Origin of the sequence: Cupriavidus necator N-1, from assembly GCF_000219215.1 — a bacterium.
GTDB lineage: Bacteria > Pseudomonadota > Gammaproteobacteria > Burkholderiales > Burkholderiaceae > Cupriavidus > Cupriavidus necator.
On record NC_015723.1, the window covers coordinates 453128 to 509419 of the forward strand.

Below are 56292 nucleotides of genomic sequence, written 5' to 3' on the forward strand. Positions count from 1 at the left end.
CGGGCTGCGTCCGATACGGCGAGCGATCTCGCGTACTCCGACGCCTTGGAGCGAAAGTAGCCCAATCTCTTCTCGCTCCGCGAACGACAAGTACCTACCAGATATAGGGTTCGACATGAAAAGTGGCATACCGCCACGATAGCGGAACCAGCGCGCGCCTACTGCCTGCGATACGCCAACCGCCTCTGCTGCCTTCTCACTTGTAATGCCTGTTGCGATTTGCGCCCAGAATCGCCGCTCGATCTCACGCCGATGCGACGGTGCACCTGGAGAGCGCATCGCTCCTCGCCCTGTCAACTTCTGCATCCACCCCGCTGGCCGTCCCATAAACACCTCCTCGATTAAAGGTGTTGCGACGACCGGTTGAATCCGTCCTGACTGCCCCTATCCGAGTGCAGCACCAGTCCCGGCGCTGGCCTTCGCTGCTGCAGCGCCATGCTCAGTGCCGACATCACCAGGTCGGCCGGCATGGTCGGCGCCATCGACCAGCCCACGACCTTGCGCGAGTACAAGTCCAGCACGACCGCCAGATACAGCCAGCCTTGAGCCGTGCGGACATAGGTGATGTCCGAAGTCCAGGCCCGATTCGGCTCGGCCACGTCGAATTGCCGGTCCAGCACGTTCTCTGCCACTGGCAGCGTGTGCTTGCTGTCAGTCGTCGACACGAACTTACGCTTCCAGGTCGCGCGCAAGCCCGCTTCGCGCATCAGCCTACGAATCCGGTAGCGGCCAAGGCGCACCCCTTGTTCCCGCACCGCATGCATGACACGCCGGCTGCCGTAGCTGGCGCCGCTCGCAGCGAACGCCGCTTTGACGTGGGTCTGCTCCTGCAGAGTCTTCATGCTTGGCTTGGCGCGGCGGTGCGCATAGTAGCCCGAGCGGCTCACCTGCAATACCCGGCAGGCGTTACTGACCGATACGGCCTCCTGTTGCAAGTGGGCTACCACCCGGTAGCTCACTTCAGTTCCCGCGCAAAGAAGGCCGAGGCTTTTTTTAGCAAGGCGTTATCCTCGCGCAGTTGCCGATTCTCCGCCTCCAGTTGCCGGATGCGCTGCTGTTCCGCCGTCAGCGGCTTGCCCACGCCAGGCCCGCCGGCGCACTCTGCATCGTACTGCGCCATCCAGCGCCGAACGGCCGTCTCACCAAGCTCCATCGACCGGCAAACCTCGCTGACCGATAATCCTTGGTCTCGCACCATCCGTACTACTTCCAGCTTGAAGCTGGCGTCAAATTGTCGGCGCCTTCTTGTCATCTATCTTTTTTCCTCGTCGATTCCGGATTGTCCTCCTATCGACCTGTCCGAGGAAATTAGACCACCACAAGGTCGCTTTCGAATGGAAGCTTGAAATTGTGAGAGCTCTAAAGAGTGGGCGGACAATTCCACTATTTACAAGGAAGCTACTGCGCAGTAGGGTTCCTTGGGCGTAAGAGCGATGGCGAGCCCGGCGCCAAGACGATCTGGATCGGCATGCAGCGAACCATGGACGCCGCGCTCACCATTCAAGCGCTACGGGAAGAGCGTGATTTCTGCATAAGGAAATACCTTAAAGGCCCTCAAGCGTCTGGGCCGTGAGTAGCCATGCGACCAAGCGGTACTGTTCGACGAGGAAACCCTCGTTCGTGAACCATTCCGCGTAGGGCATCAGACGAACACCCTTCGTTCCAGGATCCTTAATCTGACTTGCCCCGGCTAGAAACAGTTGCTTGCCATCCGATACCCGCACCATCTCGGTACCGACGCTCATTGCTATCCCTCTGACATCGTTGGCGCCGACAGGGACGCTCAACGCATGACGCACTGTGATCTTCAGCTTGGCCGTGGCATGCGAGGCATCATCCGTTAGGCGATATCCCCTGATAGCCAGGTCTTGCTTTGCCTGACGTTCAATCAACTGAGAAAGGTTGGCTTGCGTGTCCAGTACGTGCTGGATACGGGAGATGGCCTCCGACGCCGTTGCGGGCACCTTTCCAGAAACTGTATCCACCTCGCGTGCATTTGGGCCGAAGACCGTAGCCTTGGATAGCTGAACAGGTTCCACGTAGACGGAGCCGATCGAGGCCTTCGTCTGTGGATCAATGGAGGACGCGGCGCAAGCGGCAAGAGCGGCTGCGGCAAGGGCAACAAAACTGCGGCGAAGCAATTTGACCTCCAAAGTTTAGAGTCGGCTAGGAATGCTGCACGCTACATTAGCATGAATCTGTGCGCGTCATTAGGCCATCAAAGTGATCAAGTGTGGGGACCTGCGGCTGCTGCGACGAGGAATACTTCTACCTGAAGGTCAAGGTTACCTTCCCTGGAGTTCCTCGTCGAACCGAAAGAAAGACCACGTCGCGCAGTGATGCGACGTGGCCGGAATTGCTATTTCCCAGAGGAGGAACGCTCGCGCAGAGCAGCAAAATGCTGGCATAAAAGTGAATCAAAAAGTGGTCGGCAAATTTGGAATCTATTGCGTAAAACACCCTACGATATTTTGATCTTTGAATCCATTCTTTGCCGCGCGTTCCTGCACCGAAGAACGTCGACATCTGCCAGGGCTCGATTTTCTCCGTCCAAATGCCCACAAAGCGGGTCTGGCGATCATAGAGTTGCTGCTCGATACCGTTGCCGCCCAAGGTAAGCCCTCTTCGCCGTACCCAACGATACGAACGAGCGCATCCTTGAGCCAGAAACCTTGCGCATATGCGTCGGTGCCCCACACTCGCGGTTACACTCGAATCCGAGGCCGCTGGCCATCGAATGTCCGTTAGCGTGGCGAATGCCGACGTTTGAGCGCCCGAGTAATCGCGCGGGCCAACGACGCTTCATGGCCGATATGCGTCAGCCCACGGGACAGACCAACCAACTCTGTACCAGCCCCAAAAAAATAACCGCAGCCGAAGCTGCGGTTATCCCACCCCACCGGAGCAACACCCCCGGCCACATCAGCTTCCCCACTCATTCCACCGGAAAAATCTCTGCCGCCGTTCGACGTTCGATCAAACTTCGCCTTGATCATCTCCACCAGGCACCGGATACCAAAGCAAGCATCCGAACATTCGCTTTCCACTTCCAACAGCGCCAGCACCCTGTCCAATCCAGCACTGATGCAATCCATGGATTCCCGAAATTCTTCCGGAATAGCGGCCAACACGGTTTGTTGTTTCGACGCGGTTTGTTCCTGCATTGCGAGCTCCTATCACAGTTGGAAGACCCGCCTGATACCTGCATTAAAAGGGTGGCGGGCCTGACAGCGGGGGTACCAATACCGGCTCATTCACAGAGTAGTCCGGCCAGCCTTGCGGCTGCCCCGCCCGGCCCGCCATTAACTGAGGGATGTGGGCGTACGACTGTGGCCGCTTGAGACGGCCATCTGGAATGAGATCCGGGTTGGTACACCCGATCACCGTTGTTTCGGTGATGGCTCTAGTGTTCCCATCTCTGTCGTCTGTGGCGATCAGACGATTCGCAATCTTCCGGCGCTTCGTTGTTAGGCAGTTACCTAGCGAATCCTGTCGAACCCACCAGCGGCCCAGCGCTCGGCGCTGTCGCGCGTCAGCCGAAAGTCGGGCCGCACCTTCACAGTCGCCAGCACATCGCCGAAGGAATCCTCAGCCGTGAGCGTGCCGAAGGGCTCGAATTCATCCGGCGTAATGACGAGCTTCACCATCACAGTGCCGGATTCAGACTCGATACTGACCTGCTTGTTGAGCTGCGCATGCAATTGCTGCTCATGCCGCCGGATAACCTCTGAAGCGGTCTTGACCAGCGTCTGGTGGGCGGTGGCATCCAGCGGCTTGGGATCGACCTTGTTTCGCCCCATGGTCCAGGGCCCGACCAGCGCGGGCTCGGCGCTGCCGTCGCGGATCATTTCTACTGCCCAGCCGTCGCCGTCTTCGTTCTTGATGACGCGGGCGGTCCAACCCTTGTCGCGCCAGAGGCGGGGTTCGTGGATGGCGGTGAATTCGTGCTCCGGCAGAGCGTCGTCGGTGTGGTGCATCAATCTCGTGGTACGGGTCGGGGAACCCGCGAGGATACTATAGGGGCCGGAGGAGAGGGCAGGCGGTGGCATACCGACACGCGTCACTTCCTCGATGCTCCGGCCCTCACCCCAGCCCTCTCCCGCAAGCGGGAGAGGGAGCGCGCCATTGGTTTGTCTGGAGTCTGTAGCACTTGCCAGCCGTTGGCGAATGGTGGACAGGTTTAGCCGCGGCCTGCTAGCGCCGGGTGAACATCGACTTCCTGATAATGGCGTGCACGCCCCAGTTGCCATTGACCACCTGCGTGATACCAAAATCCACCGCAACGGAGATCAGCGCGACCGCCTCGTCTTCACTCAGCCCCTTGACCGACATAAGGAAGCGGCGTGTCTTGCGGAAGGCGTCGCGCATGGCGTCGTCTAGGGTGGACTTCAGGTAGATGTGGCTCTGCGCCATCTGGCCCAGTTCAGCCAGGTGGTTCGGCGAGCTGAAGCCATGCAAAATCCATTCGTCGGCGGTTTCCACCAGCGGGTAGCTCAGGTCGGCGAAGGGAGCGTCGCGGTCGATCATGGTGCTCTTGTGCAGGATGAGCTGGAAGTCACCGGTGAGTGAGCATTCGATGGCCGTGCCGCACAGCTCGGAGTCTCCCTGGGAGGCATGGGGATCGCCAATCGACAGCAGGGCGCCCGGCACGGCTACCCTGAGATAGACGCTGGCGCCCCGGGTGACGCGCCAGTTGTCCAGGTTGCCGGCGAAGCTGGAGGGCGGGATGGAGTCGATCAGGCCGTCCTGCGCCGGCGCCACGGCGATGACGCCGAAGTGGGGGCGGACCGGTATCTCGATATCACGCAGCACGTCGTAGTTCTTGACGATGGTGTCGTGGTCGACTGGCACGCCGGGATAGTCGATGGTCGGGTGCAGCACGCCGAACGGATCGCGCTGCGGCGTCCAGCGGAAGTTGTAGACCGCGCGCGCACGGCTGTCGGCACGTTCGCAATCGATCTCGAAGACGGTGACCACTTCGCGCTCGCGCGGCTCGGTCAGCATGTCGCGATAGTGAAAGCCCCACCAGGTCGCGGCGTTGCTGCCGAAGGCCCTGCCGGCAAAGCGCGGGTTGCAGCACGGACGCGGGCGCACGTCGAGGATGCGCACCTCCAGCACATCGCCGGGCATGGCGCCGCGCACCGCGACCGGGCCGGTGCAGATATGCACGCCAAAGCCTTCGCCGGCGCCGCGGCCATAGACCGAGGCGTCGATGGGGCCCGCGCCGCGCCGGTTGACGTTCTTCTGCTCTGCGGTCCAGTGAAAGACGCTTTCTGCGCCGGCGTCGCCTTCGATCATGCGTTCCCGGTCGTCAGAGGCGTGCTGCGTCAGTGTTTCGATGGTGACGGTGTCGCCGGGCATGACCTCGAGCACGGGGGGCAGGTCGTGGCTGAGATAGCCCCAGTGCACGGTCTTGTCCGTGGCCTGCAGCCAGTGGTGTCGGCCTTCCGGGCGGGCGGCATGCGAGCGCGCCTGGGTGATGGGGACGATGGTAGGCGCCGGTTGCAGGCGCGCAGCAGGGACATCGTTCGCGGGCGCGCCAGGACTGGCGGGAGCACGTTTCGCATGGGCCGGAAGCCCGCGGGAGACATTCTGCGGTGGGCGATGCTCGGGCGTGTTCGCCGTCTGCTCACGGTAGGCGCGGGGCGAGAGCCCGAACTGTTCGCGAAACGCGTGGCTGAAGTGCGAAGGGTCGTTGAAGCCCCAGCGATAACAGATGTCGGAGACCGAGAGCTTGTCGTACTGGTGATTCGCCAGGTCGGCCCGGCATCGCTCAAGCCGGCTGGTGCGCAGGTAGGCGGAAAAGCTGCTGCCGGATTTCTCGAAGAGCTTCTGCAGGTAGCGGGCCGACATGCGCTCGTCCGCGGCGATGGCGGCGAGGCTGAGTTCCGGCTCGGCAAGGCGTGCGTCGATGCGGCTGCAGACGCGCGCAAAGACGGCCGCGCGCGAGGGCGTCATGTCCGGCGGTGCGCTGGGCTGGCTGTCGGCCAGCGCGGCGTCAAGGCAGGCGGTGATGGTGTTGTCGAAGGGCTGGATGGCCTTGGCGTTTGCGGACACGATGGTGTCGAAGCTGGCCGCCATGGACTGGAGCAGGCGGGCAAACAGTTCCGCCGAGTCGCCGCTCAGTACCAGCGCGGAGCGAGGCAAGGGGGCCGTGATGCGTGCGCTGAGCAATGCCTGGCCGATATGCACGATCAGCATCCGGAAGCTGGTAGCAAGGGCCAGCCTGCGGGCGGCGTGTTCCGGCACGCAGACCACCTGCCCCGGCCGCAGCGGTTCACGCAGTTCCGGCGCAGCGAGGTGCGCTTCGCCTTCGGTCAGCATCACCAGCATCAGGCCGCGGCCATCGCCGCTGGTGATGGCCAGCGTCTGGGGGACCGACGCAATGCAGGTCAGCTCGATGCCCGCGGGGGTGGTCCGGGACTGGATCGTGCCGTGCAGGGTGTGATCGGCGCACAGGCTTTCGCAATGCAGGCGTGCGGCGCGGAGTTCGTCACGCCAGGCTGCGCCGCGTCGGTTGCGTGGATAGGCTTCGGTGGAAAAACGCAAAAGGTGCAATTGAACCTCCCTGGCATCACGCTGCAACAGCGAAAACGGGCGGACATTGCTGTCCGCCGCGCATCCAAAGCACTACTTGCGAAGTCCAGGCCATCCGCTAGCCGAACAGCAACTGCCCCCGCATCGCCGCCACCAGTACGAACCCCGCAAACGTGCCAAAGATGGCGAAGATCCCGCCGAGCACGTTCGGGGCCGGTATCGGCGCACGTACCGCAGTGTAGATAACGCCAGTCACCAAGCCAACGGCTGCGGCCTGCAGCTCGGTGCTGCCCAATGCAATTTCGAGCATGTCATTCCCCAATCTCATGAATTGCGCGTGATTCAGCGGCTTTCCGGCGGTCGTCCGAAGGCGATGGTCCTGCGCCACGCGTGCACGATCAGATAGCCGATGTAGGTGAAGAGGATGGCGCAGATCCCGCCGGTGACGTTTGGCGCGGGGATCGGCAGGTTCAGCCAGGAATACAGGGTGCCGGTGACCAGGCCGACGATCAGTGCAACCAGCTCGTTGCGTCCTATGTAGACGTATTGCATGTGGTTCTCTCCCTTGGTGTTGCGTTGATGGCTCAGCCCTTGTCCTTGGGCGGAAAGATCGAACGCGGCATGGTGCAATGGATGCCCTGGGTGCCATCGACGACCTGCGTCACGCCGAAGTCAGCCGAGACGCTCATGAGCGAATAGGCATCGTCGCGCGAGAGTCCCTGTTGCTCGGTCAGCAGGTGGATCATGTCGCGGGCCGCGTTCTTGCCGGCTTCATCCAGGTCCTCGTGGAAGCCATGGACGACCCAGCAATCCGGCGTTTCCAGCAGCGGCGACGGGAAGTGGAAATCCTTGCGCAGGACCACCTGGAACAGGACGTTCAATGAGGCCTCGATGGCGGTGCCGCTGACTTCGCCGTCGCCTTGCGAGATATGCGGGTCGCCGATCGAGAACAGCGCGCCGTCGACCTGGACCGGGTAGTACATGGTGGCGCCCGCGCCGATGCGCCAGTTGTCGATATTGCCGCCATGCAGGCCGGGCTCGACGGTGGTGACGCGACCGCGCGCGTCGGGCGCGACGCCAGCGGTGCCCAGGTGCGGGCGCACGGGAACGCGTACGCCGGCCAGCGCGGGCTGCCGGCAGCATTCCCGGTCATCCACGAGCTTGCCGGGGATGGTCATCTTGCCGGGGTAGTCGAAGGCGTACAGGGCATGCGCGGTGTTGGAGCGCTGGTCCAGCTCATAGATGGTGACCCGCTCCTTCTCGAACTCTTTGTACAGCTGGCCCCAGTGGGCCGCGGCATTCGCCCCGAAACGGAAGCGCGGAATCATCTGCAGGTAGCGCACCTCCAGCACGTCGCCGGGCTTGGCGTCTTCGACATAGATGGGGCCGGTCATGATGTGCACGCCGGGGTTGCGGTCGTCGTGGGGAATCGCCCGGAAGATCTCGCGAATGGCGTCATCCATCATCAGGTCGGGGGCATCGCCGGCATGGTGGGTCACCGCTTCGGCGCGAATGAGGTCGCCGCTTTTCACGGTCAGGGCGGGCGCCTTGGCGGCATCGAAGTAGCCCCAGTGGACGGTCTCGGGGCGGGCGGGCAGGTCGTGCAGCATGTTGTCTCCATTGTTTTTTTGCAGCCGTATCCGCAGCCGTTCACCCGGTGAGCGGCTGGATTGATTGAGGTAATCAGGGACACTGGCTATGCGTGATGCTCATGAACCGCCGCGATTGAGAACGGCGGTTCGTGGCCAGGCAGGGTATGCCTGGTACCGCACGGCAGTCCTTCACGCGCCGCGCGGTGAGTCAATACTAGGAAGAGGGCGTTGCGGGGGAGTAGGGCGATTCACCCCAAACTCTTGTGTTGCTGCGTACTAAGGTAAACCCTCTCAGGCGACAGCCTCAGTTCATTGCGCCTCGGGCCATTTCCCCTTGCGGGGAAAGCGCATATCGAACTCGGTGAACACGTGTTCCTCGGAGCGGCAGCTGATGCTTGCCCCCCAGCTGTTCAGCACCTTCTGGCAAAACGCCAGTCCGATGCCGGTGCCGCGATGCGCCGGGTAAGAGAAGAAGGGCTGGAACATCCGGGCCAGCACTTGCGGCGGCACGCCCGTGGCGGTGTCGCGGAACACCACATGGACGGCGTCGGGCCGGACCTCGCAGCGGATATGGATGGTGCCCTTGCCGGCCCGCTTGGTCGCTTCCAGCGCGTTCTTCAGCAAGTTGGTCGTGACCAGCCCGAACAACTGGGCGTTGCCCATCACATAAGCGGGGCCAGGCAGGTCGACGGTGACCAGTTCCAGGTCGCTCTGCTCGAACGGAAACCGGCCGACAGCGTCGCGGATCACACCGCCCAGTTCGAACAGCTCCTGCGTGGCGTTGTCCGGGTTCTTGGAGTTGGCGACCAGCAGTTCAATGCTGTTGCTGATATGGGCCAGGTCTGACTCCATCCGGGCCACGGCCTGCATCAGACCGTCGCGCAGCGGCGTGTCCTGGTCCAGGGCGGCCGGCAGCCGTGCCTTGAGGCCCCTGGCAGTCATGGCCAGGCTGGTCAGCGGCGTGCGCAGTTCGTGCGCGACGGTGGCCAGCGCGGCGGCCATCCCGCGCCGTTTCTGTTCGGCCAGCAGCTGGCGGTCCATCTTGATCACCACCAGCACCGCGATGACAAAGCCGATCACCGGCAACTGCAGCAGTACCGGCTCCCACGGGATTCCGCCCATGGAGTTGCCCGCCAGCACGAACAGCGCGATGGCTGCGGCGGCCCCTGAGAACAAGGCAATGGTCGCGAACGCGGTGTTGAAGTGATACAGGATCACCACCGCGATGATGACCGATTCGGCCCACACCATGGAGCCGCCATTCTCCAGGTAGAAGAAGATGAAGGCGAACGGCAGGCCTACGGTAATGGCAAAGAGCGCATAGGGTGGCAGCCAGCGCCGGTCCGAGAAGGCGGAGGCGAACAGCAGCGGCACGAACAGCGCGGTGCAGACCAGGCGCAGCCAGAGGTTTTCATAGGGCTGCGGGAAGATGTAGGACCAGATCACGTAGTACAGCGGGTGACCGATCACGCCCAGCGCGCCCACCATCTGGATCCGGCGTAGCCGGATGACGCTCTCCTCGTCCAGCAGGGTGGCCCGCGCGGCGGTCTCGAACACGGTCTGCCACGCATGGCGGGCGACGCCGGCAAGTGAGGTGCGGCCGTCTTCCGCTTGCGCTACCTTTGCATCCATCTCCAGGACTACTCCTCGCGGGAACCTGCCAGCGGCCCGCTTGTGGGATTTTGAGACTTGCGCCGGGCCCGGCGCGTCGAGGACCACTCATCCAGCCGGACTTCGTCGCGGATGCTGGCGAGCACGCTGACCAGGCGGTCGATTTCATTGGCGGCAAGTTTCGCATGCAGCGTAAGTCGCATCAATGCCCGATTCTTCGGTGTTGCTGGCGCACAGAATACCGCGCCGAAGATCCCGCGGCTCTGCAACGCATCGCGCAGCACCTTGACTTGCGGCTCGGTTCCCGCCTCCAGGCCGATGATCTGCTCGGAGCCTTCGCCGATGTTGTAGCCCAGTTCGGCAATCGCAGCCCGGGTGTCGCGGGTGATGGCGTGCAGGCGCGCACGGCGCTCATCCGCCGTGGCGACGAAATCCGTCACGGCATCGAACCACGCAACCTCATGGCGCAGCAGCCCGGAACTGAAAATGGCCGGCCGGGACTCAACCGCGAAGAAGTCCTTGAAATCGGTCGAACACGCAACATAGCCGGCGCGGCCGGCGAACGCCTTGGCCAGCGAGGCCGTGCGGAAGTGTACGCGCTCAGACAGCCCGAGCGCGCGCACCAGGCCGCCGCCAGACGGCCCATGGGTGCCGAGCGAGTGCGACTCGTCCACCACCAGCACGCAGCCCGACGCCTCTGCCAGGTCCACATAGTCCTCCAGCGGCGCCACGCTGCCCGTGGTGCTGTAGACCGAGTCCACCATGATCACTCCCGGCCCGAAGCGCTCAAGCTGGCGGCGCACGTGCTCGCAATCGTTGTGGCGCACCGGCACGGCCTGCGCGCCCGCGGCGATGATGCCCTCCCACAAGGAGGCATGCCCGTTCATGTCGATATAGACCGGAATGCCGGGGCCGGCAATGCACTGCACCAGGCCGACGTTGGCGGCCCAGCCGGACTGGGCGATCAGCCCGTCCTCGGCCTGCATCAGGTCTGCGATCTTGCGCTCGACCCGCCGCTGCGGGGTGTCGCCGTGCTGGAACACGGACGACATCAGCAACTCCGGCTCTTCATTGAGGAAGGCCCGCGCCTGCGCCTGTACCAGCGAGGATTCGCCAAGCAGGCAGAGATAGTCGTTGCTGCTCAGGTGCAACGCATCGGGCCCGGGCGTGCGTCCGTGAAGCAAATGATCGCCGCCCCAGAGCTTGCCCATCCGCTCGTCGAAATGTTGTGCCATCCGCGCCGTGATCCATGGCGGCAGCGTGGGGGCTTTGGCGCGGGAGGCGTGGCGCATCGAGTGCGGAGGCTCGGCTTCGGAGAACATCGGCTTTCCTTCTACAGGTCGGGTAATAGTGAGATCGGTGGCAAGGCTCTGCATGGCGGGGGCGGCAACAGATGCCGTCCGCGCGCGAGGCGGCCGCACCCAGTCCTTCCGGCGAGGTGCCATTGCTGACAAGTCGGGAGAGTCCTGTTGACGTAGCGACCACTGTGCCAGCCTTAATCAGCGATTGTGACCGGACTTCCACCAATCCAACGTCTGTTTGGAGTGGGGGTGCCGGGTTGAGACAGCCGCGTCGTGGCCACATCCTTCGCTAGTCGATTGGCCGATTTCTCACTAAAAAATGCCTTTACCATCACTTATGTGATGCTTGCGCTACCTGTTGCGCCGGTCCTTGAGCCCCGGACCGGGCGTGGCTTGCGCTTGGCGGGACCTAGTCAGGCCCGGGACTGCCGAATGCTCATCATCAGTCTTGGTGAAGAACGCCCTTTTTGCACGCCCTGTTTCCAGGCAGGCGGCTGCGGCAGCGCGCCATAGCCAGGAATCGGGGCAACATGGGATTTGGCACCGAGGGCGGGAAACAAGGGGCTGCCTGGTACGCAGGTTGCGGCCGGCGGCGCTCGCCGCCAGCGTGGGGTGTCTGGCGGCGTGTGGGGGAGGGGGTGGCGGTGGCTTTGGAGAGGGGGGCGCTGCCCATGGCGCTTCCAGGCTGGTGCCTTTGGCGTTCAGGTACAGGGCAGCAGCGTGCTGCGCGTGTTCACCTACGCGCCGGGCCTGCCGGTGCCGGCGCGCTCGGCGGCGCTTGTGTCGGGGGCGTCTTACGCCTGGCCTGCTTTGTCGGTCTGGTACTCGGACTTCTCATAGTCGAAGGTGCCTTTGCGCGAGGCGCCATGCGCTAGCGCATGGCACCCATGCTATCGGCATGAACTCAAGCCGCGCTACCACCAACCAGCGCCGCCCCCCGCGCCTCCATCGTCCTGCGCGCAATATTGAGCTGGTGGATCTGCGTCGTGCCCTCATACAGCCGGAACAGCCGCACATCGCGATAGAAGCGCTCGGCCACGGTGCGCGCCATATACCCGCTGCCGCCGAATACCTGCACCGCGCGGTCGGCCACGCGGCCGGCCATCTCAGAGGCGAACAGCTTGCACATCGACGCCTCCATGGTCACGTCCTCGCCGGCGTCGCGCTTGCGCGCGGTGTCGAGCACCAGCGCGCGGGCGGCGTGCAGTTCCGTATTGCTGTCGGCAATCATCTGCTGCACCAGCTGGTAGTCCGCGATCGGCTTGCCGAACTGCCGGCGCTGCGCCGCGTAGCGGACCATCTCGTCGACCAGCCGGATGGCGGGCCCCACGCACAAACCGGCCAGGTTGATGCGCTGCTTGTTCAGCGCCTTCATCGCTGTCTTGAAGCCGACATTGGGTTTGCCGCCGACATTGGGTTTGCCGCCGACGATGGCGCTGGCCGTTACGCGGCAGTCCTTCAGGTAGACATCGCCGACCGGCGAGCCGTGCTGTCCCATCTTGCGTTCCGGTTCGCTGGTGCTGAGGCCGGGGGTGCCGCGCTCGATCAGGAAGGCGCTGATGCCATGGGCGCCCGGCGTATCGGGATCGGTGCGGGCGAACACGGTGAACAGGTCCGCGATCGGGGCATTGGTGATAAAGCACTTGCTGCCGTTCAGCACGTAGTGATCGCCGTCCTGGCGTGCGGTGGTTTGCAGCGACGTCGCATCGGAGCCGGCTTCGGGCTCGGTCAGCGCAAAGCAGCCGGTCACCTTGCCGGAGGCCAGTTGCGGCAGATAGCGCTGTCGCTGTGCTTCGGTGCCGTCGGCCACCAGCGATTCGGAGGCGATGCCGGTATTGCCGCCGAAGCGGGCACGGAACACGGTGGCGGCCTGCGAGACCTCGATGTTCACCAGCGCCAGTTCCTCGGTGGTCAGCCCTGCGCCGCCGTACGCTTCGGGGATGCTGTGGCCGAACAGGCCGAGGCGGCGCATCTGCTCGACCACGGGCTCGGGTATCACGTCGGTGCGATCGATCTCCGCCTCGAGGGGAATGCAGGTTTCGAGCACGAAGCGGCGGATATCGGCCAGCAGCGCTTGCTGGCGGGCGGAGTCGCGGATCATGGAAGGTTTCCGGTTGATTGAGTGAGCGTGGGCGTGTGCGGCTACTGTGCCGTGATGCCGGCGGTCTTCAGCACGCCGGTCCACTTTTTGGTTTCGGTATCCAGGAAGCGGTCGAACACGGCGGTGGATTGCGGTGCCAGGTCCATGCCGAGTTCGGCCAGGCGGCGTGCAGTGGCGGGGTCGGACGTTGCCTGCGCGGCGGCCTCGGCCAGCTTGCGCACCACCGCGTCCGGCGTGCCCTGCGGCGCGACCAGGCCGAACCACCCGCCCACTTCATAGCCGGGCAGGCGCGCGGCCTCGGCCACGGTTGGCACGTCGGGCATCACGGCTGAGCGCTTTGCCGAGGTCACCGCCAGCGCGCGCAGCTTGCCGCTTTGCACCTGCTGGCGGGCAATGGCCGAGGTCAGCGCCATCATCGAGACGCGCGCGCCCAGCAGGTCGCTCATGGCCTCGGGCTGGCCCTTGTAGGGCACATGGGTGAGCTTCACGTGCGTCATCTGCGCCAGCAGTTCCGCCGAGAGATGGTTCGAGGTGCCGACGCCCGCGCTGGCGTAGGTCAGCGTGCCGGGCTGGCTGCGCGCGGCGTCGAGCAATTCAGGCAGCGTGCGCAGCGGCGACGCGGCCGGCACCACGATCACGTTGGGTACGGCACCAATGCCCGCCACCGCGCGGAAGTCTTTGCCACCCTTGCCCTGGATCGACGGGTTCAGCAGCGGCCCGACCACATAGCTGGGGCTGACCGCCAGCAGCGTATAGCCGTCGGCAGGCGACCGGGCGACGAAGTCCGCGCCGATGGCGCCGCCGGCGCCGGTCTTGTTCTCGACGATGACGGGCTGCTTCAGCACCCGCGCCATGTTCTCCGCGGTGATGCGGGTGACGGAGTCGACCACGCCGCCCGCCGAGAACGGCACGATGATCCGTATCGGGCGGTCCGGGAAGCGCGCCGCATTGTCAGGGGCGGCCAGCGCTGGCAGCGGCATCAGCGCGGCGCAGGCCAGCATGCCGGCAGCGAGCCGGCGCAATGGTTGGATGGCATCCATCTTGTCTCCTTGGGTTGCCTGCGCCGGGGGATTTCCCGCGGCGCGTTTTCATGCGGGCCTCTGGCGGGCCGCTTGTCATTGCCGGCGACATCACCGGCAGACTGCATTGCTGCGTCCTGTCGGCTAGCGCGCGCAGCTCAGTTCGATCTGCCGCACCGCCTCGCGCAGCCTCGGCGCCACCTCGCGCTCCAGCATGTTGTCGCGATTGCGCGATGCGGCGATGGTGCAGTTCAGCGCGAACGGGTCTTCGTGCAGCGACTGGCGCACGGGTGCCGCGATCGCGTGGATCTCTGGCCGCCACTCGCCGCGGCTCAGGCAGTAGCCGTGGGCGCGGAAGTGCTTCTGGTCGTCCGCCCACATCTGGCGCTCAACGTTGAAGCGCTCCGGATCGTCCACGCGCAGCCGGTTCAGCAGTGCCGTGCGCTCGTCTGCGCTGCAGGCCAGCAAGACCGCGCGGCCGATCGCGCTGGCCAGCAGCGGCCGGGTGCTGCCGATGTCCGGCTGGTAGAGGTTGCCCGGATCCAGCCGACAACTGTCCACGTACACCACCGACAGCCGCTCGCGCATGCCCAGGTTCACCGTGCAGCCGGTTTCCCGCGCAATGGCCTCCATATAAGGCCGCGCCACCTGGCGGATCGCCAGCCCGGCCAGCATCGGGTAGGCCAGCGCCAGCACCCCGGCGCCCAGCCGGTACTTCTGGTTGCCGGGCACGCGGCTCAGGAAGCCGAGCAGCCCCAGCGTGTAGGTCAGCCGCGACACCGTCGCCTTGGGCAGCCCCGTGCGCGCCACGATGTCCTGGTTGCCCAGCACCGGGCTGGACGGCGTGAAGGCGCGCAGGACCTCCAGCCCGCGCGCCAGGTTGGTGGCGAACTGGCGGTCGGTGGCCAGTGCGTCCTCGCTGGCCAGGCCTGGCAGGGGCAGGTGTTCCGGGTTGCGGTCCATGCTGTGCGGTGGTTGCTTGGGTTCCATGCTGGGATCCGGGGATGGGGGCGTCAATGTTGTAGCACGACCGTTCCGCACAGCGAAACCGTACTTGCATCCGAGCCAGCCGCCTGCCACCTTGCAGCAGACGCCAATGCCGCCGGAGGCCCGCCATGCAAGACCAGGAACACGCTGTATCGCCAGACGCACACTGCACGGGCCCGCTGGGCGGACTGCGCATCCTCGACATGGCCACCGTGGTGGCCGGCCCGTTTTCCGCCACGCTGTGTGCCGACATGGGCGCGGACGTGGTCAAGCTGGAGCTGCCCGACGGCAGCGATCCGCTGCGTGGGCTGGAGCCGGTTACCGAGGACCACGCCCTGTACTGGAAGGTGACCAACCGCGGCAAGCGCGGCATCTCGCTAGACGTGCGCACGCCGCGCGGCCGCGAGATCTTCCTGCGCTTGCTGCCTCAGTTCGATGTGCTGGTCGAGAACTTCCGCACCGGTACGCTGGCGCGGTGGGGGCTGGATCTCGACACCCTGCATGCGGCCAACCCGAAGCTGATCGTGCTGCGGCTGACCGGCTTCGGCCAGACCGGGCCCGATGCGGCGCGGCCGGGTTTTGCCCGCATCTTTGAAGCCAGGAGCGGCCTTACCAACCTGGCGGGCACCGCGCAGAGCGGGCCGATGCATATGAACTACCCGGTGGGGGACATGATCGCCGGCCTGTTCGGCGCCTTTGCGATTGCCACTGCGGCGGCAGAGCAGCGCGCCAGGCCCGGCCAGCGCGGCCGCGAGATCGACCTGGCCGCCACCGAGGCGCTGTTCCGCCTGCTGGACCCGCTGGCCATCGAGTATGAACAGCTGGGACATGTGCGCCAGCGCGCCGGCAACCGCACCACCTATGCTGCGCCGTCCAACATGTACCGCACCGCGGACGAGATCTGGGTCACGGTAGTGGCCTCCTCCGACGCCACCTTCCGCCGGCTGGCCGAGGCCATCGGCGCGCCGCAACTGGCGCAGGCGCCGGAATATGCCACCAACGCCGGCCGCGTGCGCAATATCGAAGCGCTGGACGGCAGCATTGCCGAGTGGTTTGCCGCGCAGCCCTATGCCGCCGTGGCGGCCCGGCTGGAGCAGTGCCAGGTGCCATTCAGCAAGGTATTCAGCATCGCCGATATCGTCGACGACCCGCAGATGGCGGCGCGCCAGGCCATCGTGCGGCTGCCCGATCCGGACCTGGGCTCGGTGCCGGCGCCATGCGTGGTGCCGCGCTTCTCGGGCTATGCGCCGCCGTCACCGCGTACCGGGCCGGATGTGGGGGAACACAATGCTGAGGTCTATGGGCAGCTTGGGATCGGGGATGAAGAGTTGGCCCGGCTGCGGGCAGAGGGCGTGGTCTGACACACCGGGCGCGGGGCTACGCCGTCCGCGCTAGCCCCGGCGCCTATATCGGCATCGGCGCCGGCGAGAGCGCGGACGATCCGCCGCTGCACAATCCCTACTACGACTTCAACGACCGGATCTTGCCGCTGGGCGCGGCGTATTGGGTGGCGCTGGTCGCGCAGCAATTGCCGGCCAGATGACCCGCGCCCGTCAGGGCAAGCGGGCCGCTTGCGCGAACACATTCAGGAACCCCAGCGCGGGTTGCGCGCTGGCTTGCGCTTCGATGCTGGCAGCAAGCACCGGCGCCGGCAGCCAGGGATAGGGCAGTGCCGCCTGCAAGGCCGCCAGCGTGACCGCGCCGGGATCGGCGATCGTGTCGATCCGTTCGATATGGATATGCAGGCTGGCGATACGGTACGTGCCGTCATCGCCGGCGGCAAAGCCCCAGCGGTAATAGCCCTTGCCGACGCGCAAGGCGCTGGCCGCGGTTTCCCGCATCACCACCAGCCAGGGGATCGTCATGGCGTTGCCGTCCAGCGCCGCGCCAACGTCGCCGATGTAGTAGGTCCGGCAGCGGTCGAACGTCTTGGCAAACTCGCTGACCAGCGTCGCAGCAATGGCATCCGCGCCTTCTGCCCTCGGCGGAAAGCTGATGGAGTCGGTATCGATCGAGAAGGTCAGCGACGCATCCGGAGCGAAGGCTTCGTGGATCAGCGTCGGACGATTGTTGTCCTTGGCCTCGACGTATTGGGCCAGCCGGGCTTTGGCGGTGGCGAGCGGGATTGTGTTCATGCTGGACTCAAGGGTATGGGTTGAAAGGCGGGGGGGGCGCTGAGGTGTTGCGGCGAGTTTGTTAGAATTTGGCACAAAGCTTGTATCAAAAGCTAAGTGGACATACCGCCGATGGCAACGACTCCTGCAAACAAGAACCTGACCGTAACGCATCCGGCGTGCCTGGTCGACGGCTCGGACCGTGAGTTCCGGCACCTGGTGAATGGCCTGCTGCCATTTGCCGCGCGCCTGCTGTCCGTGCGCGACGGCTTTGGCGGCCTGATCGGCCTGACAGGGGTCCAGTACTCGCTGATCCGCTCGATCCTGCACCTGTCGCAGCAAGGCGAGGTGACGGTCAACCAGCTCGCCGACCATCTGCACCTGAGCGGCCCGTTCATCACCATCGAGACCGGCAAGCTCAAGAAGCTGGGGCTGATCGACAAGAAGGCCCATCCCGAAGACAAGCGCAAGATGCGACTCACCATCACCGCCGCCGGGACGCGTCTGCTCAATGAACTGCTGCCCGTGCAGCAGCAGATCAACGACGTATTGTTCGACGGCGTTTCCCGCACCGAATTCAAGGTGCTGTGCTCGGTGGTCGACCGGCTGGTCGCCAACGGCGATCGCGCCGCGCTGGATCTCGAACACCTGCAGGCGCGCCGGCAGAAAGGCTAGTGCGCGGCCCACTGCACCGTGCCGACATCGATGCCTTCCTGGTGCATCTCCCATAGCGGGCTCAGTTCACGCAGGCGGGTAACGGTCTCGCTGACCTGCCGGATGACTTCGTCCACCTCTGCCTCGGTGGTGTAGCGCCCCAGCGTAAAGCGGATCGAGCTATGCGCCAGCTCGTCGCTGCGGCCCAGCGCCCGCAGCACGAACGAGGGCTCCAGCGAGGCCGAGGTGCAGGCCGAGCCCGACGACACCGCCACGTCCTTGATGCCCATGATCAGCGATTCGCCTTCGACATAGTTGAAGCTGATGTTCAGGTTGTGCGGGATACGGTGCGCCAGGCTGCCGTTGACGTAGACCTCGTCCAGCCGCGACAGCCCCGCCAGCAGCCGGTCGCGCAACGCGCCCACGCGGCGCGCTTCCTCCGCAAGTTCCAGCTTTGCCAGCCTGAAGGCCTCGCCCATGCCCACGATCTGGTGCGTCGGCAGGGTGCCTGAGCGCATGCCGCGCTCATGCCCGCCGCCGTGGATCTGCGCCTCGATGCGGATGCGCGGCTTGCGCCGCACGTAGAGCGCGCCGACGCCCTTGGGGCCATAGACCTTGTGCGCCGTCACGGTGAGCAGGTCGATCTTCAGCGCTTCCAGGTCGATGGCGATCTTGCCGGCGGCCTGCACCGCATCGCAATGGAACACCACGCCCGCAGCGCGGCAGAGCTCGCCGATCTGCGCGACTGGCTGGATCACGCCGATCTCATTGTTGACCATCATCACCGACACCAGGATGGTGTCCGGCCGCATGGCCGCGCGCAGCGCGTCAAGGTCGACCAGGCCGTCGGTGCCGACGTCGAGATAGGTCACCTCGAAGCCCTGCCGTTCCAGCTCGCGGCAGGTATCGAGCACGGCCTTGTGCTCGGTTTTGACGGTGATGATGTGGTTGCCCTTGCCGCGATAGAAATGCGCCGCGCCCTTGATCGCCAGGTTGTTGCCCTCGGTGGCGCCGGAGGTCCAGATGATCTCGCGCGGGTCCGCATTCAGCAGCGCCGCCACATGCGCGCGCGCGGCCTCGACCGCCTCTTCCGCCTGCCAGCCGTAGTAATGGCTGCGCGATGCGGGGTTGCCGAACTGCTGGTGCAGGTAGGGAACCATCTTCTCGACGACCTGGGGGGCGACCGGTGTCGTCGCGCTGTAGTCCATGTAGATCGGAAGGGTCTTCGGCTCGGATTGCATAGCGCTCATTCCTGGAGGCGGATGTGGGGACGACCGTGGGCAAAGCGTACCCGGTGGTCAAGGAAAGTGGGGCCGAGTCTAGCACCGGGTAGCGGCCGTTCGCGGCGGTGCCATGCTGCCGGTAGGGTTGCTTGACGCGCGGACAGCTGCAATTCCGGCCGCGTGGCGATACCTGTCCGCTAGCCGGAAAACCTTGTCCGGCAACGGTTTCCGGACTTCATTGAGTCTCCTCGGGAGGCTGTCCGGCTCCGCACTCTAGGGTTTCCACCAACTTGAATGGCGTTGTTTTATAGCATTCAATAAAACCTAAATTACAAAGGTAAATAAACAAAGTAACCGGTTGGATGAGAACACTTGTGTAGGAGTCGTGATGGCTGAGTCATCTGTTGGTCAGGGCGTCAAAGCGGACGCCGAAGCGGACGCAGAAGCGCACCGCCGCTTCAGGAATGCGTTGGCGATGTTTGCAACAGGCGTTGCCGTGATTACCGCGCCGCGCGAAGAAGGGCTGCCGGTCGGCATCACGGTGGCGTCGTTCAACTCGGTATCGCTGGACCCGCCGCTGGTGCTGTTCTCGGTGGACCGCCGCTGCCTGAGCCTGGGCGACCTGCGCAGCGCGCGGCGCTATGCCGTCAACGTGCTGGCCGAGGCGCAGCAGGATATCTCGAACCGCTTCGCCAGGGCCAATTCCGGCAAGTGGGAAGGCATCGGTTTCAGCAAGCGCAACGAGGACAGCCACGTGCTGCTGCCGGACGCGCTGGCCACCTTCGAGTGCGAGCCCTATGCCATGCACGACGGCGGCGACCACGTGATCTTTATCGGGCGGGTGGTCCGTCACCAGGCCCGCCAGGACGGCCGGCCCCTCATCTTCTTTGGCGGCAAGTACCGGGCACTGGAAGACAGCCCGGCCGCCGCCTGAATCCACAAGAACAGACAGTCAGCACAGGAGAACGACATGATCAAGACCGGTAATCAGCACATTGTCATGCTGCGCGATGGGCGCGAGGTGTACCTGGACGGCAAGCGGGTGACGGATGTCACCAGCCACCCGGCCTTCCGCAACTCGATCCGCAGCTACGCCAACCTCTACGACTTCCAGGCGCAGCCCGGCAATGTCGACAAGATGACCTTCCAGCCAGCGGGCACCGACCGGCGCGTCAGCCGGATCTGGGAGCTGCCGACCAGCTACAACGAGCTGGTCGAACGCCGCCAGATGCTGGAAGCCTGGACCGAGCTGCACTACGGCTTCATGGGCCGCTCGCCCGACCACGTGGCCTCTTGCATCTCGGGCATGTACATGGGCATCGATGTCTTCGAGCAGGCCGATCCGGCACGTGCCGGCGCGCTGCGCGACTACTACCGCTATGCCCGCGACAATGACCTGTTCCTCACCTATGTGATCGTCAACCCGCAGGCCAACCAGTCCAAGTCCGCGCACGAGCAGGAAGACAAGTACCTGGCCGTGGGCATCGTCGACCAGGACGCGGAAGGCATCACCGTGCGCGGCGCCAAGATGCTGGCCACCAGCGGCATCATGGCCAACGAGGTCTTCTGCAGCTGCATCCAGCCGCTGCGCGAGGGCGACGAGATGTATGCGCTGTCCTTCGCGGTGCCGATGAACACCAAGGGGCTGAAGGTGATGTCGCGCAAGTCGTATGAAGCTAATGCCACCTCGGTGTTCGACAACCCGCTGGCCAGCCGCTTTGACGAGAACGACGCGGTGCTCTATTTCGACGACGTCAAGGTGCCGTGGGAGCGCATCTTCGTCGCGGGCGACGTGGGCTTGTGCGCCAGGCAATTCCACGCCACGCCGGCGCACGTCTACCAGAACTACCAGTGCCAGGTGCGGCTGATGGTGAAGCTGCGCTTCCTGGTGGGCCTGGCGCACCGCATCACCGAGATCAACGGCACCAGCAGCTTCCCGCAGGTCAGGGAAATGCTGGGCCAGCTGGCCGCAGAGGCGGGCATGGTCGAGGCCTGGGTCTACGGGATGGAAGCCAAGGGCCAGGTCGGCAAGCACGGCTACTTCGTGCCGGACCGCAGCATGCTGTACGGCTCGCAGGTGGTGACCCAGCAGCTCTACGGCAAGGTGCTGGCCACGCTGCGCGAGCTGGCCGGCGGCGGCATGATCATGCTGCCGTCGAGCATCGAGGATTTCGCCAATCCGTCCCTCGCCGGGATCATCGCCAAGACGCAGAAGTCGCCGGTGTGCAGCCCGGAAGAGCGCGTCAAGTTCTTCAAGCTCGCCTGGGACGCGGTCGGCTCCGAGTTTGCTTCGCGCCACAACCAGTACGAGATGTTCTATGCCGGCGCCACCTTCGTCACCAAGGGCCATGCCTATCGCACCTACGACTGGCAGAACGCATCCGGCCTGGTCGACAACATGCTCGGCAGCTATTCCCTCGAAAGCGAACTGGCCAAGCTGCCGCAGGCCGCCTGACTTCCCGCACCTTTCCCAATTCCCGCATCGAACACGGAGATCGACATGGCAATCACCAAACTTCACGACGAGTTCCACACCCTGGACCTGGAGTCCGGCTGGGAGGTCCCCCACGGCTATCCGTCGGGCATCCAGCAGAAGATCCTGTCCGGCTCGCTGGACGAGAACGGCCGCAGCGGCAGCCGTACGCGCCTGCTGCGCTTCCAGCCCGGCGTGTTCACCACCTCGCCCTTCGTGCATGAGTACTGGGAAGAGGTCTACCTGCTCAGCGGCGACCTGACTGTCGGCAACGACGCCAATGGCAAGGGCGGCGAAGCCTTCGTCCCCAACACCTACGCCTGCCGCCCGCCCGGCGCCTTCCACGGCCCGTTCAAGTCCGACGGCGGCTGCATGCTGCTGGAGATCCACTACTACGACCCGGCCTGATCATGGAAGCGACCATCGCAACCGCGCAGCGCCAGCTTGCCGCGGGCAGTGCCAACGCGCTGTCCTTGCTGGCGTCATGCGTCGAACGTATCTGCAATCCCGGCAGCGAAGGCGCGCGCGTATTCCCGCATGGCGTGAGCATGGCGGCGCGCAAGCAGGCCCAGGCCAGCGACATGCTGCGCGAGCAAGGCGTGGTCGGGCCGCTGGCGGGCGTGCCGGTATCCGTCAAGGACCTGTTCGACGTGCAGGGCGACGTGACCCGCGCCGGCGCACGTGTGCTGCCGGAGCGTGCGGCCAGTGCCGACGCGCCGGCCATCGCGCGCTTGCGTGCGGCGGGGGCGGTGTTTGTCGGACGCACCAATATGACCGAGTTCGCCTACTCGGGCGTCGGCATCAATCCGCACTACGGCACCCCACGCAATCCCTACGACCGGCAAGCCGGCCGCATTCCGGGCGGCTCGTCGTCAGGCGCTGCGGTGTCGGTGACCGACGGCATGGCCCTGGCGGCGATCGGCTCGGACACCGGCGGTTCGTGCCGGATCCCGGCGGCATTGTGCGGCATCGCTGGCTTCAAGCCCACGGCGCGGCGCGTGCCGCTGCAGGGCACGGTGCCGCTGTCGCCCAGCTATGACTCGGTGGGCTGCCTGGCCAACACCGTGGCGTGCTGCGCCGCCATTGATGCCGTGATGGCAGGCGAGGCGCCGCCCGCGGGGCCGGCGCCGCTGGCCGGGCTGCGCCTGGCGGTGCCCAGCGGGCTGGTGCTGGAAGGCATGTCGGACGAGGTGGCCGAGGTCTTCAGCCGCACGCTGCGCCGGCTGTCCGCGGCGGGCGCGCTGCTGCAGGACGTGAGCTTCGACAGCTGGGACCAGCTGGCCGGCATCGGCGCGAACGGCGGCCTGGTCGCAGCGGAAGCCAGTGCCTGGCACGGCAGCCTGCTGGCTGAGCAGGCCGATCGCTATGACCCGCGCGTGCTGTCGCGCATCCGGCTGGCTGACGGGCAGCGTGCCGCCGACTACCTGCGCATGCTGCAGCGCAGGGGCGAGCTGTGCCGGCAGGCCGATGCCGAGCTGGCGGGCTTCGACGCCGTGGTCCTGCCCACCGTGCCGGTCGTGGCGCCGCGCATCGCGAACCTGGACGACGACGAAGCCTTCTTCCGCACCAACCGGCTGCTGCTGCGCAACCCGGCCATCGCCAACATGCTCGACCTGTGCGCGCTGTCGGTCCCGTGCCATCGCCTGGGCGACGCACCGGTGGGACTGATGCTGTTCGGGCGCCACCTGTCCGACCGCAGGCTGCTGGCCATCGGCATGGGCATCGAGGCGGCATTGCGGCACGAGCGGGGCTGAGCCCCCGCAGCACTACAGAAGTACCCATAACTACAGTGGAGACAACAATGCCTGATATCCGTACCGGCGCCGCCGTACTGGCCTGCGCCACCCTGTTCGCGGCGACTGCTTCCGCAGCCGACCCGGCCCCCATCAGCGACGGCGTGGTCAAGATCGGTGTGCTGACCGACATGTCGTCGATCTTCTCCGACATCGGCGGCAAGGGCTCGGTGGTGGCCGCGCAGATGGCCGTGGACGATTTCGGCGGCAAGGTGCTGGGCGCCCCCATCCAGGTGGTCAGCGCCGACCATCAGAACAAGACCGACGTCGCCGCCACGCTGGCGCGCGGCTGGCTCGACAACCAGAAGGTCGACGTGATCCAGGACGCGCTGCCGTCCTCGGTCGCGCTGGCCGTGTCCAACCTGGGAAAGCTCAAGCACAAGATCGTCATCGCCAGCGGTGCCGGCACCACGCGCCTGAGCAATGAAGACTGCTCGCCCTACACCATCCAGTATTCGTACGATACGTACGCCTTTGCCGCCAACACGGTCAAGGCGCTGGCCCGGCGCGGCGACAACAGCTGGTACTTCCTGACGGTCGACTACGCCCTGGGCGCGTCGCTGGAGAAGGACGGCACCGAGGCGCTGTCCAGTGTCGGCGGCACCCTGAAGGGCAAGGCCAGGCATCCGATCAACTCCGCCGACCTGTCGTCCTACCTGCTGCAGGGACAGTCCTCGGGCGCGAAGGTGATCGGGCTGGCCAACGCAGGCGCCGACACGGTCAATGCGATCAAGACCGCTGCCGACTTCGGCATCAACACCGCGGGCAAGCAGAAACTGGCCGGGCTGCACATGTTTATCAGCGACATCCACAGCCTGGGGCTGCAAGCCGCGCAGGGCATGACGCTGACGACATCGTTCTACTGGGATCGCGACGACGCCACGCGCGCCTGGTCGCAGCGCTTCTTCGAGAAGACCGGACGCATGCCAACGCTTGTGCATGCCGGCGTGTACTCGTCGACCACTCACTATCTGAAAGCGATCCAGGCCGCGCGCACCGACGACAGCGATGCCGTGCTGGCGCGCATGCGAGAGACCCCGGTCAATGACTTCTTCGCGAAGAACGGCACGATCCGCGCCGATGGCCTGATGGTGCACGACATGTACCTGGTCGAAGTGAAGCGGCCGCAGGAGTCGAAGCGGCCGTGGGACTACTACAAGATCAAGACCGTGATCCCCGCGAGCGAGGCGTTCCGCCCGCTCAGCGCCAGCGCCTGCCCGCTGGTCAGGAAGTAAGCCCATATCCCTCACCGAGGTCGGCATTCCAGCCGGCGCTCCACCCCATTGCAGAGAGCAACCGATCATGAAGACCCTTACCTTTGAACTTGACAGCCGCCAGGGCAAGTCGCAACGCACCGTCACCATCCACCAGCTCATCGTGGCGGGCTGGACCGGCCGCGACGTCGAAGCCATGGAAGCCCACATCCGGGAACTGGAAGAACTGGGCGTCAAGCGCCCGCCCTATACCCCGGTGTTCTACCGTGTGGCTGCGCAACGCCTGGGGCCGGCCCCGGAGATCCAGGTCAGCGGCGAGGCCAGCAGCGGCGAAGCCGAGTTCCTGCTGGTCCGGGACGGCGATGACATCCTGGTGGGCATTGCCTCGGACCATACCGACCGCGAAGCCGAGACCTACGGCATCACCGTGTCCAAGCAGATGTGCGAGAAGCCCTGTGCATCGGCCTTGTGGCGCCTTTCCGAGGTGGAAGGCCACTGGGACCAACTGGTGCTGCGCTCCTACGCCACCATCGACGGCGAGCGCGTGCTGTACCAGGAAGGCCCGGTGACCGCCATGCGCTCCCCGGCGGACCTGCTGCAGCGCTTCTGCGGCCATGGCGGCGAGTTCGGCGAAGGCTCTGCGATGCTGTGCGGAACACTGCCCGCGATCGGCGGCATCCGCCCGGCCGAGCGCTTCGAGATCGAGCTGGAAGACCCGGTGCTGGGGCGCACGCTGCGCCACGCCTACGCGGTCGCTGCGCTGCCCGTGGCGGGCTGAGCATGCCGCGCCATCCCCACTGCCACGGCAGCGCCACGGAGTCACGGCCATGCACCACGACCTGATACTAGAGACCCGCAACCTCGGCAAGGCCTTCCGCGGCTTTACCGCGGTGAGCGACGTCAACCTGCGGGTACGCCGCGGGTCGATCCATGCCTTGATCGGCCCCAACGGCGCCGGCAAGACGACTTGCTTCAACCTGCTCACCAAGTTCCTGGAGCCGACCACCGGCACCATCCTTTTCAACGGCATCGACATCACCCGTGAAAAGCCCGCGCAGATCGCGCGGCGCGGCGTGATCCGTTCGTTCCAGATCTCGGCGGTATTTCCGCACCTGACGGTGATGGAGAACGTGCGCATCGGGCTGCAGCGGCAGCTCGGCACGGCGTACCAGTTCTGGCGCAGCGAGCGCTCGCTGGACGTGCTCAATGACCGCGCCATGGAGCTGCTCGAACAGGTCGGCCTGACCGAGTTCGCGCAGACGCTAACGGTGAACCTTCCATACGGCCGCAAGCGCGCGCTGGAGATTGCCACCACGCTGGCAATGGAGCCCGAGCTGATGCTGCTCGACGAACCCACGCAGGGCATGGGCCACGAAGACGTGGACCGCGTCACGCAGCTGATCAAGAAGGTCTCGGCTGGCCGCACCATCCTGATGGTGGAGCACAACATGAGCGTGGTCTCGTCGATCGCCGACAAGATCACCGTGCTGCAGCGTGGCGCGATCCTGGCCGAAGGGCCGTATGCGGAAGTTTCGAAGGATCCGCGCGTGATGGAGGCCTACATGGGCACCGTTGACGCGGAACTGCAGGGCGCGCACTGAGCCGGGAGACCAATGAGATGACGACATCCAACACACCCGCGCTCGAGATCAGGGACCTGCACGCCTGGTACGGCGAATCGCACATCCTGCATGGCGTTGACCTCACCGTGAACCGCGGCGAAGTGGTCACGCTGCTGGGCCGCAACGGCGCTGGCCGCACCACCACGCTGCGCGCGATCATGGGACTGACCGGCACGCGCAAGGGCTCGATCAAGGTCAATGGCCACGAGACCATCAGCCTGCCCACGCACAAGATCGCGCACTACGGCATTGGCTATTGCCCCGAAGAACGGGCGATCTTCTCCAGCCTCTCATGCGAAGAGAACCTGATGCTGCCGCCGGTGCTGAAGGGCGCCGACACCAGCAAGGGCATGAGCGAGACCGATATCTACGAGATGTTCCCGAACCTGAAGGAGCGCCGCCAGAGCCAGGGCACGCGTCTTTCCGGCGGCGAGCAGCAGATGCTGGCGGTCGGGCGCATCCTGCGCACCGGCGCCAACCTGCTGCTGCTCGATGAAATCTCGGAAGGGTTGGCACCGGTGATCGTGCAGGCGCTTGCGCGCATGATCCTGATGCTCAAGCAGAAGGGGTACACGGTGGTGATGGTGGAGCAGAACTTCCGCTTTGCCGCGCCGCTGGCGGACCGCTTCTACGTGATGGAGCACGGCAGCATCGTCGAGCGCTTCGCGGCCAATGAGCTGCAGGCCAAGATGCCGGTGCTGCACGAACTGCTGGGCGTATAAGGAGCGACTCATGAATCTGTTTGAAATCCCGCTCCCGGCGCTGCTGTCGCAGCTGTTGCTCGGGCTCGTCAACGGCGCCTTCTACGCCATGCTGAGCCTGGGCCTGGCCGTGATCTTCGGGCTGCTGAGCGTCATCAACTTCGCGCACGGTGCGCTCTTCATGCTGGGCGCGGTGCTGGCGTGGGCCGGCATGACCTATGCGGGGCTCAGCTACTGGGCGATGCTGCTGCTGTCGCCGCTGGTGGTGGCCGCGCTGGGCGTGGTGATCGAGAAGACCATGCTGCGCTGGATCTACAAGCTCGACCATATCTACGGCCTGCTGCTGACGCTGGGCATTACGCTGGTGGTCGAAGGCATCTTCCGCTCGGTTTATGGCGTGTCCGGGCTGCCCTATGGACCGCCCGAGGCGCTGCAGGGCGCCTCCGACCTCGGCTTCATGCGCTTGCCTAATTACCGCGTGTGGGTGGTTGGGGCATCGCTGGCGGTCTGCCTGTCGACGTGGTACGTGATCGAGAAGACCAGGCTGGGCGCCTACCTGCGCGCTGGCACCGAGAACGCCAAGGTGGTCGAGGCGTTCGGCGTCAACGTGCCGCGGATGGTGACGCTGACCTATGGCTTCGGCGTGGCGCTGGCCGCGTTTGCCGGGGTGCTGGCCGCGCCGGTCATGCAGGTATCGCCGCTGATGGGCCAGAACCTGATCATCGTCGTGTTCGCGGTGGTGGTGATCGGCGGCATGGGCTCGATCATGGGTGCGATCCTGACCGGCTTGGGGCTGGGCGTGATCGAAGGGCTGGCCAAGGTGTTGTACCCGGAAGCATCTTCCACCGTTGTCTTCGTCATCATGGTGGTGGTGCTGTTGTTGCGCCCGGCAGGGCTGTTCGGAAAGGAGAAGTGATGAGCGGACAATCTATCGCCGCAATCGGCGTACGGCAGCAGCAGGTGGCGGGGCGCCTGCCAAAGCAGGTGATATACGGCGTGGTGCTGGCGTGCCTGCTGGCCGCGCCACTGGCCGGTGCGTATCCGGTGTTCGTGCTCAAGGTGCTGTGCTTCGCGCTGTTTGCGTGCGCCTTCAACCTGCTGATCGGCTATACCGGGCTGCTGTCGTTCGGCCATGCGGCCTTCTTCGGCGGCGCTGGCTATGCCGCCGGCCATGCCTTGAAGGTCTGGGGCGTGACCCCGGAAATCGGCCTGATCCTGGGCACCGCTGCGGGCGCGCTGATCGGCTACGTGGTGGGCTCGCTGGCCATCCGCCGGCAGGGCATCTACTTCTCGATGATCACGCTGGCGCTGGCGCAGATGCTGTTCTTTATCTGCCTGCAAGCGCCGTTCACCGGCGGCGAGGACGGCCTGCAGGGCATCCCGCGCGGCAAGCTGTTCGGGGTGCTGCCGCTGTCGGACGACCTGACGCTGTACTACGTGGCGCTGGCGATCATCGTGGCCGCCTTTGCGCTGATCGTGCGCACGGTGCATTCGCCGTTCGGGCAGATCCTGAAGGCGATCAAGGAGAACGAGCCGCGCGCGGTGTCGCTTGGCTATGACGTCGACCACTTCAAGCTGACCGCCTTCGTGCTGTCGGCGGCGCTGTCGGGGCTGGCCGGCTCGGTCAAGGCACTGGTGCTGGGCTTCGAGACGCTCAGCGACGTGCACTGGTCGATGTCCGGCATGGTGATCTTGATGACGCTGCTGGGGGGCCTCGGCACGCTCACCGGGCCGATTATCGGCGCGTTTGTTGTGATCGCGCTGGAGAACAAGCTTGGCGAACTGGGCGGCTACCTTGCGGCGGTGACGGGCATCGACTGGTTCAACGGGCTCGGTGAATCGGTGTCGATGGTGACGGGCATCATCTTCATCGTGTGCGTGCTGACCTTCCGCAAGGGGATTGTGGGGAGTTTGGGGCGCGGACCCGAATGAGGCGAAACCCGTCCATGCCCCTAGTTCTCTCCCCTCTCCCCTAAATGAGAGAGGGGGGAAAACATCTGCAAGTTCAGGCTCAGGCCTTGGCCAATGCCAGCGACGCACCCGGCGCGACTGCCAGCTTCGCGCCGAGATGCTGGTAGACAATCCCCGCCACCATATCCGCAGTCACCGCCGACAAGGTCCACCCCAGGTGCCCGTGCCCGGTGTTGTAGAAGATGCATGCCGTCCGCCCGCGCCCCACACGCGGCAGCATATCCGGCATCATCGGCCGCAGCCCGGCCCAAGGCACCACGCTGCGCGTGCTGACGCCGGGGAAGCACTGCTGCACCCATTCCACCAGCGGGCGGATGCGGTCGGCGCGGATATCGCGGTTGTAGCCATTGAACTCGGCAGTGCCGGCCACGCGGAAGCGGTCGTCGCCCAGGCGGCTGGTGACCAGCTTGGTTTCGTCGTCGAGCAGGCTCACCACCGGTGCCGCGGCGCGGCTGGCTTCGTCGGTCAGGTTGACCGTGATCGAATAGCCCTTGACCGGATAGATGTTGACGCGGTCGCCCAGCCCCGCGGCCAGTGCGCGGCTGGCGGTGCCGGCGCAGATCACGGCGCCGTCGAAGGTGGAGCTGGCCGTGTCGGCGCCGTCCTGAACGGTCACGGTGGCGCGCCTGCCGTCGGTCTTCACCGCCCGCACGTCCTGGCCGTACAGGCAGCGCACGCCTAGCCGATCGATGGCCGCGGCCAGGCCGCTGGTGAACTTGTGGATGTCGCCGGTGGAATCGCTCTCGGTGAAATAGCCGCCATAGTAGGACCCGGCCAGCGTCGGCTCGATCGCGCGCATCTCCTCGGGCGTCACGGCGCGGCGCTCCAGCCCGCCCTGCGCCAGCAGCGCTGAGACCCGGCCGGCATGGTCGAAGCCGGCCTTGTCGCGGTAGATATGGAGGATGCCTTCCTTCTTCAGGTCGAAATCGATGCCTTCCTGCGCCGCCCAGTCGAACAGGTGCTCACGCGCGGCGATGGCCAGGCGCGCGGTCTCGATGGTGTTACGGCGGTAGTGGGGGATCGCGGCGATGAACTCGGCGAACCAGGACAGCTTGTGCCAGCTGGGCCGGGGATTGAGTAGCAGCGGGGCGTCGTTGCGCAGCATCCATTTCATGCCCTTGACGATGGTCGACCAGTGGGTCCAGACCTCGGCGTTGGAGGCCGACAACTGGCCGCCGTTGGCGAACGAGGTCTCCATGGCGGCATAGCGGTGCCGCTCGAACAGCGTGACGGAGAATCCGCGCCGGGCCAGCGCGTAGGCCGTGGTGACACCCGTGATGCCACCGCCGATGACAGCGATTGATTTCATGATCTGCAGGTTCCAGGAACGTCGATGGTGGGAGCCCGGACGCAATATGCGTGGCGGACGCCCCCTCTGTTCTGGACCTGAGAGATTCACGACACCCGGCCGCCAGGGCGGGGTACGCTTGCTCCTTCGGTATGCCGGCGGACGATAGCGTCCGGCATTCTTCAGAGTGCACTGACTGGTGATGCCGGTCCTTTTGCCTGAGAGTTTCCGGGGCGGTTGCTCCTTCGGCGCTGTGCGCGGCGGGCGCCGCGATAGTCTCTCCCTGCATCACATTGGCTTGACGCCAATCAGGGCAATGTAGTGACAAGGTCCGACGTTGGATATGCGGGTTAACACTTAGGCGGCCTGCCGCCCGCGTCGCTATGTCGCATCGGCCTGCGTCCCCATGCCCCATAAAATGTCAGCGCTCGCTCTCGGGGAGAAGCGCCGTATGCTGCGCTCAGGTGGAGTGAGCCAAAAAAAAAGACGACAACAAGGCTTTCCAGTGAAGAAAAATCGCATTGCACTGGCCGTTTCGGCGGTACTGATGGGCCCCGCCGTCGCCGCCGCCCAGGTGGTGGACGCGCTCGAGCCGCTGCAGGAGGTGGTGGTCTCGGCCAAGTCGGAGCGCGGCGAGACGCCGGCCATACCGCCCAACACGCCCTCGCCGGCCTACGGCATCAGCAGCCGCCGCATGGCCGACTTCAATGTGGTGAACACGGAAGACGCCCTCAAATACGCGCCCAACCTCGCCGTACGCAAGCGCTTCATCGGCGATATGAACTCGATCATCTCGGTGCGCAGCACCAGTTCGCGCCAGTCGGCGCGGGGGCTGGTCTATGCGGACGGCCTGCTGCTGTCCAACCTGCTGGGATCGGACTTCAGCTTCCCGCCGCGCTGGTCGCTGGTCAACAGCGCTGAGATCGAGCGCATGGATGTGCTGTACGGCCCGTATTCGGCGCTGTATCCCGGCAACTCGCTGGGTGCGACGGTGCTGATCACCACGCGCACGCCGGAGAAGTTCGAGGGCGATGCCAGCGTGCAGCTGTTCACGCAGCGCTTCAGCCTGTACGGCACGCACGACAACTTCAACGGGGTCCACGCCAACGCCTATGTGGGCGACCGCGTCGGCCCGTTCTCGTGGCTGGTCAGCGTGGACCGGCAGGACAGCAAGAGCCAGCCGCTGAGCTTCTATACCGCGGCGCGCTCCACGGCCCGTGCCACTTCCGCCGACAAGCCGGTCACCGGCGCCCACTTCGACCAGGACCAGACCGGCCGCGACCGCGTGGTGATGGGCGTGAACAGCGAGGGCGTCACGCATACCGTGCAGGACCAGCTCAAGCTCAAGCTTGGCTACGACATCACCAATACCCTGCAGGCGCAGTTCACTGCCGCCTACTGGCAACAGGACCGCTCCAGCGCCACGGGCAGCTACCTGCGCGATGCCAGTGGCAACGTGGTGTCGAACGGTCCAGTGAATATCGGCGGCTACGAGTATGTGATTCCCGCCAACGCCTTTGCCCCGAGCAATGGCGAGGACGCGCGCTGGCTCTATGGCCTGTCGCTGCGCACGCGCAACGAGACCGGCTGGAATTTCTCGGGCGTGGCGTCGCTGTTCGACGTCAGCAAGGACATCAGCCGCAGCGCCAACACCGTTGGCAGCGGGCCGGGCACGGTGACCTATGGCGACGGCACCGGCTGGCGCACGCTCGACCTGAAGGCCGACTACCGCCCGCAGCAGCTGCAGGGCGGGCACTGGGTCACGTTCGGCTATCACTACGACAACTACCGGCTGAGCAACACCACCTACAACACCTCGGACTGGCAGGCGGCCACCATCACCGCCTTCAACAACGCCTTTGCCGGCAAGACCGAGACCCAGGCGCTGTATGCGCAGGACGCCTGGTACTTTGCCGAGGACTGGAAGCTGATCCCCGGCGTGCGCTACGAACACTGGCGTGCCTATGACGGCAGCCGCAGCCAGCCCGGCGCGGATATCGGCTACCCGGTGCGCAGCGAATCCAACTGGTCGCCCAAGCTGGCGCTGGAGAAGGCCTTCGGGCAGGACTGGCTGGGCCGGTTGTCGCTGGGCCAGGCCTATCGCTACCCGACTGTCAGCGAGCTGTTCCAGGGCCGCATCACCGGGACCGCGCTGATCAACAACGATCCCAACCTGCGGCCAGAGCGGTCGTTCTCGAAGGACTTGACCTTCGAGCGCACGTTGGATTCGTCGTACTTCCGGGTCTCGGTGTATGAGGACGATATCCGCGATGCCCTGGTCAGCCAGACCAACACCACGGTATTCCCGACTGTCACCAGTTTCCAGAACGTCGACCGCGTGCGCACCCGCGGCATCGAGCTGGCCTATGACGCGCGCGATGTGTTCGTCAGCGGCTTTGACCTGTCGGCCAGCGGGGCCTACAACCATTCGAAGACGCTTGAGAACGCCAACAACCCGGCCTCGGTGGGCAAGTACTTCTACCGCATCCCCAAGTGGCGGGCCAACCTGATGGGAACCTATCGCATCACGCCGGCCTGGGCCGGCACGCTGGCCATGACCTATTCGGGGCGGCAGTACAATACGCTCGACAATTCCGACGTCAATCCCGACACCTTCGGCGGCACCAGCAGCTTCCTGACCTTTGACGTCAAGGTGACGTACAGGCCCGCGAAGAACGTGCGCCTCGGGCTTGGCATCGACAACCTCACCGACCAGCGCTACTACGTCTACCACCCGTATCCGGGCCGGACGTTCTACGCCGAGGCGAAACTTTCCTTCTGAGCACGTGAACAGGCTGACCACACCCATGCAAGGCGTTTGCCCCAGTTTCCGTCTGATCGTTGCCGGGCTGATGGCCTGCGCCGCGCTGGCCGCGACCGCGCAAACGCACGGCGATCACGCCGGCCACGGCAGCCAGGCCAAGACCGCGAAGATGAGCGAGCTGGGCACCGGCGCGGCCTTCGATCGCGAGGGCAAGCTGTGGGTCGCCTACAAGGACGGCCCTTACGTCGCGGTACGTGCATCGACCGACTACGGCCGCAGCTTCGGGCCGGCGCAGCATGTCAACAGCGTGCCGGAGCAGGTTGCCGCCGATCACGAAAGCCGGCCCAAGGTGGCCGCGGGGCGCGACGGCGAGATCTACGTCACCTGGACCCAGCCGCTGCCCAAGCCGTGGACCGGCTTTATCCGCTTTGCGCGCTCCACCGATGGCGGCAAGTCGTTTGCCGAACCGCTGACGGTGCATGCCAACCGCGACCAGATCGCACACCGCTTCGACGCCATCGCGGTGGACAACGCCGGGCGCGTCTTCGTCAGCTGGATCGACAAGCGCGACGTGGTTGCCTCCGAGGCGCGCAAGCAGCCGTACACCGGCGCCGCGGTCTACTACGCGGTCTCGGCCGACCAGGGCAAGACCTTCCAGGGCGACTACAAGATCGCCGACCAGTCGTGCGAATGCTGCCGCATCGCGCTGTCGCCCACGCCTGACGGCAAGATGCTGGCGCTGTGGCGCCATGTATTCCCGCCCAACGCGCGCGACCACGCGCTGGCGCTGCTGGGCACCGACGGCAGGGCCACGCCGATGCAGCGCGCCACCTTCGACGACTGGCGCATCGACGCCTGCCCGCACCACGGCCCCGGCGCTTCGGTGGCGCCCGATGGCACGGTGCATATGGTCTGGTTCAACGTGCGCGAAGGCAAGCCCACGGTCTCGGTGGGGCGCTGGAAGGACGGCAAGCTGCTGGCACAGCGCCCGCTGGACGACCCGCGCGCGCAGCATGCCGATATCGTCGCGCTGAAGGACAACGAGATCGCGGTGACATGGAAATCGTTCGACGGCCAGCAGACACGCCTGTCGGCGATGTTGTCGCAAGACGGCGGCAAGACCTGGCAGACGCGCAAGCTTGCCGGCACGGAGCGCGACTCGGACCAGCCGCACTTGCTGCAGCATGCGGGCCGCGCCTACGTGCTGTGGCGTACCGAGGCCGAGGGCTTCCAGGTGTTCCCGCTGGGCAAGGAGGGCGCATGATGCCATCCCGCCGCAAGCTGCTCGCCGCTGCCGTCCTGACCCTGGCGATGACTGCCGCCAATGCCGGCAGTGCGCCGGCCGAGCGCGTCGCCGTGTTCGCATCGGCCACCCAGCTGGCAGCCAGCCAGCAGGGCAAGCCCTTTGTGCTGGTGGTGTGGTCGCTCGACTGCGTCTATTGCAAGCGCAACTTCGACGCCATCGGCAAGCTGCGCGCGCAGCACCGGGACCTGCGCGTCGTCACGCTGGCGACGGACAACCCCGACGCGCTGCCACAGGTGCAGCAACTGCTCCAGCGCGTCAGGCTGACGCGCAACGCGTGGGTGTTCGGGCACGAGCCGCAGGAGCGGTTGCGCTATGCGGTCGATCCGGACTGGATGGGCGAGATGCCGCGCACCTACTTCTATCGCGCCGATGGCCAGCGGCAGGGCGTGTCCGGCGTGATCAGCGACGCCGACTGGGGCAAGCACCTGCGCTGGGCCGGCATCGCCGGCTGAGGCTGCGCCGGGAGCGGCTGCCCGTTCAATCCGGCTTGATCCCCGCGCGCGCAATGATCGGCTTCCAACGCTGCTGTTCCTGCGCGATAAAGCGCGAGAACTCCGCCGGCGTGTCGCCCACCACAATCGCCGCATCCGCGCTCAGGCGCTCGACCGACGACTTGCTCTTCACAGCTTTCGCGGTGGCGTCCGCCAGCTTGTCGGCGGCCGCCTGGGGCAGAGACGCCGGTGCCAGCAGGCCATACCATTGCGTCATTTCGAAGCCGGGATAGCCTTGTTCGGCAACCGTCGGCACGTCAGGCAGCTGGGGAATGCGCTGGGTCGTGCCGGTGGCGATGCAGCGCAACTTGCCGGCCTTGATGAACTGGATGATCGCCGGTGCGCCGACGGCGGCCGCGTCCAGCCGCCCCGACAGCAGGTCGGTGATCTGCGGGCCGCTGCCGCGATACGGCACATGGGTGATGAAGGTGCCGGTCGCGGCCTTCAGGTATTCAAAGGCCAGGTGGCCGGCGCTGCCGTTGCCGGCCGAACCGTAGTTCAGCTTGCCGGGTTTGCTCTTGGCCAGCGCCACGAACTCCTTCAGGTTCTTCGCGGGCACGTCGGGGTGGACCACATACAGGCTCGGCACCTTCGACAGCAGCGAGATCGCGCGGAAATCCTTGATGGGGTCGTAGGGCAGCTTCGGGAAGATAAACGGATTGACCGCCAGCGTGCCGATATGGCCGAGGATCAGCGTGTGGTTGTCATCGGCGCGCGCGACTTCGCCCATCGCGATATTGCCGGCCGCGCCGGGCTTGTTCTCGACGAAGACTGACACGCCAAGCAGCTTGGTCAGCTCCGCCGCGGTGGAGCGCGCCACGATCTCCGAGCTGCCGCCCGGCGCGAACGGCACCACCAGCCGGATCGGCTTGGCCGGCCAGGCCTGGGCACGCGCCAGCGTTGGCGCCAGCGCGCACGCGCCCAACGCGGCGGTGGTCTTGAGCAGATGGCGGCGAAGGGGATTGATCGAGGTCATGTTTTTCTCCTGAAGGTTCTGTAGCTGGGCCGTGGTGGGGCAGGGGCGGTGCTGGCGGGTGCTATTCGGGCTTGATGTTGCCGTCCCGGATGACCTTGGCCCATAGCCGGGTCTGCCCGTCGATGAATTGCCGTGCCTGTGCTGGCGGCGCAGCCACGACCTCGCCGCCCAGCTCGGCCACGCGTTGCCGGATCTCGGGGCTGGTCATGACTTTCTGCAGGGCGTCAGCGAGCTTCGCTGCGATCGGGTCCGGCGTTGCGGCGGGCAGGAAAGCCGCGTTCCATTCATAGACCTCGTAGCTCGCCACGCCGGCTTCCTGCATGGTGGGCACGGACGGCAATGCCTGGGTGCGGGCATGGCTGGTCACTGCCAGCGGCTTGAGCTTGCCGGCCTTGATGTGCTGCAGGCTCGACGCCACGTTGGCAAAGAACAGCGGCACCTGGCCGGCGATGACATCGGTCATGGCGGGGCCGCCGCCCTTGTAGGGCACATGCAGTAGGTCGACTCCCGCGCGCTGTTCGAACAGCACGCCCGCCAGATGCTGCGCCGAGCCATTGCCCGAGGACGCAAAGGCGACCGAGCCTGGCTTTTGCCTGGCCATGGCCATGACGTCGCTGACCTTGCTGGCAGGGAAGCTCGCCGTGGCCACCAGCACATTGGGATAGCGCGCCAGCACGCCGACCGGCCGGAAGGCCTTGTCCGGATCGTAGGGCAGGCGCGGATAGAGGCTGGGATTCACCGCATACGAGGAGGCATCGACCATCATCGTGTAGCCGTCCGGCGCCGCCTTGGCGACATAGGCTGCACCGATCTGCCCACCGGCACCCGGGCGGTTCTCGACGATCACGGTCTGGCCCAGCTCGCGCCCGAGACCCGGGGCGATCAGCCGTGCCATCAGGTCCGCGCCGCCGCCCGGCGGATACGTCACCACGATCGTGATGGGGCGTGCCGGCCAGGCCGCGGCGGTGTCGGCGGCCTGCACCAGCGTGGTGGTGGTGATCATGGCAGCGATCGTGGCGGCGATCGCGTGGCGTGCGTGCATGGGTCTGTCTCCTCGGGTGCGGTCCGTCAGCGGACGTCCGCGGTATAGCGAAAGGCAAAGGCGTCGCCCCGCGTCAGCCGGTATTCGATGCAGCTGCCGCCCAGGTCGAAGGCATGCCGGGTCACGACCGCGCACGGGTGCGCATCCGGCAAGTCCAGCAAGGCGGCCTCGTCTGCTGCTAGCGTGCGGAAGGTCACTTCATCAACGGCGCGATGGACCGTAATGCCGCAGGCGCTGCCCAGCAGCGGGTAGAGCAGGTCGCCCCATTGCACCGGCGGGAGTTGCTGCAGGGCCTCGCAGCGCGGCAGCGGCAGCCAGATCGATTCCAGCAGCCGGGGCGTGTCATCCAGCCAGCGGCGGCGTGAAATTGCCAGCCCGCGTGCACCCGTCGGCAGCCCGAAGCGGGTTGCCATGGCCTTGTCCAGGCGCACGGCGCGGCACGACAGGATTTCCGAGCGCGGCACCGCCGGCGCGCCATCGGCGCCGCCGAAGCGGAAAAACCGCATCAGGCTGGCCCCGCTCAGTCCCTTGCGCACGAAGGTGCCCTTGCCCTGCACGCGCTCCAGCAGGCCCTGCTGGACCAGCACGGCGATGGCCTGCCGGATGGTGCCCAGCGCGATGCCGAACTCCTTGGCCAGCGCGCCTTCCGCAGGAATGGCGCTGCCGGGCGCCCACGCGCCCGAAACGATCCTTGCCTGCAGTTCCGCCGCAATCTGGCCGTAGCGGCTCAGGCCCGCGGCGGTGGTTGTAGTCTGGAACAGCGCGTTGTCTGGCATGCCGAACCCGTGCTAAATTGATGTCAATGCCGATGTCCTCTAGAGGACTAGAATACTGACGCGGGTTCGGATGCCATATCCGGATATACCCGCGCCACTGAGCCGCGCCACGGAGGGACTGACTGATGAGCAAGCGCGCATTGCCGCTGGTGGATACCCACTTCCACGTCTTCGATGCCGGAGTGGCCGCGCCATCGGCCCGCTACCGGCCGCCCTATGCCGCCGACCTGAAGGGCTGGCACGTCCGGCTTGCAGAACTCGGAGAGCTGTATGGGGTAGTGGTGCAGCCCAGCTTTCTCGGCACCGACAATGCGGCGCTGCTGGCCGCGCTGCAGGCCATGCCCGGGCGCTTGCGCGGCGTCGCGGTGGTCGACCCGGAAGTGACGGACCAGGAACTGGCCACATTGCACGGCGCCGGCGTGCGGGGCATCCGCCTGAACCTGTATGGCGATCCGGACTGGCTGCGCATTGCCACCGCGCCGTGGCGCGGGCTGTTCTCCCGGATCGCCGGGCTGGGCTGGCATGTCGAACTCCATACCAGCAACGGCGATGGCGCCATGGTGCTGGCGCAGCTTGACGCGGCCCTTGGCGATGCCGGCGCGCCGGTCGTGCTTGACCACTTTGGCCGGCCCGGCCCCGCAGGAACCGCGGATGCGATCTTCGACGTGGCCACTGCCGTGCGCGCGCGCCGCCAGGTCTGGGTGAAGATCAGCGCGCCGTACCGGCTTGCATCCCCTCAGGACTGGCACGGGCTTGCGCAGCGATGGCGCGAAGTCGTGGGCGATGACCGCTTGCTGTGGGGCAGCGACTGGCCATGGACCAATCACGAGGCGCCGGCTCGGGTCGACGAGTGCCGGATGCTTGCCGCATGGCCGGGACAAGGGGCGTCCGGTGACAGCGAGGAGGCCGGCGCGGCCTTGTCCGCTGCGCTCCGGTGGCGCAACGCCGCAGCGTTGTACGGGTTTGCGGTGAAGGGATAGCGGGCGACTTGCGCCGCCGGCGTCAGTCCAGCGCGAGCACCGCGGGAATCGCCTCCACCAGCAGATCGATCGTCACCCTCAGCTTGTGCGGCAGGAAACGGGTGCGCGGCCACACCAGGTGCAGCGGGGTCCGGATGACGGAGGCTTGCGGCAGTACGCGCACCAGCGTGCCCTGGTCCAGCGGCTGCCGCACCAGCCACAACGGGACATTGACCAGGCCCGCGCCACGTATGGCTGCGGCGGCGATGGTGTCGATATCGTCAAAGCCGAGACGGTGCGCCAGTTCCGGCCGCGCGATATTGCCGTCGGGACCGGCAAGTGACCAGGGCACGGACTCGCCGCCATGCATGTAGACGAGGCAGCGGTGCGAGGCCAGGTCGGCAATGCTGGCCGGCGTGCCATGCTTGCGCAGGTACCCGGGCGCGGCGCAGAGCACCATCGCCTGCATGCCCAGCGGACGTGCCACCAGCATGTCGCTGTCCGGCAGGCGCCCGCTGCGGATGGCCAGGTCGATGCCGTCGTCAGCAAAGTCGACCAGCCGGTCGGTGAAATTCCCTTCCAGCCGCAACTGCGGATGACGGTCCGCCAGCTCCAGCAGCAGCGGCGCCACATGGTGGCGGCCGAACACCACCGGGGCGCTCACGCGAACCCGGCCGGCCGCTTCCCTGCGCCCGGCTTCGAGCATGAGCTGGGCGGCATCCAGGTCTTCCAGCGCCTGGGCACAGCGTTCATAAAAGGCCTGGCCGTCGTCGGTCAGCGCCAGGCTGCGCGTGGTGCGCACGAACAGGCGCGTGCCGACGCGTGCCTCAAGCCGGGCGATGGCCTTGCCGATGGCCGAGCGCGTCAGCCCCAGGCGCGCCGCGGCCTGGGCAAAGCTGCCGGCCTCCGCGGCGGCCACGAAGGCGGAGATCCCGGCCAGCCGGTCATGGGTAATTGGTTCCATAGGATCTACATGGGAAGGACATCGATTGCCCAATGGATCTGTCAGGGAATCAGTATAGTGGGTTCACCGTTTTCAACAGACCGGAGTACCCCATGACGTCCTCCATGCAACGCTGGCAACTGTCCGCTTTCGGCCGCAACAACCTGCGTCGCGTCGACGCGCCCATTCCCGTGCCCGGTCCCGGCGAGGTGCTCGTGCGGGTCCATGCAGTGGCCCTGAACTACCGCGACCTGCTGATCATCCAGGACGGCATGGGCATGCCCGTGCAGCCGCCGCTGGTTCCCGGGTCGGACATGCGCGGCGAGGTGGTGGCGATTGGCGAAGGTGTAGCCGACTTTGCCCCTGGCGACGCCGTGATCAGCACCTTCTTCACCGGCTGGCTCGATGGCGTTCAGCCGCGCCGCAGCATGCCGCTGGGCGTGCCTGGTCCCGGCATGCTTTCGGAGTACGTGGTGCTGGCAGAAGATTCGCTGGTGTCGGCCCCGCGCACGCTCGACGCCGCGCAGGCCAGCACCCTGACCTGCGCCGGCCTGACGGCCTGGCAAGCCCTGGCCGAGGCCACGGTGACGCGGCCCGGCGACACCGTCGTGGTGATCGGCACCGGCGGCGTGGCCCTGTTTGCCGTGCAGATCGCCCGCGCACAGGGTGCGCGCGTGATCGTGGTGTCCGGCAGCGACGACAAGCTGGCGCGCGTGCAGGAGCTGGGCGCGGCGCATGGCGTCCATCGCGGCCGCACCGCTGACTGGCCGGCTGCCGTGCGCGAGCTGACCGGCGGCCGCGGTGCCGACCATATGCTGGAACTGGCTGGCGGAGACAACTTCGGCCGGTCGCTGGCCGCGCTGGCGCAGGGCGGCCGGATCTCGGTGATCGGCAACCTTCAGGGCGATGAGCTGCGCGCCAGCGTCTATCCGGTGCTGCATGGCCGCGTGACCGTGCAGGGGATCGGCGTGTCGCACCGGCGCGCGCTGCAGGACCTGGTGCGTGCCGTGGACTGGCTGGGGCTGCGCCCGGTGATCGAGCGCGAGTATGACTTCGGGGACTTGCCCGCGGCGCTCGACCACCTGGAACGCGGGGCCTTCGGCAAGGTGGTGGTGCGGCTGCGCTGAGGCGCGGGCCGGACTGCTATTTGCGAGCCTTGCCGCGCGCGCTCTTTTTGGCCGCGGCGGCGCGCGCCGCTTCTTTCTCGGCCGCCGCCGCTGCGCCCAACTGCTCCAGCCAGGACATGCCCTCGACATAGGACAGGAAATGCCGCAGGTATTCCGGCGAGGTCTCGCGCATCAGCGACAGCGAACGATGCACGAGATGGTCGGTATTGAGCGGCCCGGCATTCTCCGGCACGCGTTCCAGCGACAGGCGGAAGTGCTGCTCGACGCTGACCCTGGCCCAGGTTTCGCGGAAGTAGTCGGCCAGGGCATCGACCAGCGGCGCGTTGGACTGGGGGGCGTGTGCCGGCACCGGCGCGGGCGACCGTGCATCGTTCGAGGCGACCGCGACGGCGGGCCTGGCGCGCGCGGTGATGTCGTGCACGAGTGCGCCAAGCGCGCTGGCTGTCGGGCTGGACGTTGGCGTGGACGGCGCGCCACCATCGGCAATATCGCTATCGTTGCCTGTGTACCGCTGCACGATGGCTGCATACGCGGCGGCCAGACCTCGCAGGCGCTCATCCAGCAGGCCCCGCACCGCGCCACTGTGTCCGGCGCAGCGACGGGCCAGCGCCTCCATCAGGCGGAAGCGCACGGGATCGGCCTGGTCGGCGCCGCTGGCCTGCCAGGCGTCCAGTTGCGCGCGGATATCGGCTGCCACGTCGAGGCTAGCCATGCGGCTTCACCGTGCCCGCGGTCACGCGCGGCACCGGCGAGATCTCCACGCGCCGGTTCTTCGCGCGGCCCTCGGCATCGGCATTCGGTGTCACAGGCTGCTGCGAACCGAAGGCGGCCGAGAACACCGAGGTGGGCGGGATGCCGGCATCGATCAGGGTGCGGGTCACGGTCAGCGCGCGCTGCGCCGACAGCTCCCAGTTGTCGGCAAAGCGGCGATTGCCTTCGCGCACCTGCTGGTCGTCGGTAAAGCCGCTCACCATCAGGATCTCGTCGCGGCTGCGCAGGTAGGCTGACAACGGTTGCGCCAGGCTTTTCAGCAGATCGCGGCCGTCAGGTTGCAGCTGGTCTGAGTTGAGCGCAAACAGCACGTTGCCGCTGATGCCGATGCGCCCGTTCACCAGCGTCACGCGGCCGGCCGCCAGCGGCCCCGCCAGCGCCTTTTCCAGCGTCTCGCGGCGCTGTGCTTCCTCCTGCCGCTGCTTCACCTCGGCTTCCAGCCTGGCCGACAGTTCCATCTGCACGCCGATGACCCCCAGCAGGACCAGCACGAACGCGCCCAGCAGGACCGACATCAGGTCGCCAAAGACCGCCCACGCGGGAACGGTCGGCTCAACGCCGGCGTCAAGGTCCTCTCTCATGCCGCCTCTGCGCTGGGCGCTTGCTGGCCGGCGCGCTGCTGCAGGTCCTCAAGGATCTGCTTTTGCGACAGCATGCTCAGGTCGACGACTTCGCGCGCCTGCGCCACGTAGTAGGCCAGTTGCTCGTCGCTGCGCGTCATCGACTTGTCCAGCGCGACCTCGATGCGCTGCAGGTGGTCGATCAGCTTGCCGTTGGATTCGCTGAACAGCTGCACCGCCACGCCAAAGGCCTCGCCCAGGCTCGCGACTTCGACCGCGCTGCCGGTGACCTGCGAGGCGATGTCGGTGAGCTTGCCGGTTTCGGATTCGACCTTGTCGGTAAAGCGCGTGCCGACGCGGTCCAGCAGGTCCGCCGTGGTGGCGACCAGGGTGTCGACCACGCTGCGCTGCTCAGTGGAGGCATGATTCACGGCATCGAGCAGCGTGCCCAGCGTTTCCAGCATGCGGCTGCGTTCTTCCAGCATGGCGTTGTCGCGCGCCATGCCGTCGGTGAGCTTTTCGCGCAGTTCCGCGATGACCTCCGCGGCGGCCTTGGGCGCTTCGGATGCGGCCTGCATCAGGTGGGCAACTTCGGCGATGGTGCCGGTGGCCTGGGCCTGCGCCTGGGCTGCCATGTCGCGCGCGGTGACGGCCAGCGTCTCGCAGATTTCCTGCTGGCGGCTGACGGTGTGTGCGCTGGCCTGTTCCCATTCCTGGCGCAGCGATGCGGCCATGGTGCCGAGCGTATCGGTCCAGGCAGCCATGCGTTGCGCGTCCTGCGATGCCAGTTCCGCCTGCAATGTGGTGGCGGCCTTGGGTGCCTCGGCCGCAGCTTGCACCAGGCGGTCGATTTCGGCGAGGGTGGTGCTGGCATGCGCCTGCGTCTCGGTCGAGATCGCGCGCGCGGTCTGCGCCAGCGCCTCGCAGATCTCCTGCTGGCGGGTGGCGGCGTGCGTGCTGGCCTGTTCCCACTGCTGGCGCAGCGTGGCGGCGATGGTGCCGAGCGTATCGGTCCAGCTGGCAAAGCGCTGTTCATCGCGCGCAGCCAGCTCGGCCTGCAGCGCAACGGCCGCCTTCGGGGCGTCCGTTGCAGCCTGCACCAGACGGTCGATCTCAGCGAGGGTGCGACTGGCATGCGCCTGGGTCTGGGTCGAGATGTCGCGCACGCTCTGCGCCAGCGTCGTGCTGATCTCGTCCTGGCGGCTTACCGTATGCGCGTTCAGCTGTTCCCACTCCTGGCGCAACGCGGCCGTCATAGTGCCGAGCGTATCGGTCCAGGCGGCGAAGCGCTGTGCATCGCGCGAAGCCAGTTCCGCCTGCAGCGCGACGGCCGCCTTCGGCGCGTCCGACGCGGCTTGCACCAGGCGGTCGATTTCCGCGAGGGTCTGGCTGGCATGCGCCTGGGTCTGGGCCGAGATCTCGCGCACGCTCTGCGCCAGCGTCGTGCTGATCTCGTCCTGGCGGCTTACCGTATGCGCGTTCAGTTGCTCCCACTCCTGCCGCAACGCGGCCGTCATGGTGCCGAGCGTGTCGGTCCAGGCGGCGAAGCGCTGTGCATCGCGCGAAGCCAGTTCCGCCTGCAGCGCGACGGCCGCCTTCGGCGCGTCCGAAGCGGCTTGCACCAGGCGGTCGATCTCCGCAAGGGTCTGGCTGGCATGCGCCTGGGTCTGGGCCGAGATCTCGCGCACGCTCTGCGCCAGCGTCGTGCTGATTTCGTCCTGGCGGCTTACCGTGTGGGCGTTCAGTTGCTCCAACTCCTGGCGCAAGCCAGCCGTCATGGTGCCGAGAGTATCGGCCCAGGCCGACAGGCGCTGCGCGTCGTGCGCGGCCAGTTGCGTCTGCAGCCCGGCATGCGACTCGCCCACGGTGCGCACCAGTGTCGCAGCCTGTTCGCCGATCGCGACCGCGGCGGCCGTCAGGGCCTGCTGGTTGTCGCTGGCGAGCTTCTCGCCGGTACGCTCCTGGCGCGACAGCGCCTCGCGCCATGCGTCGGCAGCGCTGGCGGCAGCCGTGTCGAGACGGGTGGCGACACCGTCCAGCAGCCCGGCCGAACGTTGTTCGAAGGTCTGGGCAAAGCCGTCGAGGGACGTGCGCAGGTCCGCTGCCAGTGCCTCGCTCGCGCGTTGATGCCCGGCCAGCGCCTGGTTCCACGTATCCGCGACGCCCGCGGTGGCGCTCTCGAAGCGGCTCGATACCCCATCCAGATGCTGTTGCACGGCGTGGGTCACGGTGTCGCGCAAGGCCGTGGTTTCGCGTGCCAGGCCCGCCATGGTCGCGTCCACCGCAGGCTGGATCGCTGCGCTTGAGGCGCGGGCGCTGTCGGCAATGCTGTCCTTCAGCGATTGCTCCACCGAAGACGCCAGGCGCGTGTAGACCACTTCGGTCTTGCCGTGGAAGGCGTCCTGGCTGGCGGCCAGGCGCTCGGTCAGGGCCTGGTTCTGTTCCGCCATCGTGGTCATCATGGCCTGCATGCGCTCGACCAGTGCCGGCATCACGTCGGCTTGGCGCTGCAGCAGCCGGAACGCTTCATCACGCTGGTGGCCGCGCGAGTAGGGGCGCAGCGTGGTGGCGATGCGGGCGTCCAGCGCCTGCGCGGCCTGGATCCGCTCGCCCCGGCACAATGCCGACAACAGCCCCAGCATCGCGGACGTGGCCACGCCCGCGACCGAGGTGCCGAACGCAAAGCCCAGGCCCTTGACCGGTGCGGCCAGCGAGGCGCGGATGGCCTGCAGGTCGGTGGCGGTCTCCAGCGCGATGCCGGTGCCGCGCAGGGTCGCCACCATGCCCAGGAACGTGCCCAGCATGCCCAGCAGCACCAGCAGCCCGACCAGGTAGGGTGTCAGCGCGGGGCCGGGCAGGCCGACGCGCTCGCCTTCCACGCGCAGGCGGGCGCTGTCGCGCAGGCTGGGATGCAGCCGTTCCAGCCAGCTGCCAAGGCTGGCCGGCGCTTCGGACAGGCTGGCGACGGCCTGCGCCAGCGTGGCGGTGGCCTGCCGGTAGCGGTACAGCTCAAACGCCCCCGCCAGGTAGCAGCCGCCGATCAGCAGCGTCACGGCCAGCGCCAGGAAGTTCGTGCCTGCATAGCCGGCGGCGATCCAGCACACGATGGCCAGGCCCGCCAGGAAAGCGACAATATGGGTAAGGTATCGGGTCATGATGTTCTGGTTAGCTGTCTTGCAGCGCCGCCAGCAAGCCTTCAAGGGGCTGCCAGCGGATGTCGAGTTCGGCGAGCAATACGCTCTGCATATCCTTGCGGAATACCCCCAGCCATGCACCGGGCCTGGCCGTTGCGGGCTGTCCCGCGGCTTGGGCTTCGGCCAGCGCCGCGGCTTCGGCCTGGCGCAGGCGCTGGAAATGCGGCTCCAGCATCGTCGGCAAGGCGCCCAGCAGGCTCTGTTCGCGCGCGCCCAGCACGCGCTCCATCACGGCATCGACCATGGCCAGCTTGGCCATGCCGGGTGCGTGGCCGGACAACGCGCCGCGCAGGCGCCCGCGCAGGTCGCCGATCGCGGTCTCCATGGTCTGTTGCAGCGTCAGGTAGCGCTGGCGATAGACCGCGTAGTCGACCTGCGCATCCACGGGGTCGGGCAGCGCGGACGGCCGGGCCGGCCCGCGCCGCTTGCCGGCAAGCGTGGTGTCTTCCACGATGGCATCGGCAAGCGCGGCGCGCACGCGCGCGCATTCCCGTGCCTCAGTGCTGTCGGCAGCACGTGCGGCAGGCGGCGCTGCCGGCGCATTGGCCTTCAGCGCCGATGACAGCGCGATCGCATCCGCCCAGCCAAGCCATTGGCTCAGCTGGCTCGAGAGCGAGCTCGCAGGAGGAGGGGCATCGGCGTCAGTCAGGCGAGCCAGCAGGCGGACGAGCGTCGGGCCGCTGAAACCTGTGCGCCGGGGCACTTGTAACATTGCGCCGGATTCGAAAAATCCAGCAGTTTACACGCCCGGGCGGCGGCGCGGCCGATATCGGCCAGCGCTTGACTACCCGCATTTGAGGCATTGCCCTGCGCATGGACGGCAGGCAGTTGGTGTGCCGCCGGTGCGCCTACGGCGGTAGGGTGCCAATTGCAGGCATTCCGATGCAACATCAGTCCCCCTGTGAAACGCGATTTCAAGGGGAAGACATGAAGACCAAACTGCATCGCCTGAAAGTCCTGAGCGCAGTCCTCTGCGTGACCCTGGCCGCCTGCGGCGGGGGCGGTGACGGCAACGGCGGCGGCAGCGGCTCGTCGGGCGGCACTGGCAACAGCGGCAATACCAGCGGCACTGGTGGCACGGGTGGTACTGGTGGCACGGGCGGCACCGGCGGCAGCACCGCCACCAGGACGGTGATGTTCGAGGCCACGCCCGTGACCGGGACCAGCGCCGAGTTCCTGACCCAGCTGAATGGGCAGGGTGCACGTGGCTTCCGTTTCGTCAGCGGCTTCTATTTCCTCGGGAACCCGGCAGGTTCCGAGCAGAAAGGCGTCTACGTCAAGGACGCGCAGACAACCTATAGCTATGAGCTGCCGCAGGAACCGGGCGGCGCCGATGTCCAGGCGTGGGTCACCGCGTACGAGGCCTGGCTGAACAGCCATGGCGCGCGTGGCTTCGTCTGGGGCGGGCCCTACATGGTGGGCGGCCAGATCCATGCGCTGATGCGCAAGGACAACGGGTCGTCGTCGACTTTCTCGTACAAGGTTGTGGTGGTGGACACCAATGCCAGCCTGTCGGCCTTTGTGCAGAACCAGGCCAACCCGTTGGGCGCGGACGGCTACTACCTGGCGGTCCCCGCGTACCTGGGCCCGTTCGGCGTGAGCAGCACCGTAGCCATCTTCCGCAAGGACCTGCAGGGCAGCGCCCGCTATGGCTATGAGGTCCTGTCCAATCCGGCCAGCGACGGCGATCTCGTCGCCCAGATCAACACGGAGGGTGTGCGCGGCTATCGGTTCAAGGTGCCGTTCGTCAGCGGCGGCACGCAGGTCAACCTCTATGAGAAGGACCTGTCGCAGTCCAGCACCTTCCGCTTCTACGACTTCGCGTCGCAGCAGACCAGCGCGGGCTTCCTGACCCAGGCCAACGCCGAAGGGCAGAAGGGCTCTAGCCTGATGGGCGCCTATGGGTTGCCGAGCGGCACCATCCGGGACTTCTACTTCGAGCCGGCCAGCTGCACCGGCTTCCTCTGCGATACGCGCAGCCTGTTCGGCCTGTAAGCGCCTGGCGCCGGGGTTTTCCCCCGGCACCGGCGTGCCCATGTGCAGTCAAGGTAATACAATCCACCTGACCAGGCGACGAGACCAATCGACAAGACCATACGCGCGAACCGGGGTGGGAAATCAATGACACGAAGTCAAGGCGCCGCAGAGAACAACAACGACGACAACATCGACGACAGCGGGTGCCGCAACTATGCCATCGTGGTGGATGACCACCCGCTGATGGCGCGCGGCATTGCCGGCTACCTTGCGGCGCATTGCGGGTTTGACGCTGCCCTGCATGCAGCCGATGCGAAGGAGTGCGCGGCGTTGACGGAGCGGGAGGGATGCCCGGCGCTGCTGGTGGTGGATTTCTGGCTGCCGGACGGCACCGCTGTCGGGGTGCTGCGTGAAGCCGCGGCGCGCCTGCCCGCCTGCAAGCTGCTGGTGATGAGCGCCGACGACGATGCGCGCGTTTGCATCAAGGCGCGCGAGGCCGGCGCGCACGGCTTTATCCTGAAGAACGAGCCCCCGGAGGTCTTCGCCACGGCGGTAGCGTCGCTGCGCCGGGGGCGGCGCTGGTTCCAGCAGGCGGGGCCGCCGTCGGCGCGGCGCGAGTTGCCGCTGGAGCCCAGCGAACTGGGCCTGACCGCGCGCCAGGCCGAGGTGCTTGGCATGATGCTGCGCGGCCTGCCGAACAAGCGCATCGCCCTGACCCTGTCGGTGTCGGAGCAGACCGTCAAGGAGCACGTCACCGCGATCCTCGGCAAGCTCGGCGTGCGCAACCGGATCGAGGCCATCGCCCTGCTGCACGGCCGCAGGCTGGAATCTTGAAGAAGGCCCTCGCCCGGCTGCTGGGCTTGTCGCGCCCGGATGCGGATGCCGACATCAGCCCGCGCGCGCGCGCGCGGCTGCTGGACATGACGTTCGGGCGCCTGGTGTTCAGCGTCAATGCGATTCCGTTCGTAGGGTTGCCTTTCGTCATTTGGCTGTATGTCCAGCAGCTGGACGGCGGCGCGCTGCTGGCCTGGACGCTGGGGTATGGCGTCGCGGCGGTGTGGATGCAGTTGCGGTTCCGTCGCTACAAGCAAGAGCGGGAAGACGATGACGCCCTGGTCCGGCGCTGGTTGCCGTTTGTGCAGCACGTGGCGCTGGTGCACGGCTTCTGCCTGTCGCTGGCCGCCGTCCTGACGGCCAGCCTGGGGGGCTTCGACTTCAAGCTGCTGCTGTATATCAGTATCGCCGCCATCGTGGCGGCCAATGCCACGCACCAGACGCCGATCCTCGGTGTATTCCAGCGCTTCTTCGTTGCCTGCTGGACCTTGCAGATCGTCAACACCCCGCGCAGCTTCCCCGAGCACTGGCCGTTCGTGCTGCCGCTGGCGCTGCTGTATGCGCTGGCCATCTACCGGCACGCGCTGATCGCCAACCAGTTTTTCCGGCAGCAGGTCCGGCTGGAGGATGACGGCATCCGCCTGGCCGAGCGCTACCGGCTGGCCAAGGAAGAGGCCGAGAAGGCCCTGCACGCCAAGAACCTGTTTCTCACCACCGCCAGCCACGACTTGCGCCAGCCCGTGCATGCCATGGGCTTCCTGATCGAAGCCATTGCGCGGCGCAACCGCGACCCGGCCCTGATCCCGCCGCTGGAAGACCTGCGGCGCAGCGTGCGCTCGGTGCACCTGATGTTCAATTCACTGCTCGATCTCTCCAGGATCGAAGGCGGCATTGCCAGCCCGCGCAATACCGCGGTGGCGTTTGCGCCGTTGGTCGAAGAGGTGGCGTCGCTGTTCCGGGAAGAGGCGCGCAGCCGCGGCCTGGACCTGCGCGTGCGCCTGCCCGCAGGCGCCGCCGCGGTGCTGGCCGATCCCGCACTGCTGCGCCAGTCGCTGGTCAACCTGGTGCACAACGCGCTGCGCTATACCAAGCGCGGCGGGGTGCTGGTGTCCGCGCGGCGGCGCGGCAGCCACTGGCTGCTGGAGGTCTGGGACACCGGCGTGGGAATTGCTAGCGAAGAGAAGGGGCGGGTCTACTCGCCGTTCTATCGCAACGAACATGCGTGGCGCATCGACAGCGCGGGCCATGGCCTGGGCCTGGCCGTGGTGGCGCGCTGCGCCACGCTGATGGGCGCCACCTACGGACTGGACTCGGTGGAGCGCCGCGGCTCCAGGTTCTGGCTGCGCTTTCCTGAAGCGAAGCCGCTGGCCCCGACGGCGATCGAACCGGTCTACGAGCCCGATGGCCTGTCGGCTTCCACCCTGCTGCAGGGCGTCTGCCTGATCGTCGAGGACGACCCGCTGGTGACCGCTGCGTGGACCAGCCTGATGGAGGCCTGGGGCGTGCAGGCGGCGTGCGCGGCGTCGGGGCAGGAAGCCCTGGCACTGGTCGATGCCGGCCTGCAGCCCCAGGCGATCCTGTGCGACCAGCGCCTGCGCTCCGGCGAGAGCGGCTTCGAGGTGCTCAAAGCGCTGTTCGAACGCTGCCCGGACGCAAGCGGCGCCATGGTCAGCGGCGAGTTCGATTCCGAGGCGCTCATGCAGGCCGAGCGCGAAGGCTACCTGGTCCTGCACAAGCCGCTGGAACCATCGCAGCTGCATGCCTTGCTGTTCCAATGGCTCTGTGCTGCCTGACAGCATAGATGGATGGTTCTGCCTGCGGCTGTGGTGCCACTCAGGCATCTCTGGGGCGAAAGAAGTGTCCAGGTCGACTTTATTCAGATCACCTGAAGAATTTATTTAGTTCACTTTTTTCCACCTCTCAGCGACAGTCTAGCGACCGCAGATCGCGATACTGGAAAGAGAGGGCCCCATGTCTATCTCAAACCGCGCTGTCGCTGCCTCCATGCTGGCCGTTTCCATGTTGGCGGGCCTGGCCGGATGCCATAGCCCGTCGGCCGCGGCGTTGGCTGCGGCGTCGGCTGTCACGTCGCGCCCCGACCCGGCCGCGGTGTCGGAACAGGACATCAACGATGCCTACGTCTACCTGCTGGGCCGGCTGCTAGTCCTGCGCCAGCAGCAAATCGACTTCCAGAAGGAAGGCTTCCAGTGGAACCGGATCATTCATCGCGACGTCGGCGGTGTGTCGTGGGCCAACCCCAATCTGGATGTCGCCTACAGCGAGGCCTGGGTTGCAGTCGACGAAAAGACCTGCACGGTCTTCAGCGTGCCGGCCATCAAGGGGCGCTACTACACCATTCAGTTCCTGAACGGCTGGGGCGAAACCGTCGCCAATATCAACGAGCGCAACTATCCGGACCATCCAAGCGGCGAATTCGCGATGTGCCTGAAGGGCGCCACTGCGGCACTTTCGCCCAACGCCAGGCGCATCGACCTGCCGGCCAAGACCTCACGGGTGCTGGCCCGGGTGGAAATCGGTGCAGACAAGAAGCAGGCCATTGCGCTGCAGCATCAGATCACGACGCGGATCACTGGCACGCCGACGATTGCCCCGGTGCCTGCCACGCCCGCCTTCAGCAATGACAAGCTCCCCGGTGTCGAGGCCTTTGACTCGGCGGTCGTTGCGCTTCGCTCGGAGCCGGACATCAATCCGGGCATGGAGCCCATCCAGGCCAAGGTGCGCGCCGTGAGTGCCGCGGTGGCCAGCAGCCCCGCCGAACGCGCGCGGGTGGACAAGATCATCCGCGAGAAGACGCTGCCGGCGTTCTTCCAGTCGTTCTCCACCGCAGGTACCGTCAGGAACGGCTGGAACCGGCCCGCTACCATTGGCAAGTACGGCAGCGACTACCAGACCCGCACCCGCATCGACCTGGGCGGGATCTGGGCCAACAGCACGGATGAGGTCGTCTATTTCAAGACGGATACAGACGGGACCGGCACCAAGCTCGACGGCGGCAATGTCTACACCATCACCTTCCCGAAGGGCGAGCTGCCTGCCCGCCACGTCAAATACTTCTGGTCGGTGATCGCGGTGGATTCCAGGAACTTCCGCGTGATCCCGAATGCGAAGAACCGGTTCCTGATCAACAAACAGTCCAGGCTGAGCTATGGCACGGACGATTCGCTGACGCTGTACTTCGGGCCTGCCCGTCCGAAGGACGCGCCTGACGGCAACTGGCTGCCCACGCCCAAGGGAAAGAACTACAACCTGACGTTCCGTCTCTATGGGCCGGACCAGCCGGTCCTGTCCGGGGAGTGGTTCCCGGCGCCGCTGGTCAAGCGCAACTGAGCTGCAGGTGCGGACCCGGCGTCCCGTCCCGCAAACATACGGGACAGGACACTAATCCCCCGACACCTCGCAAAACCGCAGCCGGTTCCCGAACGGATCGGCCACCTGCAGCATACGCCCCCAGCCCACATCCTCAACGCCGGGCCTGGCGTAAGGATAGGCCTTGGCAGACAGCTCCCGCTGCAGCGCATCGATATCCTCCACTGTCACGAACACCGTCGATCCGGGCGTGGCGTCGCCATGGTGCTCGCTCAGGTGCAGCGTCAGGCCGCTGCGCCTGACCTGCGCGTACAGCGGCAAGCCGTCCTCAAACCGATGCTCCCAGTCGAGCGTGAAGCCGAGGAAGTCCAGGTAGAACTCCTTGGCCTTGTCGACCGAGAAGATCCGGAGGATGGGGATGCCGGCAGACAGGTTCATTGTTTTCTGTTCGGTAGTTGCGCAGGAGTGCCAGATCATAACGCCGGCCAGCGGTGATTCGCGCAGCCGGCGCATAAGCATTCGCGACAATCTTCGTTGGCTTTGTGCGGGCCCATGACTAAGCTGGCGCTCCTGATGAAATCCCGGAGTACCGTCATGAACCCGACCCACGACTCACGCCGCCGCCTGCTTCTGGCCGCAGCGGGCGCGGCAACTGCCGCCAGTGCGCTGCCAGGCGTCAGCTGGGGGCAGGGCCAGACCGCGCTGCGCATCGGCTACCAGAAGTCCTCCACGCTGATGATCCTGCTGAAATCGCGGCAGACGCTGGAGAAGGCGCTGCCGGCCAAGGGTGTGGCGGTGCAGTGGTACGAATTCACCTCGGGCTTGCCGCTGCTTGAAGCGCTGAACCTCGGCAATATCGACCTGAGCGCCGACGTGGCCGATGCGGTGCCGCCGTTTGCGCTGGCTGCGGGTGCCGCGCTGACCTACTACGCCAGCGAGACGCCTTCGCCGCAGGCACAGGCCATTGTCGTGCGCGGCGATTCGCCGATCCGCGAGGTGGCGCAACTCAAGGGGCAGCGGGTGGCGTTTGCCAAGGGCGCAGGCGCGCACTACCTGGTGCTGGAAGCGCTGGCGCGCGCGGGTCTGTCGATCCGCGATATTGAACCGGCATACCTGAGCCCGGCCGACGCGCGCGCGGCGTTCGAGCGCGGCAGCGTGGCCGCATGGGTGATCTGGGATCCGTTCCTCGCGGCGGTGCAGCGCCAGGCCAATGCGCGCGTGCTGCGCGATGGCGAGGGGCTGGCCAGCTATCGGCGCTTCTACCTGGCGGCGACGCCGTTCGCGCGCGCGCATGCCGAGGTGCTTGAGGTCGTGTTCGATGCGTTGCGCGACGCGGGCGACTGGGTCAAGCGCAATCCGGCCGAGGCAGCGCGCTGGCACGCGCCGCTGATCGGCCTGGATGCGGCCACGGTGGAAGCCGCGAATGCGCGGCGCAGCTACGCGGTGCGCACGGTCGACGCTGCCGCGCTGGCCGAGCAGCAGCGCATCGCCGATGCCTTCACCGCGCAGCAGATCCTGCCGCGCAAGGTAACGATCTCGGCGTCGCCGGTCTGGCGCAAGGCGTAGCCGGCGGGGCGCCGGCTACGCTTACGCGACTTGCTTCGCACAATCCGCCCGGGGGCTCAACGCGAGCCCCGGGGCATGCCGCATCAAACCACTCCCATCTCCGGATCGCTGACCGCGTTCTCGCCGGTCTCCATCCGCCCCGCAAAGCGCCGCGCGAACGACGGGCTGGCCTCGCAGGTCACGACGAAGTCGTACCAGTTGCCGCTGTCGGCCACCGGCCATTCCAGCGTTTCCACCTTGCCCCGCTTCACCCTTTGCGTCCACGGGCCGTCGTCGCGGTAGGCCAGCGCCGTGACGGTGAAGGTCACGTCGGCATCGCTGTCGTTATGCAGCTTCACCTGGATCGTGGGCTTCTTGCACGGGTTGTAGCAGACCTGGATTTCCGTCGACGTGGTCACCGCTTCGTTGATGTCGCCGGAGAACGCGCGGTGATAGCCGTTGGGCCCCAGCACCCACAGGTCGTACTTGCCGCCGTCGGCATTAATGTCCCACGCATCGTCCAGCGTCTTCCCGGCTTCAACCACGTAGCGGCGCGGAATGCGGTCGAGGTGCAGCTTGTCATAGACGTGGAACAGCGCGCCGGCCTGGTTGGTGCTGGCGTTGGCGAACAGCAGGCGCACGGCCTTGGATGCGGCATCGACGCGTGCACTGGTATGCAGTTCGTATGGCAGCTTGCGCGACGGACGCGTGCCGGTGTCCTGCTCCGGCAGCGCGGGCGTGGCCGGCACCGGGATCGCCGGCTGGGTCTGCTGCCAGGCGGTCAGGCTGGTGGCGTCGGCACGGGTGGTGCGGCCGGCCAGCGTGGGCAGGGTCTCGGTGTTGGGCGTGGCAAAGTTGAAGGCGCTGGTCAGGTCGCCGCAGATGGCACGACGGTAGGCACTGATCTGCGGCTCCATCACGCCGAAGCGCGCCTCCAGGAAGCGCAGCACCGAGGTGTGGTCGAATACTTCAGAGTTGACCCAGCCGCCGCGGCTCCACGGCGACACCACCCACATCGGCACGCGCGGGCCGGGGCCGAAGGGCTTGCCGTCCTGCGGCGGCTGCTTGGCCGTGGCGGGCTGGAAGTTGAAGTACTCGTACGCCATCTGCGCGTCGTCGAGGGTCGACTTGCCGGCTAGCGTACCGTCCAGGTTGCGCGACGGCGCGGTCGGCGGCGGGCTGTGGTCGAAGAAGCCGTCGTTCTCGTCGAAGTTAATCAGCAGCACGGTCTTGCTCCAGACCTCGGGCGATGCCGTCAGCGCGTCCAGGATGGCCTGCACGTACCAGCCGCCCTTGGCCGGGCTGGACGGGCCGGGGTGCTCGCTGAACTCGGCCGGCGGGATGATCCACGACACCTCAGGGAGCTTGCCGTTGAGCACGTCGTCACGCAGCGACTGCAGGAAGCCGCCGTCGGGCATGGTGTTGCAGAAGCCCTTGGCCAGCGGGCTGTACTGGTCGTCGATGTCCGGGTTGTAGGGCGGGTTGACGCCGGTGCCGGCGGTGTTGGAGAGCTTGCGCCCGACGGGCATCTTCTCCATCTCTGCGCGCCAGTGCCGGAAGCTCATCATCTGGTTGCAGCCATAGTTGTCCGGCACGTTCTGGTAGACCTTCCAGCCCACGCCGGCGGCCTGCAGGCGGTCGGCGTAGGTCTTCCAGGTCCAGCCTTCGGTGGAGGGGCCCACATCCGCGCCCGCGTTGAACTCGTTAATCATCACCGCGACGTTGTCGCCGGTGGGACCATTGCTGCCGGTCCAGTAGAACAGGCGGTTGGGGATGGTGCCGGTGTGCATCGCGCAGTGGTAGGCATCGCACAACGTGAAGGCGTCAGCCAGCGCGCGCTGGAACGGGATCTCGGCGTCATCGTAGTAGCCCATCGACAGCGTCTTCTTGGCCACCGGCCAGCGGTCCATGCGGCCGTGGTCCCACGCGGCCTGCGCATCGGGCCAGGTGTGCGGCGTGCCGCCGGCACGCTGCGCGTTGCCCTGGGTTTCGTCGAGATGGTAGGGCGTCAGGAGATTGCCGTTGGCATCGGTCTGGTAGAACGCGTTCTTGCCATTGGGCAATGGGATCGCGAAGCGGTCACCGTAGCCGCGCACGCCCTTGAAGGTGCCGAAGTAGTTGTCGAACGAGCGGTTCTCCAGCATCACCATCACGACGTGCTTGACGTCCTGGATGGTACCGGTGGCGTTGTTGGCCTCGATGGCGAGCGCGCGGCGGATGCTGGGCGGAAAGCTGGCCAGCACCGCGGCGGCGGCGCCGGTGCCGAGGCTGGTCTTCAGGAACTGTCTTTTTGACGGGTTGAAGGTCATGGCTGTGGCTGGGTCGGTCTGTCGCTGGATCGAAAAAGGGCCCGCATCACGGGGCGCAACGCGTGGTGCAGGTGCCGGGCCGGTCAGGCTTGCCTGGCTGGTCCGGCTTGTTGCCATTGGCGGCGGTGGGCTGGAGGGTGCTGCCGCTCGCGCCCGGCGAGTCGTCGCCGCCGCAGGCGGTAAGCATCAGTGCGAGGGTGAGGGTGCCGGCCGCCAGCCATGGCCGGGCGGAACGCGACAGCAATGAAGGTCTCATTTGTGCATGCCCTGTAGTCGTTGAGGGGGATAACGATTGCCGAGCCCATGCGCCGACATCGGATGCAGGCCCATGGACTTCCGCCGCGCGGACGACAAGTGCGGGGAACTGGCCGGTTCGGGTGCGCTTGGCCTTGGCTTGTCGTGACAGTGAGCGATTGTTGATTGGTCAAATGTCAGATGTTTGACATAAAACACATTTGGCGATTTGGTTTTGTAACCAAAAGTGTCGCGCTGGCAGAGTTGGCAATTGCTGGCTGGCCCCGCCCACTCTCAGTCAAGCTGGCGTGCGTGGGGCCCCATCGTGTGCACACAACGGGCATCAATGAATACGCATGGCAGGGTAGAATCACGCCATCCCCGTCCTCTGCACGCCGCCGCAGTCCATGTCCGAAGAAAAGAAGAGCCTGTCCGAAACCATCCGCGCCGCGATCGAGCAGGAGATTCTTTCCGGAAAGCTCCCCAGCGGCGCCCAGCTGGAAGAGCAGCAGCTGCTGGCGCGCTTTGGCGTGTCGCGCACGCCGGTGCGCGAGGCGCTGATCCAGCTGGAGTCGGCCGGCCTGGTGGACCTGGTGCCGCGCCAGGGCGCGATCGTGTCGTCGATCTCGCTGCGCGAGTACGTGGCGATGAACGAGATCCTGGTGCAGCTGGAGGCGCTGGCGGCGCGGCTGGCCGCGCGCCGCATCAGTGCGGCGCAGCGCACGGCGATGCAGGCCGCGTTCGATGACTGCCGCGCGGCCGCGGAGCGTGCCGATTCCGATCGCTACCGCGAGGCCAACGACGCCTTCCATGAAGTCATCTACGCGGCCTGCTGCAATGACATCCTGTCGCGGCAGATCCGCACCATGCGCGCGCGCATGCGCGGCATGCGCGACCTGCGCTTCGAGAAGCCGGCTCGCATCCTGGCCTCGCTGGCCGAGCATGAGGCGGTGATG

Annotated in this window: 52 protein-coding genes, 1 pseudogene and 2 riboswitches (2 of these 55 only partly in view); of the genes and pseudogenes, 24 read left to right on the plus strand and 29 right to left on the minus strand. The window is 66.4% G+C overall.

Going from position 1 to position 56292, the window contains the following annotated elements; genetic code table 11:
• Window positions 1-306: the start of an IS30 family transposase gene (locus CNE_RS20170; RefSeq protein WP_080569612.1), read on the minus strand. It extends 1071 nt beyond the left edge of the window; 306 of the gene's 1377 nt are visible here — the first part of the coding sequence; its start codon is at window positions 304-306; its stop codon lies beyond the left edge, outside the window.
• 68 nt (window positions 307-374) lie between these two features.
• Window positions 375-1252, minus strand: a pseudogene (locus CNE_RS42155) (IS3 family transposase); the annotation flags it as partial.
• Window positions 1253-1366: 114 nt separating this feature from the next.
• Between CNE_RS42155 and CNE_RS42160 the strand changes: the two are divergent.
• Window positions 1367-1573, plus strand: coding sequence for an IS4 family transposase (locus tag CNE_RS42160; protein ID WP_080569582.1), 207 nt, complete (start codon window positions 1367-1369; stop codon window positions 1571-1573).
• Here CNE_RS42160 and CNE_RS20185 read toward each other — a convergent pair.
• The 13 genes from CNE_RS20185 to CNE_RS20240 all read right to left on the minus strand — a co-directional run bounded on the left by CNE_RS20185 (window position 1545) and on the right by CNE_RS20240 (window position 15151).
• Entirely contained in the window at window positions 1545-2153 is a 609-nt protein-coding gene (locus CNE_RS20185; RefSeq protein ID WP_041228546.1) for a hypothetical protein, read from the minus strand. The two genes, CNE_RS42160 and CNE_RS20185, sit on opposite strands and share 29 nt — an antisense overlap.
• Window positions 2154-2268: 115 nt before the next feature.
• Window positions 2269-2613, minus strand: coding sequence for a hypothetical protein (locus CNE_RS41040; protein WP_148271644.1), 345 nt, complete (start codon window positions 2611-2613; stop codon window positions 2269-2271).
• A 131-nt stretch (window positions 2614-2744) separates the two neighbouring features.
• Complete coding sequence (locus CNE_RS41045) at window positions 2745-3164, minus strand: DUF1484 family protein (protein ID WP_063712351.1); 420 nt, start codon at window positions 3162-3164, stop codon at window positions 2745-2747.
• A 315-nt stretch (window positions 3165-3479) separates the two neighbouring features.
• On the minus strand, window positions 3480-3977 hold the full coding sequence (locus CNE_RS20195) for a hypothetical protein (protein WP_013952132.1): 498 nt from the start codon (window positions 3975-3977) through the stop codon (window positions 3480-3482).
• A 217-nt stretch (window positions 3978-4194) separates the two neighbouring features.
• On the minus strand, window positions 4195-6558 hold the full coding sequence (locus CNE_RS20200; protein WP_013952133.1) for an acetamidase/formamidase family protein: 2364 nt from the start codon (window positions 6556-6558) through the stop codon (window positions 4195-4197).
• Window positions 6559-6655: 97 nt separating this feature from the next.
• Entirely contained in the window at window positions 6656-6847 is a 192-nt protein-coding gene (locus tag CNE_RS20205) for a DUF1427 family protein (RefSeq protein WP_013952134.1), read from the minus strand.
• A 32-nt stretch (window positions 6848-6879) separates the two neighbouring features.
• The gene (locus CNE_RS20210; RefSeq protein ID WP_010812532.1) at window positions 6880-7089 is read right to left on the minus strand and encodes a XapX domain-containing protein; all 210 of its coding nucleotides are present in this window, start codon (window positions 7087-7089) and stop codon (window positions 6880-6882) included.
• Between the two features lie 32 nt (window positions 7090-7121).
• Window positions 7122-8147, minus strand: a complete 1026-nt coding sequence (locus tag CNE_RS20215) for an acetamidase/formamidase family protein (RefSeq protein ID WP_013952135.1) — start codon at window positions 8145-8147, stop codon at window positions 7122-7124.
• Between the two features lie 291 nt (window positions 8148-8438).
• Entirely contained in the window at window positions 8439-9761 is a 1323-nt protein-coding gene (locus CNE_RS20220) for a sensor histidine kinase (protein WP_013952136.1), read from the minus strand.
• 8 nt (window positions 9762-9769) lie between these two features.
• Complete coding sequence (gene cqsA, locus CNE_RS20225) at window positions 9770-11062, minus strand: alpha-hydroxyketone-type quorum-sensing autoinducer synthase (protein ID WP_013952137.1); 1293 nt, start codon at window positions 11060-11062, stop codon at window positions 9770-9772.
• An 883-nt stretch (window positions 11063-11945) separates the two neighbouring features.
• A complete protein-coding gene (locus CNE_RS20230) occupies window positions 11946-13142 on the minus strand; it encodes an acyl-CoA dehydrogenase family protein (protein WP_013952138.1) in 1197 nt (398 codons plus the stop codon).
• A 41-nt stretch (window positions 13143-13183) separates the two neighbouring features.
• Window positions 13184-14182 (minus strand): Bug family tripartite tricarboxylate transporter substrate binding protein, encoded by a 999-nt coding sequence (locus tag CNE_RS20235; RefSeq protein WP_013952139.1) that lies wholly within the window; start codon window positions 14180-14182, stop codon window positions 13184-13186.
• Window positions 14183-14305: 123 nt separating this feature from the next.
• Window positions 14306-15151 carry an IclR family transcriptional regulator gene (locus CNE_RS20240; RefSeq protein WP_013952140.1) on the minus strand — a complete coding sequence of 282 codons (846 nt, stop codon included), beginning with the start codon at window positions 15149-15151 and terminating at the stop codon, window positions 14306-14308.
• 125 nt (window positions 15152-15276) lie between these two features.
• Here CNE_RS20240 and CNE_RS20245 point away from each other — a divergent pair, with 125 nt between their 5' ends.
• On the plus strand, window positions 15277-16509 hold the full coding sequence (locus CNE_RS20245; protein WP_013952141.1) for a CaiB/BaiF CoA transferase family protein: 1233 nt from the start codon (window positions 15277-15279) through the stop codon (window positions 16507-16509).
• Window positions 16510-16701: 192 nt separating this feature from the next.
• Here the strand turns inward: CNE_RS20245 and CNE_RS20250 are convergent, their stop codons facing one another.
• Window positions 16702-17283 (minus strand): nuclear transport factor 2 family protein, encoded by a 582-nt coding sequence (locus CNE_RS20250; protein ID WP_013952142.1) that lies wholly within the window; start codon window positions 17281-17283, stop codon window positions 16702-16704.
• A gap of 111 nt (window positions 17284-17394) precedes the next feature.
• Between CNE_RS20250 and CNE_RS20255 the strand changes: the two genes are divergently transcribed.
• Window positions 17395-17937, plus strand: coding sequence for a MarR family winged helix-turn-helix transcriptional regulator (locus tag CNE_RS20255; protein ID WP_013952143.1), 543 nt, complete (start codon window positions 17395-17397; stop codon window positions 17935-17937).
• On the opposite strand, the gene CNE_RS20260 is transcribed toward CNE_RS20255, so the two are convergent.
• Window positions 17934-19157 (minus strand): IscS subfamily cysteine desulfurase, encoded by a 1224-nt coding sequence (locus CNE_RS20260; protein WP_013952144.1) that lies wholly within the window; start codon window positions 19155-19157, stop codon window positions 17934-17936. The two genes, CNE_RS20255 and CNE_RS20260, sit on opposite strands and share 4 nt — an antisense overlap.
• 370 nt (window positions 19158-19527) lie before the next feature.
• On the opposite strand from CNE_RS20260, the gene CNE_RS20265 reads away from it, so the two are divergent.
• The 10 genes from CNE_RS20265 (at window position 19528) to CNE_RS20310 (ending at window position 28874) form a co-directional block, all read left to right on the plus strand.
• Window positions 19528-20073 (plus strand): flavin reductase family protein, encoded by a 546-nt coding sequence (locus CNE_RS20265; RefSeq protein WP_013952145.1) that lies wholly within the window; start codon window positions 19528-19530, stop codon window positions 20071-20073.
• A 36-nt stretch (window positions 20074-20109) separates the two neighbouring features.
• Window positions 20110-21594: a 4-hydroxyphenylacetate 3-hydroxylase family protein gene (locus tag CNE_RS20270; protein ID WP_013952146.1), complete on the plus strand. Its 1485-nt coding sequence runs from the start codon at window positions 20110-20112 to the stop codon at window positions 21592-21594.
• A gap of 45 nt (window positions 21595-21639) precedes the next feature.
• Window positions 21640-22020 carry a cupin domain-containing protein gene (locus CNE_RS20275; RefSeq protein WP_010812510.1) on the plus strand — a complete coding sequence of 127 codons (381 nt, stop codon included), beginning with the start codon at window positions 21640-21642 and terminating at the stop codon, window positions 22018-22020.
• A gap of 2 nt (window positions 22021-22022) precedes the next feature.
• Window positions 22023-23366, plus strand: a complete 1344-nt coding sequence (locus CNE_RS20280; RefSeq protein ID WP_013952147.1) for an amidase — start codon at window positions 22023-22025, stop codon at window positions 23364-23366.
• Between the two features lie 47 nt (window positions 23367-23413).
• Window positions 23414-24640: an ABC transporter substrate-binding protein gene (locus tag CNE_RS20285; protein ID WP_013952148.1), complete on the plus strand. Its 1227-nt coding sequence runs from the start codon at window positions 23414-23416 to the stop codon at window positions 24638-24640.
• A 67-nt stretch (window positions 24641-24707) separates the two neighbouring features.
• On the plus strand, window positions 24708-25397 hold the full coding sequence (locus CNE_RS20290) for a DUF2848 domain-containing protein (protein ID WP_013952149.1): 690 nt from the start codon (window positions 24708-24710) through the stop codon (window positions 25395-25397).
• A gap of 49 nt (window positions 25398-25446) precedes the next feature.
• Window positions 25447-26220 (plus strand): ABC transporter ATP-binding protein, encoded by a 774-nt coding sequence (locus tag CNE_RS20295; RefSeq protein WP_013952150.1) that lies wholly within the window; start codon window positions 25447-25449, stop codon window positions 26218-26220.
• 17 nt (window positions 26221-26237) lie between these two features.
• On the plus strand, window positions 26238-26963 hold the full coding sequence (locus CNE_RS20300) for an ABC transporter ATP-binding protein (protein WP_013952151.1): 726 nt from the start codon (window positions 26238-26240) through the stop codon (window positions 26961-26963).
• 10 nt (window positions 26964-26973) lie between these two features.
• Window positions 26974-27858, plus strand: a complete 885-nt coding sequence (locus tag CNE_RS20305) for a branched-chain amino acid ABC transporter permease (RefSeq protein WP_013952152.1) — start codon at window positions 26974-26976, stop codon at window positions 27856-27858.
• Complete coding sequence (locus CNE_RS20310) at window positions 27858-28874, plus strand: branched-chain amino acid ABC transporter permease (protein WP_013952153.1); 1017 nt, start codon at window positions 27858-27860, stop codon at window positions 28872-28874. Before CNE_RS20305 ends, CNE_RS20310 begins: the two co-directional genes overlap by 1 nt.
• A 79-nt stretch (window positions 28875-28953) precedes the next feature.
• Here the strand turns inward: CNE_RS20310 and CNE_RS20315 are convergent, their stop codons facing one another.
• Complete coding sequence (locus tag CNE_RS20315) at window positions 28954-30222, minus strand: D-amino acid dehydrogenase (protein ID WP_013952154.1); 1269 nt, start codon at window positions 30220-30222, stop codon at window positions 28954-28956.
• Window positions 30223-30278: 56 nt separating this feature from the next.
• A riboswitch (glycine riboswitch) is annotated at window positions 30279-30397 on the minus strand.
• Window positions 30398-30496: riboswitch (glycine riboswitch) on the minus strand.
• A gap of 156 nt (window positions 30497-30652) precedes the next feature.
• Between CNE_RS20315 and CNE_RS20320 the strand changes: the two genes are divergently transcribed.
• The 3 genes from CNE_RS20320 to CNE_RS20330 are packed head-to-tail and all read left to right on the plus strand — an operon-like array spanning window position 30653 to window position 34723.
• Window positions 30653-32983 (plus strand): TonB-dependent receptor, encoded by a 2331-nt coding sequence (locus CNE_RS20320; protein WP_013952155.1) that lies wholly within the window; start codon window positions 30653-30655, stop codon window positions 32981-32983.
• Window positions 32984-33008: 25 nt separating this feature from the next.
• Window positions 33009-34229, plus strand: a complete 1221-nt coding sequence (locus tag CNE_RS20325; RefSeq protein ID WP_013952156.1) for a sialidase family protein — start codon at window positions 33009-33011, stop codon at window positions 34227-34229.
• Window positions 34226-34723: a TlpA family protein disulfide reductase gene (locus tag CNE_RS20330; protein WP_013952157.1), complete on the plus strand. Its 498-nt coding sequence runs from the start codon at window positions 34226-34228 to the stop codon at window positions 34721-34723. The genes CNE_RS20325 and CNE_RS20330 overlap by 4 nt, the downstream gene beginning before the upstream one ends.
• Window positions 34724-34748: 25 nt before the next feature.
• Here the strand turns inward: CNE_RS20330 and CNE_RS20335 are convergent, their stop codons facing one another.
• The 3 genes from CNE_RS20335 to CNE_RS20345 all read right to left on the minus strand — a co-directional run bounded on the left by CNE_RS20335 (window position 34749) and on the right by CNE_RS20345 (window position 37556).
• A complete protein-coding gene (locus CNE_RS20335) occupies window positions 34749-35738 on the minus strand; it encodes a Bug family tripartite tricarboxylate transporter substrate binding protein (protein WP_013952158.1) in 990 nt (329 codons plus the stop codon).
• A 61-nt stretch (window positions 35739-35799) separates the two neighbouring features.
• Window positions 35800-36780: a tripartite tricarboxylate transporter substrate binding protein gene (locus tag CNE_RS20340; RefSeq protein WP_013952159.1), complete on the minus strand. Its 981-nt coding sequence runs from the start codon at window positions 36778-36780 to the stop codon at window positions 35800-35802.
• A gap of 26 nt (window positions 36781-36806) precedes the next feature.
• Window positions 36807-37556, minus strand: a complete 750-nt coding sequence (locus CNE_RS20345; RefSeq protein WP_013952160.1) for a GntR family transcriptional regulator — start codon at window positions 37554-37556, stop codon at window positions 36807-36809.
• A gap of 125 nt (window positions 37557-37681) precedes the next feature.
• On the opposite strand from CNE_RS20345, the gene CNE_RS20350 reads away from it, so the two are divergent.
• Window positions 37682-38536: an amidohydrolase family protein gene (locus CNE_RS20350; RefSeq protein WP_013952161.1), complete on the plus strand. Its 855-nt coding sequence runs from the start codon at window positions 37682-37684 to the stop codon at window positions 38534-38536.
• 22 nt (window positions 38537-38558) lie between these two features.
• Here the strand turns inward: CNE_RS20350 and CNE_RS20355 are convergent, their stop codons facing one another.
• On the minus strand, window positions 38559-39479 hold the full coding sequence (locus CNE_RS20355; protein WP_013952162.1) for a LysR family transcriptional regulator: 921 nt from the start codon (window positions 39477-39479) through the stop codon (window positions 38559-38561).
• 92 nt (window positions 39480-39571) lie between these two features.
• On the opposite strand from CNE_RS20355, the gene CNE_RS20360 reads away from it, so the two are divergent.
• Complete coding sequence (locus CNE_RS20360; protein WP_013952163.1) at window positions 39572-40585, plus strand: zinc-dependent alcohol dehydrogenase family protein; 1014 nt, start codon at window positions 39572-39574, stop codon at window positions 40583-40585.
• Window positions 40586-40601: 16 nt separating this feature from the next.
• Here the strand turns inward: CNE_RS20360 and CNE_RS20365 are convergent, their stop codons facing one another.
• Genes CNE_RS20365 through CNE_RS20380 form a run of 4 tightly spaced genes read right to left on the minus strand, consistent with a single transcriptional unit; the run spans window position 40602 to window position 45822 of the window.
• Window positions 40602-41297: a DUF2894 domain-containing protein gene (locus CNE_RS20365; protein WP_013952164.1), complete on the minus strand. Its 696-nt coding sequence runs from the start codon at window positions 41295-41297 to the stop codon at window positions 40602-40604.
• Window positions 41290-41937, minus strand: coding sequence for an OmpA family protein (locus CNE_RS20370; RefSeq protein WP_013952165.1), 648 nt, complete (start codon window positions 41935-41937; stop codon window positions 41290-41292). Before CNE_RS20370 ends, CNE_RS20365 begins: the two co-directional genes overlap by 8 nt.
• Window positions 41934-45071: a DUF802 domain-containing protein gene (locus tag CNE_RS20375; RefSeq protein WP_013952166.1), complete on the minus strand. Its 3138-nt coding sequence runs from the start codon at window positions 45069-45071 to the stop codon at window positions 41934-41936. The genes CNE_RS20370 and CNE_RS20375 overlap by 4 nt, the downstream gene beginning before the upstream one ends.
• Before the next feature lie 10 nt (window positions 45072-45081).
• On the minus strand, window positions 45082-45822 hold the full coding sequence (locus CNE_RS20380) for a DUF3348 domain-containing protein (protein ID WP_013952167.1): 741 nt from the start codon (window positions 45820-45822) through the stop codon (window positions 45082-45084).
• A 215-nt stretch (window positions 45823-46037) separates the two neighbouring features.
• Between CNE_RS20380 and CNE_RS20385 the strand changes: the two genes are divergently transcribed.
• The 4 genes from CNE_RS20385 (at window position 46038) to CNE_RS20400 (ending at window position 51269) form a co-directional block, all read left to right on the plus strand.
• Complete coding sequence (locus tag CNE_RS20385) at window positions 46038-47105, plus strand: hypothetical protein (RefSeq protein ID WP_013952168.1); 1068 nt, start codon at window positions 46038-46040, stop codon at window positions 47103-47105.
• 126 nt (window positions 47106-47231) lie between these two features.
• Window positions 47232-47921 carry a response regulator transcription factor gene (locus tag CNE_RS20390; protein WP_013952169.1) on the plus strand — a complete coding sequence of 230 codons (690 nt, stop codon included), beginning with the start codon at window positions 47232-47234 and terminating at the stop codon, window positions 47919-47921.
• Complete coding sequence (locus CNE_RS20395) at window positions 47918-49714, plus strand: hybrid sensor histidine kinase/response regulator (RefSeq protein WP_013952170.1); 1797 nt, start codon at window positions 47918-47920, stop codon at window positions 49712-49714. The genes CNE_RS20390 and CNE_RS20395 overlap by 4 nt, the downstream gene beginning before the upstream one ends.
• A 178-nt stretch (window positions 49715-49892) precedes the next feature.
• Entirely contained in the window at window positions 49893-51269 is a 1377-nt protein-coding gene (locus CNE_RS20400; RefSeq protein ID WP_013952171.1) for a DUF1214 domain-containing protein, read from the plus strand.
• Between the two features lie 51 nt (window positions 51270-51320).
• Here CNE_RS20400 and CNE_RS20405 read toward each other — a convergent pair whose 3' ends face one another.
• Window positions 51321-51686 carry a glyoxalase superfamily protein gene (locus CNE_RS20405; protein ID WP_035816304.1) on the minus strand — a complete coding sequence of 122 codons (366 nt, stop codon included), beginning with the start codon at window positions 51684-51686 and terminating at the stop codon, window positions 51321-51323.
• 156 nt (window positions 51687-51842) lie between these two features.
• Between CNE_RS20405 and CNE_RS20410 the strand changes: the two genes are divergently transcribed.
• Window positions 51843-52814, plus strand: coding sequence for an aliphatic sulfonate ABC transporter substrate-binding protein (locus CNE_RS20410; protein ID WP_013952173.1), 972 nt, complete (start codon window positions 51843-51845; stop codon window positions 52812-52814).
• Window positions 52815-52897: 83 nt separating this feature from the next.
• Here the strand turns inward: CNE_RS20410 and CNE_RS20415 are convergent, their stop codons facing one another.
• Window positions 52898-55102 carry a phosphocholine-specific phospholipase C gene (locus tag CNE_RS20415; RefSeq protein ID WP_013952174.1) on the minus strand — a complete coding sequence of 735 codons (2205 nt, stop codon included), beginning with the start codon at window positions 55100-55102 and terminating at the stop codon, window positions 52898-52900.
• Window positions 55103-55148: 46 nt separating this feature from the next.
• The gene (locus tag CNE_RS20420) at window positions 55149-55346 is read right to left on the minus strand and encodes a hypothetical protein (RefSeq protein WP_148271645.1); all 198 of its coding nucleotides are present in this window, start codon (window positions 55344-55346) and stop codon (window positions 55149-55151) included.
• 397 nt (window positions 55347-55743) lie between these two features.
• On the opposite strand from CNE_RS20420, the gene CNE_RS20425 reads away from it, so the two are divergent.
• Window positions 55744-56292, plus strand: partial view of a GntR family transcriptional regulator gene (locus tag CNE_RS20425; protein WP_013952176.1) — the 5' portion only. The gene runs 138 nt beyond the window's last position; 549 of the gene's 687 nt are visible here — the first part of the coding sequence; it begins with the start codon at window positions 55744-55746; its stop codon lies off the right edge, out of view.

Bases quoted from the DNA above. Each gene is read 5' to 3' on its own strand.
- CNE_RS41045 (WP_063712351.1), bottom strand. From the start codon at position 3,164: ATGCAGGAACAAACCGCGTCGAAACAACAAACCGTGTTGGCCGCTATT.
- CNE_RS20195 (WP_013952132.1), bottom strand. From the start codon at position 3,977: ATGCACCACACCGACGACGCTCTGCCGGAGCACGAATTCACCGCCATC.
- CNE_RS20205 (WP_013952134.1), bottom strand. From the start codon at position 6,847: ATGCTCGAAATTGCATTGGGCAGCACCGAGCTGCAGGCCGCAGCCGTT.
- CNE_RS20210 (WP_010812532.1), bottom strand. From the start codon at position 7,089: ATGCAATACGTCTACATAGGACGCAACGAGCTGGTTGCACTGATCGTC.
- CNE_RS20215 (WP_013952135.1), bottom strand. From the start codon at position 8,147: ATGCTGCACGACCTGCCCGCCCGCCCCGAGACCGTCCACTGGGGCTAC.
- CNE_RS20220 (WP_013952136.1), bottom strand. From the start codon at position 9,761: ATGGATGCAAAGGTAGCGCAAGCGGAAGACGGCCGCACCTCACTTGCC.
- cqsA (WP_013952137.1), bottom strand. From the start codon at position 11,062: ATGTTCTCCGAAGCCGAGCCTCCGCACTCGATGCGCCACGCCTCCCGC.
- CNE_RS20230 (WP_013952138.1), bottom strand. From the start codon at position 13,142: ATGATCCGCGACTCCGCCCGCCAGCAAGCGCTGCTGGCCGATATCCGC.
- CNE_RS20235 (WP_013952139.1), bottom strand. From the start codon at position 14,182: ATGGATGCCATCCAACCATTGCGCCGGCTCGCTGCCGGCATGCTGGCC.
- CNE_RS20240 (WP_013952140.1), bottom strand. From the start codon at position 15,151: ATGGAACCCAAGCAACCACCGCACAGCATGGACCGCAACCCGGAACAC.
- CNE_RS20245 (WP_013952141.1), top strand. From the start codon at position 15,277: ATGCAAGACCAGGAACACGCTGTATCGCCAGACGCACACTGCACGGGC.
- CNE_RS20250 (WP_013952142.1), bottom strand. From the start codon at position 17,283: ATGAACACAATCCCGCTCGCCACCGCCAAAGCCCGGCTGGCCCAATAC.
- CNE_RS20255 (WP_013952143.1), top strand. From the start codon at position 17,395: ATGGCAACGACTCCTGCAAACAAGAACCTGACCGTAACGCATCCGGCG.
- CNE_RS20260 (WP_013952144.1), bottom strand. From the start codon at position 19,157: ATGCAATCCGAGCCGAAGACCCTTCCGATCTACATGGACTACAGCGCG.
- CNE_RS20265 (WP_013952145.1), top strand. From the start codon at position 19,528: ATGGCTGAGTCATCTGTTGGTCAGGGCGTCAAAGCGGACGCCGAAGCG.
- CNE_RS20270 (WP_013952146.1), top strand. From the start codon at position 20,110: ATGATCAAGACCGGTAATCAGCACATTGTCATGCTGCGCGATGGGCGC.
- CNE_RS20275 (WP_010812510.1), top strand. From the start codon at position 21,640: ATGGCAATCACCAAACTTCACGACGAGTTCCACACCCTGGACCTGGAG.
- CNE_RS20280 (WP_013952147.1), top strand. From the start codon at position 22,023: ATGGAAGCGACCATCGCAACCGCGCAGCGCCAGCTTGCCGCGGGCAGT.
- CNE_RS20285 (WP_013952148.1), top strand. From the start codon at position 23,414: ATGCCTGATATCCGTACCGGCGCCGCCGTACTGGCCTGCGCCACCCTG.
- CNE_RS20290 (WP_013952149.1), top strand. From the start codon at position 24,708: ATGAAGACCCTTACCTTTGAACTTGACAGCCGCCAGGGCAAGTCGCAA.
- CNE_RS20295 (WP_013952150.1), top strand. From the start codon at position 25,447: ATGCACCACGACCTGATACTAGAGACCCGCAACCTCGGCAAGGCCTTC.
- CNE_RS20300 (WP_013952151.1), top strand. From the start codon at position 26,238: ATGACGACATCCAACACACCCGCGCTCGAGATCAGGGACCTGCACGCC.
- CNE_RS20305 (WP_013952152.1), top strand. From the start codon at position 26,974: ATGAATCTGTTTGAAATCCCGCTCCCGGCGCTGCTGTCGCAGCTGTTG.
- CNE_RS20310 (WP_013952153.1), top strand. From the start codon at position 27,858: ATGAGCGGACAATCTATCGCCGCAATCGGCGTACGGCAGCAGCAGGTG.
- CNE_RS20315 (WP_013952154.1), bottom strand. From the start codon at position 30,222: ATGAAATCAATCGCTGTCATCGGCGGTGGCATCACGGGTGTCACCACG.
- CNE_RS20320 (WP_013952155.1), top strand. From the start codon at position 30,653: ATGCTGCGCTCAGGTGGAGTGAGCCAAAAAAAAAGACGACAACAAGGC.
- CNE_RS20325 (WP_013952156.1), top strand. From the start codon at position 33,009: ATGCAAGGCGTTTGCCCCAGTTTCCGTCTGATCGTTGCCGGGCTGATG.
- CNE_RS20330 (WP_013952157.1), top strand. From the start codon at position 34,226: ATGATGCCATCCCGCCGCAAGCTGCTCGCCGCTGCCGTCCTGACCCTG.
- CNE_RS20335 (WP_013952158.1), bottom strand. From the start codon at position 35,738: ATGACCTCGATCAATCCCCTTCGCCGCCATCTGCTCAAGACCACCGCC.
- CNE_RS20340 (WP_013952159.1), bottom strand. From the start codon at position 36,780: ATGCACGCACGCCACGCGATCGCCGCCACGATCGCTGCCATGATCACC.
- CNE_RS20345 (WP_013952160.1), bottom strand. From the start codon at position 37,556: ATGCCAGACAACGCGCTGTTCCAGACTACAACCACCGCCGCGGGCCTG.
- CNE_RS20350 (WP_013952161.1), top strand. From the start codon at position 37,682: ATGAGCAAGCGCGCATTGCCGCTGGTGGATACCCACTTCCACGTCTTC.
- CNE_RS20355 (WP_013952162.1), bottom strand. From the start codon at position 39,479: ATGGAACCAATTACCCATGACCGGCTGGCCGGGATCTCCGCCTTCGTG.
- CNE_RS20360 (WP_013952163.1), top strand. From the start codon at position 39,572: ATGACGTCCTCCATGCAACGCTGGCAACTGTCCGCTTTCGGCCGCAAC.
- CNE_RS20365 (WP_013952164.1), bottom strand. From the start codon at position 41,297: ATGGCTAGCCTCGACGTGGCAGCCGATATCCGCGCGCAACTGGACGCC.
- CNE_RS20370 (WP_013952165.1), bottom strand. From the start codon at position 41,937: ATGAGAGAGGACCTTGACGCCGGCGTTGAGCCGACCGTTCCCGCGTGG.
- CNE_RS20375 (WP_013952166.1), bottom strand. From the start codon at position 45,071: ATGACCCGATACCTTACCCATATTGTCGCTTTCCTGGCGGGCCTGGCC.
- CNE_RS20380 (WP_013952167.1), bottom strand. From the start codon at position 45,822: ATGTTACAAGTGCCCCGGCGCACAGGTTTCAGCGGCCCGACGCTCGTC.
- CNE_RS20385 (WP_013952168.1), top strand. From the start codon at position 46,038: ATGAAGACCAAACTGCATCGCCTGAAAGTCCTGAGCGCAGTCCTCTGC.
- CNE_RS20390 (WP_013952169.1), top strand. From the start codon at position 47,232: ATGACACGAAGTCAAGGCGCCGCAGAGAACAACAACGACGACAACATC.
- CNE_RS20400 (WP_013952171.1), top strand. From the start codon at position 49,893: ATGTCTATCTCAAACCGCGCTGTCGCTGCCTCCATGCTGGCCGTTTCC.
- CNE_RS20405 (WP_035816304.1), bottom strand. From the start codon at position 51,686: ATGAACCTGTCTGCCGGCATCCCCATCCTCCGGATCTTCTCGGTCGAC.
- CNE_RS20410 (WP_013952173.1), top strand. From the start codon at position 51,843: ATGAACCCGACCCACGACTCACGCCGCCGCCTGCTTCTGGCCGCAGCG.
- CNE_RS20415 (WP_013952174.1), bottom strand. From the start codon at position 55,102: ATGACCTTCAACCCGTCAAAAAGACAGTTCCTGAAGACCAGCCTCGGC.